Annotated in this window: 49 protein-coding genes and 1 tRNA gene (2 of these 50 cut by a window edge); 17 read left to right on the forward strand and 33 right to left on the reverse strand. The window is 70.2% G+C overall.

The annotated features are described in order from the left end of the window. Together ACFYO0_RS23500 and ACFYO0_RS23505 are read right to left on the reverse strand one after the other, a co-directional pair. Positions 1–62: the start of an ABC transporter permease gene (locus tag ACFYO0_RS23500; RefSeq protein WP_388679154.1), read on the reverse strand. Its footprint begins 2,518 nt before the window's first position; only the first 62 of its 2,580 coding nucleotides appear in the window; the start codon lies at positions 60–62; the stop codon falls past the left edge of the window. Further along, positions 59–847, reverse strand: a complete 789-nt coding sequence (locus ACFYO0_RS23505; protein ID WP_033323132.1) for an ABC transporter ATP-binding protein — start codon at positions 845–847, stop codon at positions 59–61. Before ACFYO0_RS23505 ends, ACFYO0_RS23500 begins: the two co-directional genes overlap by 4 nt. A gap of 386 nt (positions 848–1,233) precedes the next feature. Here ACFYO0_RS23505 and ACFYO0_RS23510 point away from each other — a divergent pair, with 386 nt between their 5' ends. Beyond that, entirely contained in the window at positions 1,234–2,799 is a 1,566-nt protein-coding gene (locus tag ACFYO0_RS23510; RefSeq protein WP_388679156.1) for an MFS transporter, read from the forward strand. A gap of 249 nt (positions 2,800–3,048) precedes the next feature. On the opposite strand, the gene ACFYO0_RS23515 is transcribed toward ACFYO0_RS23510, so the two are convergent. Continuing rightward, positions 3,049–3,474, reverse strand: a complete 426-nt coding sequence (locus ACFYO0_RS23515) for a VOC family protein (protein WP_388679159.1) — start codon at positions 3,472–3,474, stop codon at positions 3,049–3,051. A gap of 302 nt (positions 3,475–3,776) precedes the next feature. On the opposite strand from ACFYO0_RS23515, the gene ACFYO0_RS23520 reads away from it, so the two are divergent. Together ACFYO0_RS23520 and ACFYO0_RS23525 are read left to right on the forward strand one after the other, a co-directional pair. Further along, complete coding sequence (locus ACFYO0_RS23520) at positions 3,777–4,220, forward strand: DUF485 domain-containing protein (protein WP_388679161.1); 444 nt, start codon at positions 3,777–3,779, stop codon at positions 4,218–4,220. Next, entirely contained in the window at positions 4,217–5,827 is a 1,611-nt protein-coding gene (locus tag ACFYO0_RS23525; RefSeq protein WP_388679164.1) for a cation acetate symporter, read from the forward strand. Before ACFYO0_RS23520 ends, ACFYO0_RS23525 begins: the two co-directional genes overlap by 4 nt. Positions 5,828–5,829: 2 nt before the next feature. Here the strand turns inward: ACFYO0_RS23525 and ACFYO0_RS23530 are convergent, their stop codons facing one another. From ACFYO0_RS23530 to ACFYO0_RS23550, 5 genes are all read right to left on the reverse strand, one after another. Next, positions 5,830–6,726 carry a cellulose-binding protein gene (locus ACFYO0_RS23530; RefSeq protein WP_388679167.1) on the reverse strand — a complete coding sequence of 299 codons (897 nt, stop codon included), beginning with the start codon at positions 6,724–6,726 and terminating at the stop codon, positions 5,830–5,832. A 253-nt stretch (positions 6,727–6,979) separates the two neighbouring features. Further along, positions 6,980–7,321: a hypothetical protein gene (locus tag ACFYO0_RS23535; protein ID WP_388679169.1), complete on the reverse strand. Its 342-nt coding sequence runs from the start codon at positions 7,319–7,321 to the stop codon at positions 6,980–6,982. After that, positions 7,321–7,971 carry a class F sortase gene (locus tag ACFYO0_RS23540; RefSeq protein WP_388679172.1) on the reverse strand — a complete coding sequence of 217 codons (651 nt, stop codon included), beginning with the start codon at positions 7,969–7,971 and terminating at the stop codon, positions 7,321–7,323. The genes ACFYO0_RS23535 and ACFYO0_RS23540 overlap by 1 nt, the downstream gene beginning before the upstream one ends. Continuing rightward, the gene (locus ACFYO0_RS23545; RefSeq protein WP_388679175.1) at positions 7,964–8,791 is read right to left on the reverse strand and encodes a DUF4397 domain-containing protein; all 828 of its coding nucleotides are present in this window, start codon (positions 8,789–8,791) and stop codon (positions 7,964–7,966) included. Before ACFYO0_RS23545 ends, ACFYO0_RS23540 begins: the two co-directional genes overlap by 8 nt. 107 nt (positions 8,792–8,898) lie before the next feature. Continuing rightward, positions 8,899–9,507, reverse strand: coding sequence for an RNA polymerase sigma factor (locus tag ACFYO0_RS23550; RefSeq protein WP_388679178.1), 609 nt, complete (start codon positions 9,505–9,507; stop codon positions 8,899–8,901). A gap of 161 nt (positions 9,508–9,668) precedes the next feature. Here ACFYO0_RS23550 and ACFYO0_RS23555 point away from each other — a divergent pair, with 161 nt between their 5' ends. Continuing rightward, entirely contained in the window at positions 9,669–10,667 is a 999-nt protein-coding gene (locus ACFYO0_RS23555) for a MerR family transcriptional regulator (protein WP_388679181.1), read from the forward strand. A 272-nt stretch (positions 10,668–10,939) separates the two neighbouring features. Here ACFYO0_RS23555 and ACFYO0_RS23560 read toward each other — a convergent pair whose 3' ends face one another. Together ACFYO0_RS23560 and ACFYO0_RS23565 are read right to left on the reverse strand one after the other, a co-directional pair. Next, positions 10,940–14,080 (reverse strand): SUKH-4 family immunity protein, encoded by a 3,141-nt coding sequence (locus tag ACFYO0_RS23560; protein ID WP_388679183.1) that lies wholly within the window; start codon positions 14,078–14,080, stop codon positions 10,940–10,942. Between the two features lie 7 nt (positions 14,081–14,087). After that, positions 14,088–15,074, reverse strand: a complete 987-nt coding sequence (locus ACFYO0_RS23565; RefSeq protein WP_388679186.1) for an SMI1/KNR4 family protein — start codon at positions 15,072–15,074, stop codon at positions 14,088–14,090. Between the two features lie 273 nt (positions 15,075–15,347). Between ACFYO0_RS23565 and ACFYO0_RS23570 the strand changes: the two genes are divergently transcribed. Then, positions 15,348–15,851, forward strand: a complete 504-nt coding sequence (locus tag ACFYO0_RS23570; protein WP_388679188.1) for a YwqJ-related putative deaminase — start codon at positions 15,348–15,350, stop codon at positions 15,849–15,851. A gap of 67 nt (positions 15,852–15,918) precedes the next feature. Next, positions 15,919–16,416, forward strand: a complete 498-nt coding sequence (locus ACFYO0_RS23575) for an SUKH-3 domain-containing protein (RefSeq protein ID WP_388679190.1) — start codon at positions 15,919–15,921, stop codon at positions 16,414–16,416. A gap of 22 nt (positions 16,417–16,438) precedes the next feature. Here the strand turns inward: ACFYO0_RS23575 and ACFYO0_RS23580 are convergent, their stop codons facing one another. The 3 genes from ACFYO0_RS23580 to ACFYO0_RS23590 all read right to left on the reverse strand — a co-directional run bounded on the left by ACFYO0_RS23580 (position 16,439) and on the right by ACFYO0_RS23590 (position 19,445). After that, the gene (locus tag ACFYO0_RS23580; protein WP_388679193.1) at positions 16,439–17,752 is read right to left on the reverse strand and encodes a sensor histidine kinase; all 1,314 of its coding nucleotides are present in this window, start codon (positions 17,750–17,752) and stop codon (positions 16,439–16,441) included. Positions 17,753–17,883: 131 nt separating this feature from the next. Continuing rightward, positions 17,884–19,029, reverse strand: a complete 1,146-nt coding sequence (locus ACFYO0_RS23585) for an RNA polymerase sigma factor (protein ID WP_388679493.1) — start codon at positions 19,027–19,029, stop codon at positions 17,884–17,886. Between the two features lie 8 nt (positions 19,030–19,037). Then, positions 19,038–19,445, reverse strand: a complete 408-nt coding sequence (locus ACFYO0_RS23590) for a YciI family protein (RefSeq protein WP_388679195.1) — start codon at positions 19,443–19,445, stop codon at positions 19,038–19,040. Between the two features lie 302 nt (positions 19,446–19,747). Between ACFYO0_RS23590 and ACFYO0_RS23595 the strand changes: the two genes are divergently transcribed. The 6 genes from ACFYO0_RS23595 (at position 19,748) to ACFYO0_RS23620 (ending at position 24,639) form a co-directional block, all read left to right on the forward strand. Beyond that, a tRNA-Gln gene (locus ACFYO0_RS23595) sits at positions 19,748–19,819 on the forward strand. Positions 19,820–19,962: 143 nt separating this feature from the next. Next, positions 19,963–21,411 carry a bifunctional UDP-N-acetylglucosamine diphosphorylase/glucosamine-1-phosphate N-acetyltransferase GlmU gene (gene glmU / locus ACFYO0_RS23600; RefSeq protein WP_388679197.1) on the forward strand — a complete coding sequence of 483 codons (1,449 nt, stop codon included), beginning with the start codon at positions 19,963–19,965 and terminating at the stop codon, positions 21,409–21,411. 109 nt (positions 21,412–21,520) lie between these two features. Beyond that, positions 21,521–22,495: a ribose-phosphate diphosphokinase gene (locus ACFYO0_RS23605; protein WP_388679200.1), complete on the forward strand. Its 975-nt coding sequence runs from the start codon at positions 21,521–21,523 to the stop codon at positions 22,493–22,495. A 238-nt stretch (positions 22,496–22,733) separates the two neighbouring features. Then, positions 22,734–23,324: a 50S ribosomal protein L25/general stress protein Ctc gene (locus tag ACFYO0_RS23610; protein ID WP_388679203.1), complete on the forward strand. Its 591-nt coding sequence runs from the start codon at positions 22,734–22,736 to the stop codon at positions 23,322–23,324. 162 nt (positions 23,325–23,486) lie between these two features. Continuing rightward, on the forward strand, positions 23,487–24,089 hold the full coding sequence (gene pth / locus ACFYO0_RS23615; protein ID WP_388679205.1) for an aminoacyl-tRNA hydrolase: 603 nt from the start codon (positions 23,487–23,489) through the stop codon (positions 24,087–24,089). Positions 24,090–24,153: 64 nt separating this feature from the next. After that, a complete protein-coding gene (locus ACFYO0_RS23620; protein WP_388679208.1) occupies positions 24,154–24,639 on the forward strand; it encodes a hypothetical protein in 486 nt (161 codons plus the stop codon). Between the two features lie 208 nt (positions 24,640–24,847). On the opposite strand, the gene ppc is transcribed toward ACFYO0_RS23620, so the two are convergent. Continuing rightward, on the reverse strand, positions 24,848–27,580 hold the full coding sequence (ppc, locus tag ACFYO0_RS23625; RefSeq protein ID WP_388679211.1) for a phosphoenolpyruvate carboxylase: 2,733 nt from the start codon (positions 27,578–27,580) through the stop codon (positions 24,848–24,850). Between the two features lie 320 nt (positions 27,581–27,900). Here ppc and ACFYO0_RS23630 point away from each other — a divergent pair, with 320 nt between their 5' ends. After that, positions 27,901–28,911 (forward strand): acyl-CoA desaturase, encoded by a 1,011-nt coding sequence (locus ACFYO0_RS23630; protein ID WP_388679214.1) that lies wholly within the window; start codon positions 27,901–27,903, stop codon positions 28,909–28,911. After that, positions 28,908–29,579 carry a TetR/AcrR family transcriptional regulator gene (locus ACFYO0_RS23635; RefSeq protein WP_344394972.1) on the forward strand — a complete coding sequence of 224 codons (672 nt, stop codon included), beginning with the start codon at positions 28,908–28,910 and terminating at the stop codon, positions 29,577–29,579. The genes ACFYO0_RS23630 and ACFYO0_RS23635 overlap by 4 nt, the downstream gene beginning before the upstream one ends. Before the next feature lie 36 nt (positions 29,580–29,615). On the opposite strand, the gene ACFYO0_RS23640 is transcribed toward ACFYO0_RS23635, so the two are convergent. The 5 genes from ACFYO0_RS23640 to ACFYO0_RS23660 form a co-directional block, all read right to left on the reverse strand. Beyond that, positions 29,616–31,715: a glycosyltransferase family 4 protein gene (locus tag ACFYO0_RS23640; RefSeq protein WP_388679216.1), complete on the reverse strand. Its 2,100-nt coding sequence runs from the start codon at positions 31,713–31,715 to the stop codon at positions 29,616–29,618. 451 nt (positions 31,716–32,166) lie between these two features. Then, positions 32,167–33,039: a PaaX family transcriptional regulator C-terminal domain-containing protein gene (locus tag ACFYO0_RS23645; RefSeq protein WP_388679219.1), complete on the reverse strand. Its 873-nt coding sequence runs from the start codon at positions 33,037–33,039 to the stop codon at positions 32,167–32,169. Positions 33,040–33,096: 57 nt separating this feature from the next. Continuing rightward, complete coding sequence (locus ACFYO0_RS23650; protein ID WP_388679221.1) at positions 33,097–34,521, reverse strand: alpha/beta hydrolase family protein; 1,425 nt, start codon at positions 34,519–34,521, stop codon at positions 33,097–33,099. Further along, complete coding sequence (locus ACFYO0_RS23655) at positions 34,518–35,921, reverse strand: MFS transporter (protein ID WP_388679224.1); 1,404 nt, start codon at positions 35,919–35,921, stop codon at positions 34,518–34,520. The genes ACFYO0_RS23650 and ACFYO0_RS23655 overlap by 4 nt, the downstream gene beginning before the upstream one ends. Before the next feature lie 117 nt (positions 35,922–36,038). Beyond that, complete coding sequence (locus ACFYO0_RS23660) at positions 36,039–36,842, reverse strand: trans-aconitate 2-methyltransferase (protein WP_388679226.1); 804 nt, start codon at positions 36,840–36,842, stop codon at positions 36,039–36,041. A gap of 103 nt (positions 36,843–36,945) precedes the next feature. Here ACFYO0_RS23660 and tamR point away from each other — a divergent pair, with 103 nt between their 5' ends. Next, complete coding sequence (gene tamR, locus ACFYO0_RS23665) at positions 36,946–37,443, forward strand: MarR family transcriptional regulator TamR (RefSeq protein WP_165263243.1); 498 nt, start codon at positions 36,946–36,948, stop codon at positions 37,441–37,443. On the opposite strand, the gene ACFYO0_RS23670 is transcribed toward tamR, so the two are convergent. Beyond that, positions 37,402–38,169 carry a response regulator transcription factor gene (locus ACFYO0_RS23670; RefSeq protein WP_344394962.1) on the reverse strand — a complete coding sequence of 256 codons (768 nt, stop codon included), beginning with the start codon at positions 38,167–38,169 and terminating at the stop codon, positions 37,402–37,404. The genes tamR and ACFYO0_RS23670 overlap by 42 nt on opposite strands. A gap of 265 nt (positions 38,170–38,434) precedes the next feature. Between ACFYO0_RS23670 and ACFYO0_RS23675 the strand changes: the two genes are divergently transcribed. Continuing rightward, entirely contained in the window at positions 38,435–38,878 is a 444-nt protein-coding gene (locus tag ACFYO0_RS23675; protein WP_388679230.1) for a GNAT family N-acetyltransferase, read from the forward strand. Positions 38,879–38,956: 78 nt separating this feature from the next. On the opposite strand, the gene galK is transcribed toward ACFYO0_RS23675, so the two are convergent. From galK to rsmI, 13 genes are all read right to left on the reverse strand, one after another. Next, positions 38,957–40,099, reverse strand: a complete 1,143-nt coding sequence (galK, locus tag ACFYO0_RS23680) for a galactokinase (RefSeq protein ID WP_388679232.1) — start codon at positions 40,097–40,099, stop codon at positions 38,957–38,959. Beyond that, positions 40,100–41,068 carry a UDP-glucose 4-epimerase GalE gene (gene galE / locus ACFYO0_RS23685; RefSeq protein WP_388679235.1) on the reverse strand — a complete coding sequence of 323 codons (969 nt, stop codon included), beginning with the start codon at positions 41,066–41,068 and terminating at the stop codon, positions 40,100–40,102. Next, entirely contained in the window at positions 41,065–42,129 is a 1,065-nt protein-coding gene (galT, locus tag ACFYO0_RS23690; protein WP_388679238.1) for a galactose-1-phosphate uridylyltransferase, read from the reverse strand. Before galT ends, galE begins: the two co-directional genes overlap by 4 nt. Before the next feature lie 340 nt (positions 42,130–42,469). Then, the gene (locus ACFYO0_RS23695; protein WP_388679241.1) at positions 42,470–43,183 is read right to left on the reverse strand and encodes a response regulator transcription factor; all 714 of its coding nucleotides are present in this window, start codon (positions 43,181–43,183) and stop codon (positions 42,470–42,472) included. A 285-nt stretch (positions 43,184–43,468) separates the two neighbouring features. After that, a complete protein-coding gene (locus tag ACFYO0_RS23700) occupies positions 43,469–45,361 on the reverse strand; it encodes a PQQ-binding-like beta-propeller repeat protein (protein WP_388679245.1) in 1,893 nt (630 codons plus the stop codon). Positions 45,362–45,419: 58 nt separating this feature from the next. Further along, positions 45,420–47,246, reverse strand: a complete 1,827-nt coding sequence (locus ACFYO0_RS23705) for a PQQ-binding-like beta-propeller repeat protein (protein WP_388679248.1) — start codon at positions 47,244–47,246, stop codon at positions 45,420–45,422. 213 nt (positions 47,247–47,459) lie between these two features. Continuing rightward, positions 47,460–49,265, reverse strand: a complete 1,806-nt coding sequence (locus ACFYO0_RS23710; RefSeq protein ID WP_388679250.1) for an ABC-F family ATP-binding cassette domain-containing protein — start codon at positions 49,263–49,265, stop codon at positions 47,460–47,462. A gap of 106 nt (positions 49,266–49,371) precedes the next feature. Next, a complete protein-coding gene (locus tag ACFYO0_RS23715; RefSeq protein WP_388679253.1) occupies positions 49,372–50,265 on the reverse strand; it encodes a 4-(cytidine 5'-diphospho)-2-C-methyl-D-erythritol kinase in 894 nt (297 codons plus the stop codon). Beyond that, positions 50,262–51,137, reverse strand: a complete 876-nt coding sequence (gene rsmA, locus ACFYO0_RS23720) for a 16S rRNA (adenine(1518)-N(6)/adenine(1519)-N(6))-dimethyltransferase RsmA (RefSeq protein WP_388679256.1) — start codon at positions 51,135–51,137, stop codon at positions 50,262–50,264. The genes ACFYO0_RS23715 and rsmA overlap by 4 nt, the downstream gene beginning before the upstream one ends. Before the next feature lie 493 nt (positions 51,138–51,630). Beyond that, complete coding sequence (locus tag ACFYO0_RS23725) at positions 51,631–52,995, reverse strand: ubiquitin-like domain-containing protein (RefSeq protein ID WP_388679258.1); 1,365 nt, start codon at positions 52,993–52,995, stop codon at positions 51,631–51,633. Positions 52,996–53,126: 131 nt separating this feature from the next. Further along, positions 53,127–53,996 carry a TatD family hydrolase gene (locus ACFYO0_RS23730; protein WP_388679261.1) on the reverse strand — a complete coding sequence of 290 codons (870 nt, stop codon included), beginning with the start codon at positions 53,994–53,996 and terminating at the stop codon, positions 53,127–53,129. Between the two features lie 32 nt (positions 53,997–54,028). Then, positions 54,029–54,403, reverse strand: coding sequence for a hypothetical protein (locus ACFYO0_RS23735; protein ID WP_388679264.1), 375 nt, complete (start codon positions 54,401–54,403; stop codon positions 54,029–54,031). A gap of 339 nt (positions 54,404–54,742) precedes the next feature. Then, complete coding sequence (gene rsmI / locus ACFYO0_RS23740; RefSeq protein WP_388679266.1) at positions 54,743–55,591, reverse strand: 16S rRNA (cytidine(1402)-2'-O)-methyltransferase; 849 nt, start codon at positions 55,589–55,591, stop codon at positions 54,743–54,745. 62 nt (positions 55,592–55,653) lie between these two features. On the opposite strand from rsmI, the gene ACFYO0_RS23745 reads away from it, so the two are divergent. Next, positions 55,654–56,930 carry the 5' portion of a dolichyl-phosphate-mannose--protein mannosyltransferase gene (locus ACFYO0_RS23745; protein ID WP_388679269.1) on the forward strand. Its footprint extends 463 nt past the window's final position, so only the first 1,277 of its 1,740 coding nucleotides appear in the window; its start codon is at positions 55,654–55,656; its stop codon lies off the right edge, out of view.

A 56,930-nucleotide genomic window follows, 5' to 3' on the forward strand; every position in this document is an offset into this window, starting at 1 on the left:
GAGAGGGCCATACGTCCCTTGTGCGCGAAGAAGTTGCGCATCGAGGTCTTCATGACGGTCATGACGTACGCCCCCGGGCGTCGAAGTCCTTCATCCGGTCCAGGACGGTTTCGGCGGTGGGCTTCCACATCTCGTCGACGATCCGTCCGTCGGCCAGGTACAGCACCCGGTCCGCGTACGAGGCGGCCACCGGGTCGTGGGTGACCATCACGATGGTCTGGCCCAGCTCGTCGACGGAGCGCCGCAGGAAGCCGAGCACCTCGGCTCCGGCGCGGGAGTCGAGGTTCCCGGTCGGCTCGTCACCGAAGATGATCTCGGGCCGCGCGGCCAACGCCCGTGCCACGGCGACGCGTTGCTGCTGGCCGCCCGAGAGCTGGGTCGGCCGGTGCTTCAGCCGGTCACTCAGGCCGACCGTCTCGACGACCTGGCTCAGCCAGCCGCGGTCCGGCTTACGGCCCGCTATGTCCATGGGCAGAGTGATGTTCTCGAGCGCGTTCAGCGTCGGCAGCAGGTTGAAGGCCTGGAAGATGAAGCCGATCCGGTCCCGGCGCAGCTTGGTGAGCTTCTTGTCCTTGAGGCCGGTGATCTCCGTCTCGTCCAGGTAGATCTGCCCGGAGGTGACGGTGTCGAGGCCGGCGAGGCAGTGCATCAGCGTGGACTTGCCGGACCCCGAAGGGCCCATGATCGCGGTGAACTGGCCCCGCGCGATGTCCACGTCGACGTGGTCCAGGGCGACGACTCGGGTCTCCCCGGATCCGTATGCCTTGACGACCTGCCGCGCCCGCGCGGCAACGGCCGTACGCCCTCCAGTGCCCCCGTGCCTGGGAATGGTCACAGCCGAAGTCACGGTATGTCTCCTAAGTCGGTCAGCAGGTTGTATGCATCGTCTGCGTGCTGTGCGTGGTCCGCGTGCTCTTCCACGTGGAATGAGTCTGGCGGCGGGAGGGGGTCCGGCGCGCTGGTGCCCAGCGCAGTCTTTTCCTGGGGTAAACCCCACCTCCGGAGCTGCGGTACTCCGCCCTCAGCGGCGTAAAGCCAGGTTAAGGACGGTGCATGCCGCCTCTCGTCCTCCGGCGGTACGAAGCCTCCCCCGGCCGTAGTACGGAGGTACCCCTACGGGATCTCCACCCGTCGGCGGAGAGGTCCTAGGGGTTGGCTCCGCCCTTGAGCCCAGTCGGAGTCATACCCGCCACGGCGGGAGGGCGAAGTGAGAGAGTGTCCTCCGGCAGATAGATGCAAGGGGAACGGAATGGGGGAACGGAACCCGTGAGTCAGGAGGAAACCCAGGGGCAGGGGCAGGACACCGGCATACCGTCCGCACCGGCCGCCGAGCAGGTCGAGCCCCGAAGACGCCGTGCCGTCGTCGCCGCGCTCATGCTCGCGATGGGCCTGGCCGCGCTCGACTCCACGATCGTGTCGACCGCCGTACCGCAGATCGTGGGCGACCTCGGCGGCTTCTCCGTCTTCTCCTGGCTGTTCTCTGGCTATCTGCTGGCCGTGACGGTCACGCTCCCCGTCTACGGCAAGCTCTCCGACACCTTCGGCCGCAAGCCCGTACTGATCGCGGGCGCGGCCATCTTCCTGCTCGGTTCCCTGCTCTGCGCGCTCGCCTGGAACATGGCGGCGCTCATCGCCTTCCGTATCGTCCAGGGCCTCGGCGGCGGCGCCCTCCAGGGGACCGTCCAGACGCTCGCCGCCGATCTCTACCCCCTGAAGCAACGCCCCAAGATCCAGGCGAAGTTGTCCACGGTCTGGGCGACATCGGCGGTCGCGGGCCCGGCGGTCGGCGGAGTCCTCGCGGCGTACGCCGACTGGCGGTGGATCTTCCTCATCAACCTGCCGATCGGCGCGCTGGCCCTGTGGCTGATCGTCCGCCACCTGCACGAACCAGCACGCACGCCCGGCCCCCGTCCCCGTATCGACTGGGCGGGCGCGCTCGCGGTCTTTGCCTGCGGCGGCGTCCTGCTGACGGCGCTGGTGCAGGGCGGAGTCGCGTGGGCCTGGCTTTCCGCTCCCTCAATCGCCTTGATGGGTACGGGACTTGCCCTCGTCGCACTCGTCGTGGTGATCGAACACCGGGCCGCCGAACCGATCATCCCCGGCTGGGTCTGGCGCCGCCGCACCATCGCGGCGGTCAATCTGGCGCTGGGCGCGCTGGGTCTGCTGATGGTGGCACCGACGGTGTTCCTCCCGACCTACGCCCAGGCAGTCCTCGGTCTTGCCCCCGTAGCGGCTGGATTCGTGCTCTCCGTATGGACGTTGAGCTGGCCGGTGTCGGCGGCACTCAGCCAGCATGTGTACCGCAGAATCGGTTTCCGCAACTCGGCGCTGATCGGTATCGGTACGGCTGCGCTGCTCCTGCTCGCGTTCCCGTTCCTGCCCTACCCCGGCGAACCCTGGCAGCCGGCCCTGCTCATGCTCCTCCTCGGCGCCGCGCTCGGCCTGTTCCAACTCCCCCTGCTCATAGGCGTCCAGTCGATCGTCGTCTGGTCCGAACGCGGCACGGCCACCGGTTCCGTACTCTTCTGCCGCCAGACCGGCCAAACACTCGGCGCGGCCTTGTTCGGAGCGATCGCCAACGGCGTGCTCGCCACCCGCCTGGGCGGCGCCGGCGACCTCGACTCGGTCACCCGCTCCCTCGACTCGGGCACCCTCTCCGAACCCCTCCGCCACGCGGTGGCCGACGCGGTCCACGCGGTCTACTACGGAGCTGCCTGCGCGGCCGGACTCGCCTTCCTGGTCCTGTTGTTGATGGCGCCGCGACGGTTTCCGGTTCTGAAGAGCGCTGCCGACTCGTGATCGGCCCCTCTTGTTCACCAGGAAGTGGGGGCTCGGGCCCGGCGGAGGCGTCGCTCTCGCCGGAGACGCTGCCGATGGCCGACGGAGTGCGGGAGATCATGACGTCCGGGGACGGTGACCTCCGGAATTCCGAACTGGTCGAACTGGCGCGCAGCGAAGGATCCGACTTCTCTGAGTAACTTGGTCCGGTATGGCGGGCAACAAAGGGCTACTGACCTGCCCCGCCCTCCGGGCCGGGTGCCGCCCTGCTCAGTAGACCGGCTCGCCGATACCCAGCAGGTTCCCCTCACTGTCACGGAACCAGGCGCCGCGTTCGCCCCGGGCGCCCTTGCTCGGATAGTGGCCGTCGATGTCCGCGATGCCGTTCCTCGTCCGAAGCCCGGGCACGTCGACCTCCTCGAACACCACGCCGCGCCGTTTGAGGTCCGCCACGACTGCCTCGATGTCGTCGACCTGCCAGCCCATCTGGGTGAAGGTGCCGGGCGAGGCTCCCGTCGACTGGAACACCGCGAACTCCACACCCCCGCACCGGTACAACAGCCCGCCGGGCCGCTCGTCGACGGGCTCCAGACCGAGCTGCTCGGAGTAGAAACGCCGCGCCCGGTCCAGGTCCTGGGCGGGCAGCCTGGTCGCCACGCTTCCCCGGGCCAGAGGATTCCTGTCGTCTGCGTTCATGCCTCCAGTGTGTGCTCAGCCGTCGAGCAGCCGCCATGCGGTGAGGGCGAGGCGGAGTAGGCCGGCGGCCCGGCGCACGGACTTCTTGATGTTTACGTTTTCGTCATAACTGACCAGTGGGGCAAGTGGGGTTAACGGAGGTAACACCCGAGGTCAGCGCAGTAAGCGCATACCGACCGATCAGTTTGGTGAAAAGGCAGCGCATCTCCAGGACGCCGAGTAGCGTGCGTGGCTCGTTCCAGCCCATTCCCAACCGTTCCCTGCGGCCCGTACCGGGCCCGAGCCACGCAAGGAAAACCGGGATGTCCTACGAACCGTCCGCGTCCTACCCAGTTCGACCGCCGCACGACTCGTCGCCCTCCTACTCCACCTATCCCTGGGCGCCACAGCCGCAGCCGGAGCCCGAACCCGCGCGCCACCAGCACCGGCACGCCGCGCTCGGCCACCACAGCGACATCCGCGTCCTGCGCACGGCGTACCGATGGCAGCGGCGCGTGGCGACGCTCACCGCGCTGGGTTACTTCACGCTCTTTCTCGTTCTGTCCGCGTACGCGCCCGAGTTCATGACGCAGGACGTCACCAACGGACTTCCCCTCGGACTGCTGCTCGGGCTCATCCAGGTGCCCGTCACCTGCGCGGCGATCGTGCTGTACGAGTACACGGCCCGCCGCACCGTCGACCCGATCGCCGAACGAATAAGGAAACAGGCCGAGTTGGACGCCAAGCGGGCGGAGGCCGCCCGATGACCGGGTTCAGCAGTTCCGCGCAGGCGATGTCACTGGTGGCGTTCACGGTCATCGCCACCATCACGCTGCTGCTGTGCGTGATGACCGGCCCCGACCACGACGACCTCGACGAGTTCTACACCGGCTACAGCTCGCTGTCGCCGATGCGCAACGGCCTGGCCATCGCGGGCGACTACATCTCCGCCGCGACCGTGCTCGGTACGGGCGGTGTGATCGCGCTGTTCGGCTACGACGGGGTCGTACTCGCCCTGAGCACCGCCCTGTCCCTGATGCTGCTGATGTTCCTGCTGGCCGAACCGCTGCGCAACGCGGGCCGGTTCACCATGGGCGACGTATTCGCGCGCCGGATGCCGGGACGCTCCGTACGCATCACGGCCTGTGTCGTGACGCTTGCCGCACTGACGCCGATGATGCTGGTCCAACTCGCGGGTACCGGCGATCTGCTGGCGTTTCTCCTCGGCTTCTCCAGCGACGCGCTGAAGACCGGCTGCATCATCGGGCTCGGCACGCTGATGATCAGCTACGCGGCGATCGGCGGCATGAAGGGCACCGCCCTCATCCAGATCCTGAAGATCCTTATCCTGCTCGGCTCCGGCGCCGTCATCTCCGTACTCATCCTCAACAGGTTCGACTGGGATCTCGGTGGGCTGTTCAACGCGGCGGCGGAGGGCAGTGGGGCGGGGTCGGCCTTCTTGAACTCGGGGTTGCAGTTCTCAGGTGGGCCGAGTTCCGAACTCGACATGATCACCTCGGAGCTGACGGTGGTGCTCGGCGCCGCGGTGCTGCCGCACATCACCATGCGCATGTACACCGCGGGCAGTACGCGCGAGGTGCGGCGGTCGATGTCCTGGGCGGTGCCGGCCGTGGGGCTGTTCGTGCTGATCATCACGGTGGTCGGCTTCGGTACGGTCGCCATGATCGGGCGGGAAGCGATCACTGCGGTGGATCCGCAGGGCAACACGGCGTATCTGCTGGGTTCGCGGGCCGTGTTCGGGGCGGACGTGTCGACTGCCGAGACGCTGTTGTTCACGACCGTCACGACCGCGATCTTTCTGACCGTGCTCGCGTCTGTGGCGGGGATGATTCTCGCCTGCGCCAACTCTCTTGCGCATGACGTCTTCGCTCATGGCCGGAAGCAGTTGTCGCCTCGGCGTGAGATGACGTTGGCCCGGGTGTCGGCGGCGGCCGTGGGCGTGCCGACGATTCTGCTGGCCACGCTTGTCCAGCATCGGAGCTTGCAGCCGCTGGTGACGTTGTCGTTTTGCATCGGGGCTTCGGCAATCGCGCCTGCGCTGGTGTACGGGCTGTTTTGGCGGCGTTATACGCGGGTGGGGTTGCTTTGTACGTTGATTGGAGGCTCGGTCAGTACGTTCGTGTTGATGACCGGGACCAACTTGGTGTCCGGGTCGCCCATTTCGGCGTTCCCTGACCATGACTTCACGTGGTTTCCGTTCACCACGACCGGGCTGCTGTCCATTCCGCTCGGGTTCGCCTTCGGATGGTTGGGGACGGTGGTCTCCGGGCGGCGGCAGGCGGAGGAGGAGCGGCGGCAGTATGAGGCGGTTGAGGGCTGGATTCTGGCGGGGGTGGTCCGGCGAGGGCGTTAGCTTCATTCACCCGTCGCTTGGCCCGTCAGCGTCACCAAGCTGTCCCGTACGTGGTTCATGTGGGCCTGCACTTCGTCCCTCTGCTCTGCGTGTGCTCGGAGCAGGCGTTCCGTTTCGTGGGCGATTCGGGTCTCGCGGGCTTGGGCCTCTGCCAGGAGGGCCGTGGCCTGGGACTCTGCGTCCTCCTGAAGGTGACGCGTTGCGGCCTGGGCCTCGGACAGGGCTCGTTCGGCTTCGGCCAGGGCCGCCTCGGCTCGTGACAGTTGCGGAGCGTGCTGTGCGTCCAGGGCGGCCTCCTGTTCCGCCGTTGCGCGGTCCACCTCGGCCAAGCGGCCGGCGTGTTCCTTGGCCTGCTCGGCCAGCTTCGCCTCTGAGCGTTCACGCATGTCGCGTAGTGCGGCCACTGCCTCGCCGCGGTGCTCCTTCACGTCCAGGCGTGCGGCGATACGCAGTTCGTCGGCCTCGGCCTGGGCGGCCAGCAGACGCTGACGGGCCCGTTCGTCCGCCTCAGCCCGTACCGCGTCGGCCTCCGCCCGTGCCGCCTCGCGTACCCGGTCGGCCTCGGACTCCGCCGTCTCCAGGGCGCGCCTCGCCTCCCGGTGGGCGTTCTCGCGGACGGCCGCCGCTTCCTCCTTGGTGAGTTCGAAGAGGTGCGCGGCACCTTCGCCGAGCGTCTCGTACGTCTGCGGAGGGAGCGCGGCCAGCTGCTCGGCCAGCCGGCCTGCCTCCGCCTCCATCTCCTTGGCCAGTACGGTCAGGCGGGCGGCTCGTTCCCACGCGGCGTCGCGGTCCTGCGAGAGTTCCGCGGCGTACGCGTCCACCTGCTCGGGACGGTAACCACGGCCTCGTACGGCCATGAAGCCATGAGGTGACACCGATGCGCCCGATGCGCTGCTCATCCTCGAATCCCCTCTTCGGCGGCGTACAGCATGATGTGCCGCACATCCTGGTAGATCAGACGGAAGTGTTCATAATGCGACACTCCGCCCGTTCGGTCGGTAAAGGGGGCGGACGCAGTAAAGGGTCGGATGACAAGTCGGATGACAAAAGTGCGGGCCTGGTCGATCGACCGGGCCGGAAGTTGTCGGGATGGAGCTCCGTGCTGGCACAGCCGCCCCGGACTTCACGCTTCCGCAGTTGGCCGACTCCGCATCAGACGTTCCGCTTCAACGTGCGGCGGGCGACGGTGCCGGCGACCACGGCGAGGAGCTTCCGCTTTGTGCTGCGGCCGAGGGTCCTCGGGGGCGGTCGGGGTGGGGCGGACTCGCGTGACACGCCCTGCGCGATGCGGTGCCAGACCCGCTCCGGGGGTGCGGTCGGCAGGTCCACCAGCTCGGCGGTGCGGGCGGCGGTCACGACACGGGTCATCATCCGCAGCGCGTCGCGGCAGCGGTCACACCGCTCGACGTGCCGCAGGGCCTCGGTGTCGTCGTCGGTCGGCGGAGTGTTCCGCAGCGCCAGTTCCACCAGGTGCGCGGGCTCTACGTGGACCACTACGCCCTCCCGTCCCCCGGCCCCCGCGACTCGACGGGCTCCGCCGTGACGACGAGGTTGGACAGATAGCCGCCCCGCTCGGGGACGAACGGCGGCGCGCAGGTGATGAGCGTCAGTACAGGGACACCGGACCGGCGGAACACCGAGGAGGGCAACTCGTCCTTCGGCACGGTGACGCGCGAGACGACGCGGTAGTGCACCGGTTCCGCCCCCGCCCGCCGCACCTCGACACGATCCCCGCGCCGCACGTCGTACAACGTGGCGAATTCACCGATCTCACCGGTGTCGCTGTCGACGTGCCCGACGAGCACGGCCGACCCCCGCTCACTGCCGGGTGCCGGGCCGTGGCGGTACCAGCCGGCCACGGAGGGCTCGTCGGGGACGGTCATGTCCCCCCGGTCCGTCACGCCCACCGCACCGACCCGGGCGGCGAGGCCCACGTCGCGCACCAGGACGCGCCGGGGCGGCGGATCCTGCGCCGTGCCGGAGTCCGCCTCCGCGGCCGCCCCGTCCGTACGTCCGGAGGTCGCGGCCACGACGGCGGGCGGGGGCGCGGCCGGGTGCGGCGGCCCGTCCGGAAGGCCGAGGACGGCTGCCAGAGCGGCAGCCGCCACGGTCAGTCCGGTCAGCCGTCGCGTGCTGTCAGCCACGCCGGCCGGCGACCCTGCGGGCCGCCAGGACGCCCGTCACCGTGACCACTCCGGCCGCGGCGGCCCAGACCGGCCACGTGTCGGAGGAGTTCGGGGTGACGGCGGCACCGCTGCCGCCCGCGTCGACGCCCTTGGGCGCCGATGCCATGCCGCTGAAGGACTGGGTCTTCAGGGCCAGGTTCTTGTCGTCGGCGCTGCCCCAGGCGTAAGCGACGTTGCTGGTGCCTTCCTTGAGGCTCAGGTCGGCCGGGCCCATGGCCACGGTGTCCGTACCGGCGAGCACCACGTCGGCGTTGACCGTGCCCGCGTCGACCTCGGCGGTGTCCTCCTTCGGGTTGGTGAGGTTGCTGAAGACGGGCTGTCCGCCGGCCCGGACGTCGACGGCGGGCGCGGCCGCGACATGGCGGACCGTCAGACGCGCCTTGCCGGCGCCGACCTGCGAGACGTCGTTGACGAAGGCCGTCAGCTGGGGCTTGCCGTCGACGGAGAGATGGGCGGCGACCGTGGCGTTGGCGCCCTCGGGCACCTCGACCTTCTTCTCCAGGGCGGGAGTGCCCTCGGGCCCCTTGCCCGCTTCGAAGATCTGGATGTCGTAGGTCCCGGCGTCGAGGGACTGCGGGTCCGTCACCGTGCCGGGCTTGAAGTTGCTGAGCAGTTCGTCGCCGTTGGCGTACACGTCCACGGTCATCCCGGGGATGCCGTGGAAGACGGACACCATGGCCTTGTCCTGCTCTCCGGCCACGGCGGGTGCGGCCATGCCGAGGGCCAGGGCGCAGGCGCCGGCCGAGGCTGCGACGGCGAGGTGGATTCGGGAGCTCATGGGGATCTTCCCTTCAAAAGGAGTCTCCGTACGGTGCGGAGTCTCGGTCCCGTTTCAGGTGTGGGGGCCACCGCGGATGCGCGGCCGGCGGTACTTCTTCGGCGCGGTCACATACCCGTGCCGGGAGCGGCGGACTGTTCGATCACCAGGCGCAACCGGTGCAGGCCGCGACGGGCGTGGCTCTTGACGGTCCCCAGGGGTATGCCGGTGCGTTCCGCGATCTGCGCCTGGGTCAGGTCCTCGTAGAAGGCCATGCAGAGCACTTCGCGCTGCTGCTGCGGCAGCCGGGACAGGGCGTCGACAAGTAGCACCCGGTCCAGGACGCGCTCCGGTGCCGTCTCGCCCTGCTCCGCGCCGGCGCCGGTGTCGTGGGCGGCCGAGTCGATGAGCGTCAATCGTCTCGTCCTGGCCGCCAGCGCGTCGACGATCTTGCGGCGGGTGATGCCGACCAGCCAGGCGCCGAGCGGCCCCCGTTCGGGGCGGAAGCCGGCCCGCCCGTGCCAGGCGCCGAGAAAGACCTGCTGGGTCACGTCCTCCGCCTCGTGGGCGTCACCGAGCAGCCGGGTGGCCATGGTGTGGACGAGCGAGCCCCAGCGCCGGTAGATCGCGGCGAACGCCTCCTCATCGGCGGCGACGAGGCCACGGGCCAGCTCCTCCTCGTAGCGCGTCTCCTCCACGGGCGGGGCGAGGGTCGTGGGTCGCGTGTTCGTGATCATGGCCTGGTTCCTCCTGCCGGGCGCCGTGCGGGACGGAAGACCGTCTGCCGGACCACACCGGTCGCGCTGTGCGGAGCGGCGACCATGCGCTTGAGAACCAGGGTTCGCCGCACAAACGACGCAGCACAACATGCGTCGTTTGTGCGTCGTACAGTGGAGGCATGGCCGTACACGAACGGGATGACGAGGGCGTGCCGGCGGGCGCCGGGCTGACCACCGGCGAGGTGGCCCGGCGGCTGGGAGTGGCACCCACCACGGTCCGCACCTGGGACCGCCGCTACGGCCTCGGTCCCGACGCGCACACCGGCGGCCGGCACCGGCGCTGGACGGCCGGGGACATGGCACGGCTGGAGCGGATGTGCGCCCTGACGGCGACCGGCATTGCGCCCGCCGAGGCGGCGCGCGTGGTGCGGGGCGATGCCCCGACAGAAGCGGTGCCGACCCGGCCGGCCGCCGACGCGGCACCGCGCCCCGCCGTCCGGGCTCGCAGCCGGGCGGGCAGCGGGCTACGCCTGGGGGACGTGCGTCAGGAATGCAAGGGCATAGCCCGTGCGGCCCTGCGCCTCGACGCCGCCGCGCTGGACGAGCTGCTCGAAGCCGCGATCGACGAGCACGGGCTGGTCACCGCCTGGACCGAGGTGATCACGCCGACGCTCCAGGCGGTCGGCCGTAAGTGGGAGAGCTCGGGCGAGAAGTACGTCGAGGTCGAGCACTTCCTGTCCTGGCACGTCTCCGGCGCGCTGCGGCGCAGCACCCCCTCCGCGATCGCCGACCGCCCGGGCGCCATCACGATGCTCGCCTGCGTGCCGGGAGAGAACCACACGCTGTCGCTGGAGGTGCTGGCCGCCGCACTGGCCGAACGCGGCCTGCCGGTGCGGATGTTCGGCGGTGCCGTGCCCGTGGAGTCGCTCGTCACGGCCGTACGCCGGACCGGACCGGCCGCGGTCGGGCTGTGGGCACAGTCCCGTACCACCGCCAGCCGGCCGCTGGCGCAGCACGTCGCCGCGATGGAGTGGGGGGTACGCGGGGCCCGCCGCAAACCGGTCGTCCTGACGATCGGTCCCGGCTGGGCCGGCCGGACGTCGGCCGGTCTGCCGCGCCCGGCCGGGCTGGCCGAGGCCGTCACGCTTCTGGAGTCGGTCGTGTCGCACAAGCCCTGACCGGCTGCATCCGAACACGGCCGACGGCCCGAAGCGGTGCGGGAACGGACCGGTGCCGCCGGCCCAGCGGCCGGGAGCCGGGTGTGGTCCTCGGCCGCCCCGGCGGATACACGACACCGGGCACCGCCGGCCGTCCAGCCGGGTTGAGCATCGGCACCGGCCGTCCGAGGGGCGAAGGGACGTCAGGTACGCGACGGGTCATGCCGGGTGTCCCGGCGGGCCGGGGCGCTCGGCCACGACGCCCGCGGCCCGACGTCGATCATCAGGTGATGTCAGAGCAAGCCGTCCCACATCTGTTCCAGCAGGACCGACCACCAGCTCTCCGGCGAACCGAGTGCCGCCGGGTCGAGCGCGGCCAGCTGGGCCTGGAAGTCGACGGTCCAGCGGCCCGCCTGCTCCTGGTTCAGGCCGAAGCGCAGGCGCCACATCCGCCCGAGCAGCGCGAGGCTGCGGGCGAACTCGGGCAGCCCGGTGTTCACGAACTGCGGCGGTACGGATGCGCCGCCAGGGCCCGCCTCGACCGGTACGGCCACGATGTTCGCCGTGCCGTACTGGACGCAGATCGCCTTGCCGAAGTCGCTGCCCATGACGAGGTATGAGCCCGCGTCCGAGGCCGGCTGCACCCCGCGTTCCTGGGCCAGTTCGGCGAGCGTGGGGACCGGGCGGCCCGGCTGGGCCTGGGCCCAGAAGAACGGGTTCATGTCCACGGGCAGTCCGGCCACGACCAGAGTGTGCGCCACGACCGGGGGCACGCCCTGCCGGGACACCGCCGCCTGGTCGAACCGGAAGATCCCCGGTCCGAACGCCGCCGCCAGCTCCTGACCGATCGCCTCCGGCGGAATCGGCGGCGCGGGCTGCACCGGCGGCAGCGGCGCGCGCACCGGCGCCGGTCGGGCGGGCCCATCCGCGACCTGGTGCAACTCGCCTTGATGCGCGATGAGTTGGGCCATGCCCTGCTGACGGCTCGCGTGGTCCGTGCCGTACGGGGCGATGCTGGTGATCCTCGCCTGCGGCCAGCTCTCGCGGATCATCCGCGCACAGTACGCGCCCGGCAGTTCACAGGACTCCAGCTCCGTGTGGAGCTCCAGCACCTGCTGCGGGGGCACGTTCATCGCGCGCAGCTCGTGCAGGATCTGCCACTCCGGGTGCGGGGTGCCGGGCGCCGAGCGCCGGATGAGCTGCTGCTCGGAACCGTCCTGCGCGCGGTAACGGAGTACGGCCTGATAGCCGGGGCCGACGGTCGGCTGACCCTGCTGCGGGTAGCCGTAGGCCGGGGGCTGTTGGCCCGGCATGGAGTGACCGGGCATGGGCTGACCGGGCATGGGCCGGCCGGGTGTCGGCCCGCCGCCCGGCCCCGGCATGGGGGGCTGGCCCGACATTGGCTGACCCGGCGTCGGATGCTGAGGCGCACCGGGCGGCATCCCCGGACCTTGCGGCGGCGGGGGCGTAGCCGGGCCTGCGGGACCGGGACCGGACAGCATCGTCTGGGCGTGGTGGACGCCACCGGAGGGCGTGCCGCCCGGAGGGTTCGGGGCGCCGGGCGGCTGCGGCGCACCCGGCGGAGGCGTACCCGGCGTGCCGGGAGCGCCCGGCGGCTTAGGCGCGCCGGGGCCGGAAGCGCCACCGGGGCCGGGACCGGAGAGCATGGTCGCCGCGTGGTGGACGCCACCCGAGGGCGTACCGCCCGGAGGCTGCGGCGCACCCGGCGGAGGCGTACCCGGCGTGCCGGGCCGGCCGGGGGCACCGGGCGGGCCCGGCGGCTTGGGGCCGCCGGAGCCGGAGCCGGCGCCGGGCTGGTTCGGGTCGGCGAACACCGTGGCCTGGTGGTGGACGCCACCCGAAGGCGTACCCCCTGGAGGGTTGGGAGCACCGGGCGGCTGCGGAGCACCAGGTCCGCCGGGCGCGGCCGGCCCCTGGGGTCCGTCAGAACCGAGCTGCGAAACGAGTTGCGTGGGCACATACCCACCGCCTCCCGAGGCACCCGGCGCGCCGGGGCCGGACGGCGGAGGCGTACCCCCAGGCCGCGCACCCGGCGTCCCGGGCGCACCCGGCGGAGGCGGCGTATTCGCGCCACCGCCGCGCGCCCCGCGCGGCGGTGACTGCGCCTTGCTGGTCGCGGCGTCGGCGATATCACCGGCATTCGGCGCCAACGGCCGCCCCGGCGCTCCCGAACCGGCGAGCGGCTGCGGCGCGTTGGGCCCGGCGGGCGGCGGTGTGCCCGGAGGAGTGCCGGGCGCCTGCGGGTACCCGTGCGAGGAACCGGGCGGCGGAGTACCGGGCGCGCCCGGAGGCGGGGCCCCTTGCGCACCAGGCCCCTGCGGGTACCCGTACGAGGAACCCGGAAGCGGAGTACCAGGTGCACTCGTAGGCGGTGTCCCCTGTGGACCACCCGGAGCGGACGCACCGGGCCCCTGCGGATACCCGTACGCCGAACCGGGCGGCGGAGTACCGGCCGCACCCGCCCCCTGCGAAGCTCCGGGCGGAGGCGTGCCCGGCGCCGCTGATCCCTGCTCGTCGTCGACGGCCGGGGCCACCGCCGTGCGCGGAAGCCGGCTGCCGCCGTGCATCAGGGCGGTCTTTGCGTCCGGCGGCGTGGGCGGCGGCGTCCTGCCGTCGTCGTCGACGTCGCTCAGCGGCGGTGAGAACACCGTCGCGGGCAGCGGCACGGAACGGTCCTCTCCCGCGTCGGCGTTGGTGTCGGTCCCGGCCCACGGTGTCGCCGCGGGAGGCGCACCGGGCCCGTCACCGGAACCCGGCTCGGAACCGCCCCCGGCGGCCGGCCACGACGGAGCACCAGGAGCGGACGACCCGCCCGGGGACGTCCCGGACGGCGAACTCCCGCCGCCCGACGCCCCATTGGCGGACCCGGCGTCGGCAGAGGCGGGAGCCGGACGAGCCCCCGCTCCCTCGGACGAACCCGAGGACGAACCCGCGGAACCGGGCGAACCGGCAGAACCCGGCGGCGAACCGGCGGACGAACCGGGCGAACTGGCAGATCCCGAAGGCGAACCCGCCCCCGACCCTTCCCGCCGGTTCGGAATCCCCATCCGGTCCGCCGCCTCCTGCAACCACTCCGGAGGAGTCAGCAGGAACGACGTCTGGTTCAGATCCACCCGCGCCGGAGGCGCCGGCGACGGTTCGGGGGCCGCGTCCGGAAGCCCGTACTCCTCCTCGTACCGGCGAATCACCTCACCCACCGGCAGCGAGGGCCACAACGTGGCCTCCCCGCTGTCCCGCGCGATCACGAGCCGCTGCGCGCCGCCGTCGGATCGCGGGCCCTCGGCCCGGTCCTCCGCCCAGACGACGAAACCGAGTTCGAACTCCCGCACCCGCACCTCACGATGCTGGTACGAGGGCACGTCACCATTGATCCACTCTTCCGCGCGCTCCTGCGCCTGCGCGAAGGTCACCATCGGACGTTCACTCCCCCACCGAAGAGACGGACACGGCTCGCGCGAAGCCGCCGTCCACCATCAGGTTCGCCACGGTCCCCAGCTCCGGCGGATTGCCCGCGAGCCGGCCCAGGAACTGGTCGAAGTCGTCACCACAGGGCAGCAGCAGCCGCTGTACCCGCTCGGCCGGCGGCCACGCGTCCTGGTCACGGGCATCGTCGAACGCGCAGAACCACACCGACCCGACCCGCTCGCCCTTCACCTTCACCGCGAGCAGCCCGCCCTGGACGAAGCCGACTCCCAGGTAATCCTTGGTGAGGTGGTCGCGCAGGCACTTGTTGACGTACACCAGGTCGTTGACGGCCGCCTCGTCGCGCACGGTGAAGAACGGCTGGTCGACCAGCAGACCCAACTCGGCGTCCAGCGCGGCCCCCACCGGAGCACAGCCGCCCGCCGCCTTCAGGAACGAGCGATAGGCACCCGGAAGCCGGTACCCCAAGTCCTCCTCGACGCTCTGCACCTGCTGCTCGGTCACCGCGACCGATGTCTTCGGCAGTCCGAAGTGCACGGGCCGCGTCTCCTGCAAGGGCCGTGTACCCCTCTTGTTCTGGTCGACGGCCGCCGTCGCGAGCCCGCCGTGATGCCGCAGCAAGGCCTTCACCTCGACCGGCACCAACTCGAGGCGCCGCGAACCCGGCACGTGGTGCCAGGTCCAGCCGTGCGGAGTCGCCACCGCCGGGATGGTGTCCCACAGTTCGTGCCCCGTGGCCGCCATCGCCGCGTTCGCCGACACGTAGTCCGTCAGCCGCAGTTCATCGACACCGAAGCCCTCGGGCGGCTCGGCGATCTCCGCCGCGGCACGCGCATAGCCCGAGAAGTCGGGGTAGCCGTACTCGTCGACCCGTACACCTCTGGGGTGACGGGCGGCCCGGACCGGGTCCGGAAAATGTACGACCTGCCCGGCATAGGCCGCGTTCGGCGGCGCGGCTTGCTGCCCGAGCCGACCTGTCGTCATGGCGGTTGCCCCCTGCGGCGTTCCGATTGGATCGTGGATGTCGACAGCCTATGCGGTTGTACGACACCGGTCACCGGGCCTCCGGTTCTGCCCCGGCCGGACGGGCCACCAGTACCGTGACCTGCCGTCACCCTGCCGTGACCCTGTGACGAAGAACAGGCGTGTCGCGTGGCCTCAGCTTCCCCACCAGCTACGGAGTTTGGCACTCTGTCCCCGCACCCGGGGGCTGTGACAGCAGCGGCCGCACCGCGGGGATGGGGAGGAAACAAGATCATGAGCGCCACGCAGACGGGCACATCCGGTGACCCACGGGTCGGCTGGAGCAGCACCGAAAGACCCCACGCGCCTGCCCTCCGCCACCGCCGCGACGGCATACTGCCCACCGTCGCCGCCGCCCTCTCCGTACGCGGCGCCACCCTCACCGGCACGGCCGCACGCGGCGACCAGCTGTCCGAGCTCCACCCGCTCGTACGGGACTTCCTCGACACCCTGACGAGCGCCCAGCGCGACCGCTTCACCGGCCGGTGCGCCGAGGCGATCCTCATCTCCCGGCATCTCGGCGCCGCCGACGCGGCCCGCTCCAAACGGGCCGCCCGCAAACCCATGACCAACGGCGAAGCCCGCAAATCCCTCAAGAACGCCAAGCTCACCGCCCGTTACATCCGCGAGGACGGCGACCCGCTGCACGGCAGCTTCGCCGCGCCCTGCCGCTCCTGCACCGCGCTCAGCGCCCACTTCGGCGTACGCATCGTCGACCCGACGACACCGGGGGCGTGAGCCTTCCCACACGTAGAGACGTACCTATCCGCACCGCAGGAATGCCGCACAGACGAACGTAGGACCCATGCACGCCGACCGCTCCACCTCCACGACCCGCTTTCCCGTACCCGTCGACGCCGCGCTGCGCGCCGCCGGGTGGCAGCCGGGCCGCTGGGACATAAAGCAGGCCGAGTACTGGGCCGACGCCTTGCGCAACCACGAGTCCCCGGGCGGACATCGGCACGCCGTGTTCCCGGCGGCCGTCGAAGCGTGGGCTGAATTCGGTGGACTCCACGTGCCCGTCTCGGGGCCCGGCCGGCAGGTCGCCCCGTCCCCTCTTCACCTCGACCCGCTGCACGGCCTGCACATGGCCCGTACGCTCGCCGACCTCGGCCGAGCCCTGGACGCCCAGGTCTGCCCGCTGGGCGAGGAATCCGAGAGCCGCGCGCTGCTCGCGATCGACTCCGAGGGGCGCGTCTACACGCTCGACCACACCGGAGACTGGTACCTGGGCCCCGATGTCGACCAGGCGCTGACGGGGCTGTTGTCGGGCATCGAGCCGGTACGCCTGACGACTGGCTGAGCCTGCTGGTTCCGAGGCTCTCTCAGCCTTCCGCGGGAATCACCGCGGACACCCGGAACCCACCAGCGTCCGTAGGCCCCGACACGAACACCCCGCCCAGCGCGGCAACCCGCTCCTTCATGCCCACCAGGCCGTTCCCCCCGCTCGGCAGGCGCGCGTCCGAGGCCGCTTCCAGTATCGGCGGCGGCTCGTTCTCCACCTGCATGGCGATCTCCGCCGAGCGATGCGCCAGCCGCACATGTGTCTTCGCACCCGCCGCATGCTTGTGGACGTTCGTCAACGCCTCCTGCACCACGCGGTACGCGGTCTGCTCCACCTCCGGCGGGTACGCACGCGAATCGCCGTCGACCGACAGATCCACGGTCATCCCGGCCGCCGCCGACTGCCCGAGCAGCTCGTCGAGATCGGCCAGGCACGGCCCGTCGCCGCCCTCGTCGTCGACGGCCCGGGACGCCGCGGCGGCCGCCGCGGCACCCACCGCCGCGAGCGGCACCGGCTGCGTCCGGGGCGACAGACCGTCCCCCGTACGCAGCACACCCAGCATCTCCCGCAGCTCCGTCAGCGCCTGCCGGCCCATGTCCCCCACGAGCGCCGCGTTCCGGACGGCCTTCTCGGGATCCTTGCGGGCAACGGCCTGAAGGGCCGCCGCATGTACGACCATCAGGCTCACCCGGTGCGCGACCACGTCGTGCATCTCACGGGCGATCCGCGTCCGCTCCTCGTTCCGCGCCCACTCGGCCCGCTCCTCGGCCCGCTCGGCCAGCAGCTGCAACTCCCGCTCCAGGGAGTCGGCCCGCTCCCGCAGGCTCTCCATCAAGCGGCGCCGCGCACCCACATACAAGCCGAGAAGAATCGGCGGCGCGGTCAGGCCCAGAGAGGTCGTCAGCGACAAGAACGGCACGGCCCACTCGCCGAACGCCACATCGCCGCGTACGACGCCCTGATGCGCCCGCACATACGCGACGATCAGCACACCGACCATCGACATCGACGCCAGAGCACCGATGATCCGCCGCGGCAACTCGGAGGCGGCCAGCGTATAGAGCGCTACGACCCCCATCAGATAGCCCATCGCGGCAGGCGTGATCGCGATCGAGACAAGAACGACGGCAATCGGCCACCTGCGCCGAAACAGCAGTACGGACCCCGCCAAGGCCCCGAAAACCATCCCCGCCGGCTCCGGCAAACCCGCATCCCGAGCGAACGGAATCCCCTCGAACGCACACTCGACAGTGGACGCCAACGCGAGCCCACCATCGAGCCACGCACTCCGCCACCGCACCCACCACCACGGCCCCGTCCCGGCCGCGGTGCAGTCTTCCCCCGTCGTGGTCATGCCTCCAGCCTACGTTCGTCCACCCCACCTTTTCCGGCGACTTTCCCGCACTGGCCTACACCACAGCGCGTAATCGAACAGAGGCGAAAGCGCCCCGTATGGTTGCCGCGGGAGAATCCGGGCGCGGCCCGTCAGTCGCGCCGGCGGGCGTTGAGCCGGGCGGCCTGGCGCGTCAGGTGGTGGCGCTCGGCGAGGTTGGGTGCCTCGTGGGCCGCCTCGGCGTACAGACGTGCCGCCGTCGCCAGGTCGCCGTCGCGCTCGTGGAGGTAGGCCGCCACCGCGGTGTGGCGGGGCAGTGAGTCGTCCAGCGCCGCGAGTGCCGCCAGGCCGGCGCGCGGTCCGTCGGCCTCGCCGACGGCCACCGCGCGGTTGAGGCGGACGACCGGGCTGTCGGTCAGGCGCGCGAGCTCGTCGTACCACTCGACGATCTGCACCCAGTCGGTCTCTTCGGCGGTGGCCGCGTCGGCGTGGAGTGCCGCGATGGCGGCCTGGGCCTGGAACTCGCCGAGGCGGTCGCGGGCGAGGGCCGCCTGCAGGATCTCCACACCCTCGGCGATCACTTTCGTGTCCCACCGGCCGCGGTCCTGCTCCGCGAGCGGCACCAGGCTGCCGTCGGGCGCGGTCCGGGCGGCGCGCCGGGCGTGGTGGAGCAGCATGAGGGCGAGCAGCCCCGCCACCTCGGGGTGGTCGATCGCGGCAGCGAGCTGCCGGGTGAGCCGGATGGCCTCGGCGGCGAGGTCGATGTCGCCGGAGTAGCCCTCGTTGAAGACCAAATAGAGGACGCGCAGCACGGTGGCGACGTCGCCGGGCCGGTCGAAGCGCACGCCGGAGACGGTGCGCTTGGCCCGGCTGATGCGCTGCGCCATGGTCGCCTCGGGCACCAGGTAGGCCTCGGCGATCTGGCGGGTGGTCAGCCCGCCGACGGCGCGCAGCGTGAGCGCGACCGCCGATGCCGGGGTCAGCGACGGGTGGGCGCACAGGAAGTAGAGCTGGAGCGTGTCGTCCACCGCGGGCGCCGACCCGGGCGCCGGCTCCTCCTCGATGCGGTCCTCACGCCGGCGGCGGGCGGTGTCGGCACGCGTCGCGTCGAGGAACTTGCGCCAGGCCACAGTGATCAGCCAGCCCTTGGCATCCCGAGGCGGGTCGGCCGCCCAGACCCGCAGCGCCTCGACCAGAGCGTCCTGCACGGCGTCCTCGGCCGCCGCGAAATCGGCTCCGCGGCGGACGAGGATGGCGAGCACGCTCGGGATGAGGCTCCGAAGCATGGCCTCGTTCATCGATGAGGTCACTCCGTGATGGTGGGCGTCGTGCCGTAGAACGGGCGCAGCTCGAGCCACTCGTGGATCGGCTTCCCGCCCGCCCCGGGAGCGGCCGACAGTTCCCCGGCCAGCTCGACGGCGCGCTCGTAGCTGTCGACGTCGATGATCATCCAGCCGGCGATGAGGTCCTTGGTCTCCGCGAACGGTCCGTCGGTGACCGGCGGGCGCCCCTCACCGTCGTAGCGGACCCACGCTCCCTCGGGGGCGAGCGCCTGGCCGTCGACGAACTCGCCGGTCTTCTCCAGCTGGGCCGCGAAGTCGTTCATGTACTGCATATGCGCCGCGATCTCCTCCTGGGTCCACTGGTCCATCGGCACGTCGTTGACCGCAGCCGGGGCGCCTCGGTAGTGCTTGAGCAGCAGGTACTTGGCCATCGTGTTTCTCCTCGGTGCTGGTGCGACCCATTGTGGTCGCGCTCACAGCAGGGACGGAGCCGGTCACGCGTTCTCGACATCGCCGTCCGACTTTTTTCGGCTCTCCTGGATGTGCCCGGGTGAGCCGTCTCGCGGCGTCCGGGTCCACGGCGTGGCGCGAGGGCGCAACTGAGCGAGGCCGCCTGGTCATCTACGTCACCCAGAGCACCAAGTTGTATCGTCGCGTGGAAGGCGCCTGGTACGGCATAGTGTTGGGTGCCCACACGGCGACCCGACCGAATTTCCGGTTCGGTCGGCTTCATTCCCCCGTGGTGTAATTGGCAGCACTGTGGCTTTTGGTGCCATCTGTCCGGGTTCGAGTCCTGGCGGGGGAGCCCTGCTCGGTTCGGGGCCTGCCCCAGGAGGACGGGGTCGGGCCCCGAACACATTTCCTCCGCACAACGCCCCGGTATCCTGCCGATGTCCGCACCCCGAAGACATCAGACATCGCAGTCATCAAAGCCGAAGGGCAAAACCCGTGAGTGCCATTCGCCCGGCAGCCGTAGTCGTTCTCGCAGCGGGTGAGGGCACCCGTATGAAGTCGGCCACACCGAAGGTTCTGCACGACATCTGTGGCCGTTCCCTTGTGGGGCATGTGCTTGCCGCCGCGCGGGAGTTGGAGCCCGAGCAGTTGGTCGTCGTGGTCGGACATGCGCGGGAGAAGGTTGCCGCACATCTCGCCGAGATCGATCCGGATGTACGTACGGCCGTGCAGGCCGAGCAGAACGGGACCGGGCATGCGGTGCGGATGGGGCTGGAGGAGCTGGGCGGCGGCGTCGACGGGACTGTAGTGGTCGTGTGCGGTGACACTCCCCTCCTCAGTGGCGAGACACTTCAGAAGCTCGCGGCCACGCACACCGCCGACGGGAACGCCGTGACCGTGCTCACCGCTGAGGTTCCGGACGCGACCGGTTATGGGCGGATCGTGCGTGACGGCGTCTCGGGGGCTGTCACGGCGATCGTCGAGCACAAGGACGCCACCGAGTCGCAGCGTGAGATCCGTGAGATCAACTCGGGTGTCTTCGCCTTCGATGGCCAGCTCCTCGCGGATGCGCTCGGCAAGGTCCGTACGGACAACAGTCAGGGCGAGGAGTACCTCACCGACGTTCTTGGCATCCTGCGCGAGGCCGGGCATCGGGTCGGGGCTTCCGTGGCCGGCGATCACCGTGAGATCGCGGGGATCAACAACCGCGTACAGCTGGCCCAGGCGCGTCGCATTCTGAACGACCGTCTTCTGGACCGGGCCATGCTCGCCGGTGTGACGGTCGTCGACCCGGCGACCACGTGGGTCGACGTGACGGTCACGTTCGAGCAGGACGCGATCGTGCATCCGGGTACGCAGTTGCATGGCGCGACGTATCTGGGAGAGGGCGCGGAGGTCGGCCCCAACTGCCGCCTCAAGGACACCAAGGTGGGTGCGGGCGCCCGGGTGGACAACACGGTGGCGAACGGTGCCGAGGTCGGGCCTCAGGCGAATGTCGGGCCGTTCGCGTATCTGCGTCCGGGTACGCGGCTGGGGCTGAAGGCCAAGGTGGGGACGTACGTCGAGACGAAGAACGCGTCGATCGGTGAGGGTACGAAGGTTCCGCATCTGTCGTACGTGGGCGACGCGACGATCGGCGAGTACTCCAACATCGGTGCCGCGAGCGTCTTCGTGAACTACGACGGTGAGGCCAAGCACCACACCACCGTGGGTTCACACTGCAAGACGGGTTCGGACAACATGTTTGTGGCTCCTGTCACGGTCGGGGACGGCGCCTACACCGCGGCGGGCTCGGTCATCACCAAGGATGTGCCGCCCGGTTCGCTGGCCGTAGCCCGTGGCCAGCAGCGGAATATCGAGGGTTGGGTGGCTCGGAAGCGTCCGGGGAGCGCGGCTGCGAAGGCGGCTGAAGCGGCTTCCCGGGAGGCCGAAAGCGAAAGCTGACCAGAAATCGGCGCGTCTGCGACGGCGTACCGTGATAGGTGCACATCCGCACACCCAGCTGGGATCACCGTGTGACGACCGGCTGAGAAACCTCTGAGGAGACAGTGCTGTGACCGGGATCAAGACGACCGGCGAGAAGAAGTTGATGTTCTTCTCCGGCCGCGCCCACCCCGAGCTTGCCGAGGAGGTCGCCCAGCAGTTGGGTGTCGGGGTTGTCCCGACGAAGGCCTATGACTTCGCGAACGGTGAGATCTACGTCCGTTACGAGGAGTCGGCGCGTGGTGCGGACTGCTTTGTGATCCAGAGCCACACGGCTCCGATCAATCAGTGGGTCATGGAGCAGTTGATCATGATCGACGCTCTGAAGCGGGCTTCCGCTCGGAGCATCACGGTGATTGTGCCGTTCTACGGTTACGCCCGTCAGGACAAGAAGCACCGGGGACGTGAACCGATTTCGGCGCGTCTGATCGCGGACCTGATGGCGACGGCGGGTGCCGACCGGATACTGACGGTCGATCTGCACACGGACCAGATTCAGGGTTTCTTCGATGGCCCGGTGGATCATCTTTTCGCGCTGCCGCTGCTCGCGGACTATGTGGGCAAGAAGGTGGACCGCACGAAGCTGACGGTCGTTTCGCCGGACGCCGGCCGGGTGCGGGTGGCGGACCGCTGGTGTGACCGTCTGGGCGCTCCGCTGGCGATCGTGCACAAGCGTCGCGACAAGGACGTGGCGAATCAGGTCACGGTGCACGAGGTGGTCGGCGATGTCGAGGGTCGGGTGTGTGTGCTGGTCGACGACATGATCGACACGGGAGGCACGATCTGCGCTGCGGCGGACGCGTTGTTCGCGCACGGTGCGGAGGATGTGATCGTGACGGCGACGCACGGTGTGCTGTCGGGCCCGGCCGGGGACCGGCTGAAGGGCTCGAAGGTCAGTGAGTTCATCTTCACGAACACGCTGCCGACGCCGGGTGAGCTGGAGCTGGACAAGATCACAGTGCTGTCGATCGCGCCGACGATCGCGAGTGCGGTGCGTGAGGTGTTCGAGGACGGTTCGGTGACGAGCCTGTTCGAGGAGCAGTAACCCCGGACAGCAGTAGGCCGGTCAGCAGTAGGCCGGTCAGCAGGCCGGATGCGGTCCTGAAGATCGATTTCTGGTACGGCCTTCCCGCCGCGTAAGCTGTCACAGTTGCTCGGCGAGGGAGGCCGTACGGCGTTGTGAAAGGCGCTGGTACGGCGGTCCGTAATCGACGCGCTCTTCGTAGCAGGCCGTTGTTTGGCCGGGTGACCACGTTCCCCTTTATCTACGAGGAGTGATGAGCATGGCCGAGGTGAAGCTCGCCGCCGAGACGCGTACCGAGTTCGGTAAGGGTGCGGCGCGTCGTATCCGCCGTGAGAGCAAGGTTCCCGGTGTGCTGTACGGCCACGGTGGCGAACCGGTGCATGTGACGCTGCCGGGTCACGATCTGCTGCTGGCGCTGCGTACGCCGAACGTTCTTCTTGCCCTGGAGATCGACGGCAAGAAGCGGCTGGCGATTCCGAAGGCCGTTCAGCGTGACGCGATCAAGGGCTTCCTTGAGCACGTGGACCTGCTGCTGGTGCGCAGTGGCGAGAAGGTCAACGTCGAGATCTACGTCCACACCGAGGGCGAGCTGGCTCCGGGCGGTTACCTGCTCGAGCACGTGCTGAACGCGCTGCCGGTCGAGGCCGAGGCCACGCACATTCCGGAGTCGGTCACTGTGTCCATCGAGGGCCTGGCGGCGGGTGACTCCGTCCTGGCGAAGGACATCACGCTGCCGCCCGGTACGACGCTTGCCATCGACGAGGACGCGGTTGTCCTCCAGGTTCTGGCCGCGCAGGCGGAGGAGCCGACGGAGGAGGCCGAGGGCGCCGGCGAGCCCGCCGAAGCCTGACCGGCAGGGAAACCCTGCTTGCCGTACCGCTCTTGATGAGGGCGCCCGACGCTTGGGGCTGTGCCCACCGGTTCCGCCCTGCGGAACGTTTGCCCACAGCAGTCGGCAGTGTCAGCCGTCGCTCCCTACGGGGAGCGGCGGCTCTGCGCGTATGAAGGAGACATGCACGTGACGAGCGACGCAGGGGCCCCCTGGCTGGTGGTGGGGCTGGGTAATCCGGGGTCCGAGTATGCGATGAACCGGCACAACGTGGGGTTCATGGTGGCCGATCTGCTGGCGGAGCGGATCGGGGGGAAGTTCAAGCGGGCCGGGAAGGCGCAGGCTCTGGTGGTGGAAGGTCGGATCGGGCCGCCCGGGCCGGGGAGCCGGCGGGTGGTGGTGGCCAAGCCGATGTCGTACATGAATCTGTCGGGCGGTCCGGTGAACGCCCTGCGGGATTTCTACAAGGTGCCGGTCGCGAACATCGTCGCCGTCCATGACGAGCTGGACATCGACTACGGCGTGCTGCGGCTGAAGCTGGGCGGTGGCGACAACGGTCACAACGGGCTGAAGTCGATGACGAAGGTGATGGGTTCGGACTATCACCGGGTGCGGTTCGGGATCGGGCGGCCTCCGGGGCGTATGCAGGTCGCGGACTACGTGTTGAAGGACTTCTCGTCGGCGGAGCGCAAGGAGCTGGACTACTTCGTGGACCGGGCGACCGATGCGGTGGAGTGTCTGGTGATCGATGGGCTGACCCGGGCGCAGAGTACGTACAACTCCTGACTTGTCCCCGGTGTGAGCAAGTCGAAGTTGACCGGGCGCCGGGCGATGGCCAAGGATCTCCGCCATGTTTGCCCTCACCTCCCGCCCGAACGCAGGCTCCGCGCTCCGGTTCGGGCGGCTCGCGGCGATGGGGACGGTCGCGGTGCTTCTGCTGATCGCCGGTGTCTGGGCCTCGTGGGGTACCGCGCAGCACGTGATGCTCACCAAGGGGCGTGAGCGCGGGACGATGTCGGTCACTCGGTGCGCGGACGATCGCTGTACGGGGTCGTACACGCCGGTGTCCGAGGGGTCGACCCCTCGTGACCGGGTCACCATTTCGAGCACGGTGGTGGCGAAGAAGGGCGAGACGTATGCGGTGGTGGTGAAGCCCGGGAGCGACGAGGTGGTCCGTTCGGGGCCCGGCGGGCTGCTTTATGCATGGGTTCCGCTTGGGGGAGCGCTGCTTCTCGCTTCGCTGGTGGTGGCAGGGGGACTGCGGCTGTCAGCGCTTGCGTGGGTGTTGGGTGGCGCGGGGTTGACGTTGCTGACGGCGGCGTTCGTGGCCCTGTGAGGGTGTTCCGCCCCCGCCGCCCCTACCCGTTCCCGTCCCCTGGGCTTCGCCCGGAGCCCACCAGGGGCTCCGCCCCTGGACCCCGCTGAGGGCTGCGCCGCCAGACCCCCATCGGCCCAGCGGCCTCGTCCTCAAACGCCGGACGGGCTGAAAATCAGCCCGTCCGGCGTTTGAGGACCGGGGGTCCGGGGGCTGGGCCCCCGGAACCTCAGCCCGTGTTGCGCAAGCCCGCCGCCACGCCGTTCACCGTGAGCAGCAGAGCACGGGACAGGAGCGGATCGGGAGCCGCGCCGGAGGCGGCGGCGTCGCGCTGGCGCTTCAGCAGGGCGACCTGGAGGTACGAGATCGGGTCCAGGTAGGCGTCCCGGATCGTGAAGGTCTGCTTGAGGACCGGCTGGGCGTCCAGGAGTTCCTGTTCACCGGTGATCCGGAGGACCTCCCTCAGCGTCAGCTCGTGTTCGGCTTCGATGGTTTCGAAGACGTGCTTCAGGCCGTCGGGGACCAGCGTGTCGACGTAGTGGCGGGCGATCCGCAGGTCCGTCTTGGCGAGGGTCATCTCGACGTTGGAGACGAAGTTGCGGAAGAAGTGCCACTGCTCGTACATCTCCTCCAGGACGCTGTCGAGGCCCGCCTCGCGCAGCGCCTTCAGGCCGGAGCCGACGCCGAACCAGCCCGGCACGATCTGCCGCGACTGGGTCCACCCGAACACCCACGGAATGGCCCGCAGCCCGTCGAGGCCCGCACCGGAGTCGGGCCGCCGCGAAGGCCGGGAGCCGAGGTGCAGGTCGGCGAGCTGGTCGACGGGGGTGGAGGCGAAGAAGTACGCGGGCAGGTCCGGGTCCTCGACCAGGCGGCGGTACGCGGCATGGGCGGCGTCCGAGACGACGTCCATCGCCGCGTCCCAGCGCGCCAGCGCCTCGCCGGGCTGACGCGGGGCCGTGTGGAGGGCGGAGGCCTGGAGGGTGGCGGCGACGGACAGTTCCAGGTTCTCCCGGGCCAGCGCGGGGATCAGGTACTTGTCCGAGATGACCTCGCCCTGCTCGGTGACCTTGATCTCGCCTTCGAGGGTTCCCCAGGGCTGGGCGAGGATCGCGTCGTGCGTGGGACCACCGCCCCGGCCGACGGTGCCGCCGCGGCCGTGGAAGAGGCGAAGGCGTACGCCGTAGCGGTGGGCGACGTCGCGCAGCCGCCGCTGTGCACGGTGGATCTCCCACTGGGAGGTGGTGATGCCGCCGAACTTGGACGAGTCGGAGTACCCGAGCATGACCTCCTGGACATCGCCCCTGAGCGCCACGAGCCGCCGGTAGGAGGGGTCGGCGAGCATGCCCTCGAGGATGGTGTCGGCCGCGCGCAGCTCGTCGGTCGTCTCAAGGAGCGGCACGATGCCGATCTTCGCCCAGCCCGCGTGCAGGTCCATCAGTCCGGCCTCGCGGGCGAGGACGGCCGCGGCGAACACGTCGTCCGCGCCCTGGCACATGGAGATGATGTACGACTCGATCACCTCGGGCCCGAAGACCTCCAGCGCCCGCTTGACCGTCCCGAACACCCCGAGGGTCTTCTGTCCGGCCGCGTCCAGCGGGGCCGGAGTCGGTGCGAGGGGCCTGCGGGAGCGCAGTTCCCTGGCGAGCAGCTTGTGCCGGTACTCGCGCGGCATGTCCTCGTAACGCCATGACTCCTCGCCGAGCCGGTCGAAGAGCTGGCCGAGCGCGTAGTGATGGGCGTCGGCGTGTTCCCGTACGTCCATGGTGGCGAGCTGGAGACCGAAGGCCGCGAGCGTGCGGATCGTACGGTTCATGCGGCCGTCGGCGAAGAGCGCACCGCGGTGTTCGCGCAGGGACGTCTGGATCAGCGTGAGGTCACGCAGCAGCTCGGAGGTCCCGAGGTAGTCGTGGCCTTCCTCGTGCGGGATGCCCTTGGCGAGCCGCTGCTTGGTGTTCTCCAGCTTCTGCCGGATGCAGGTGGCCTTGAGGCGGTAGGGCTCCTCGGCGTTGAGGCGCTTGTAGCGGGGGCTGATCTCCGGGAGGTTCTCCAGGTCGGCCTGGAGGGACTCCAGCAGCTCCTCGGTCGCGCCCGAGTAGCGGATGGAGTTGGAGAGGAAGCCGCGGAGTTCGTCGATCATCTCCAGGGCGTCGTTGATGCCGTGCTCGTGCTGGAGGATCAGCACGTCCCAGGTCACCTGGGGGGTGACGTTCGGGTTTCCGTCGCGGTCGCCGCCGATCCAGGTGCCGAAGGTCAGCGGGCGGGTCTCGTCGGGCAGTTGGACGCCGACGCGTTCCAGCTCGGCGGTCAGATCCTCGAGGACGTCGCCGACTGCGCCGGCGTGCAGTTCGTCGAGGTAGTAGATCGCGTTACGGGCCTCGTCGGCGGGCTCGGGGCGTACGACGCGCAGCTCGTCGGTCTGCCAGACGAGGTCGATGTTCTCGGCGAGACGGGTGTCGTAGCGGCGGCGGTCCGCCTCGATGACGGGGGTCTCGAGGAGGGCGGCGATCCGGCGCAGCTTGTTGAGGACGGAGCGGCGGGCGGCCTCGGTCGGGTGGGCGGTGAAGACCGGGCGAACATTCAGATGCCGCACGGTCGCGCGCAGGTGCTCGGGATCGGCGTCCTTGAGCCGGTCCGCCGTACGCGCGAGGAGTCCGCCCTCGGCGGCCCGCTTGGCGCGCAGCTCGCGGCCACGGTGCACCTGCTCGGTGACGTTCGCCAGGTGGAAGTACGTCGAGAAGGCGCGGACCAGCTTGGCGGCGGTCTCCAGTTCCGTCCCGCGCAGCAACTCGGCGGCGGCCTCGCCGTTCTCCCGGGTGAGGCGGCGCACCTTCTCGACCAGTTCGAGGAGCTCGGGGCCCTCCTGGCGTACGAGGGTCTCGCCCAGCAGGTCGCCCAGGCGGCGGATGTCAGCGCGCAGCTCACTGCTGGTCGTGGTGGTCTGGTCGTCGGCACTGCTCACAGGTGCGGCTCCTTGCAGTGGTGAAGCTCATCTGAGGCTCGGCTGAGTGGGGAACCCCCGGAACCCGTCGGCCTGCGGCAGCGGTGGCCGCATAGCAAGAGGGCATCCGGGAAGTTAAGAAACAGAGCGGACCGCGCTGTCCGACCGATTCCAAGGATAGGTCTCGATGCGGAGGCGCAGACTCTCGGCCTCTTGCCGCCGGGCTGTGCGCTGCCATACTTACGACGCCGTAGGTTACGGAACCGTAGGCATGACATACAGCGCTGTATGCCCGTACATCCGGCATCGTCTCAATCCACGAACCCCACAGGGGACGCCCCATGACCACAAGCTCCGATGTGATCGACGACGCCCCGAAGGCGCACAACGACACCTCGCTCCCCTCCGCCACGCTGGGGGGCGAACAGAAGCGCTCGATCGAGCAGATCACGCTCCTCCTCTTCATCACCGTCCCGTTCCTCGCGCTGCTCGCGGCCGTACCGCTGGCCTGGGGCTGGGGAGTGAGCTGGCTGGACCTCGGTCTGATGGTGTTCTTCTACTACCTCGGCTGCCACGGCATCACCATCGGTTTCCACCGCTACTTCACGCACGGCTCCTTCAAGGCCAAGCGCCCGCTGCGGATCACGCTCGCGATCATGGGCTCGATGGCGGTGGAGGGCCCGCTGGTCCGCTGGGTCGCCGACCACCGCAAACACCACAAGTTCTCCGACGCCGAGGGCGACCCGCACTCGCCGTGGCGCTTCGGCGAGACCGTCCCCGCTCTGATGAAGGGCCTGTGGTGGGCGCACATCGGCTGGATGTTCGACGAGGAGCAGACGCCGCAGGACAAGTACGCGCCGGATCTGATCAAGGACGGGGCGATCCGTGCGATCTCCCGCCAGTTCGTGTGGTGGACCCTGCTCTCGCTGGCGCTGCCGGCGCTGATCGGCGGTCTGGTGACGATGTCCTGGTGGGGAGCCTTCACGGCGTTCTTCTGGGGCTCACTCGTCCGGGTGGCACTGCTGCATCACGTCACCTGGTCCATCAACTCGATCTGTCACGCGGTGGGCAAGCGCCCCTTCAAGTCGCGTGACCGCTCGGGCAACGTGTGGTGGCTGGCCGTACTGTCCTGCGGCGAGTCCTGGCACAACCTGCACCACGCCGATCCGACGTCCGCCCGGCACGGCGTGGAGCGCGGACAGGTGGACTCCTCGGCACGGATCATCCGCTGGTTCGAGATGCTCGGCTGGGCGTACGACGTGCGCTGGCCGTCACGCTCGCGTATCGATTCCCGCCGGAACCCCGATGGGAAGGGCTCCCGGCAGAAGACAGAGGCCGCCGAGGCGGCATGATTGACGGCGTGGCCGACTCCAGCACACCCAGCAACGACAAGCCCAGGCGTGCGCGCCGGACCCGGATGACGGGGGCGGAGCGACGCCAGCAACTCCTGGAGATCGGCCGAACGCTCTTCGCCGCCAAGGGCTTCGAGGGCACGTCGGTGGAGGAGATAGCGGCGAAGGCCGGGGTCTCCAAGCCGGTGGTGTACGAGCACTTCGGCGGCAAGGAGGGTCTGTACGCGGTGGTGGTGGACCGTGAGATGCGGCGCCTGCTGGACATGGTGACCAGCTCACTCACGGCAGGCCACCCCCGCGAACTGTGCGAGCAGGCGGCGTTCGCGCTGCTCGACTACATCGAGGAGTACACGGACGGGTTCCGCATCCTCGTCCGTGACTCCCCCATCCCCCAGTCCACGGGTTCCTTCGCCTCGCTGATCTCCGACATCGCGACCCAGGTCGAGGACATCCTGGGCCGCGAGTTCAAGAGCCGAGGCTTCGACCCGAAGCTCGCGCCGCTCTACGCCCAGGCCCTGGTCGGCATGGTCGCCCTGACCGGCCAGTGGTGGCTGGACGTACGGCGCCCGAAGAAGGCCGAGGTGGCCGCCCATCTGGTGAATCTGGCCTGGCACGGCCTTGACGGGCTGGAGGCGAAGCCGCGCCTCATCGGGCACCGCAAGAGCTGAGGAGCGGCCGGTTCGGCGGGTGGTGCACTCCCGCTCTCAGTCGTCCTCGATGTCGCGGGCGCTCAGTGCCAGGTCGTTGGTGGCGGAGAAGAACGGTCTGATCCGGGTACGACCACGCTGCGCATGGTCGAGGACGACCGCCGGCACGACATCCGTCTTCTTGCGCTCCACGATGTCCCCGCTGATCCTGCCCACCGGGATCGTCCCGTCGGCGGTGGACAGCCGCAGATCCCAGAGGTCCTGTTCCGTGGTGCGCCGCGCCATGACCTCCTCGTACCGGACGGTGAAGCGGATGCTGTCGGCGCCTGCGGGACTGGCGGGCACGGAGAAGTCGTACGCCCGCTCCGTCCTGGACACCGCCTGCACCATGACCCCGGCCCCGGCCGCGAGGCCGGTAGCCCCGTGCAGCGAGACGGTGACGGAGACCGAGCGCTCGCCGACCTCGATCTGCTGGGCCTCGGCGTGGGCGGGCCGCAGCCAGGTGCGCAGGGCGAGGAAGCCGTCGGCGGTGGTGTACGGGATCCACGCGCTCACGCCGTCGGGCTCGCGGACGGTGAGGGGGCTTCGGAGCAGAGGCGCCTGCTCGACGAGCCGGGCGATGAGGCGCGTGCGGGTGCTGGAGCCGGTGCCACGCGGGGCGACGTAGCAGTCCCAGCGGCCCTCGGCGAGGCTGTGCTCGGCTCGGTGCAGGGTGACGCGGGCGCCGGTGTCCGGGCAGTCCGGGTCCGGGAGCATGGGGAGGCGGACCTCCCGCTTGTCCGGGTCGCGGCGCAGACGCAGGACGAAGTCCAAGGGCCCGGCGGGAAGTTCGGCCGTCTCCAGCAGGACGGTCAGGCCGCCTTCCGCTGTCGCGCGGGCGTGTGCGGCGGGCTGCGGGGTGCTCTCCGGGACGGCGGTGGGCCCGGCCGGGCGGGACAGGACGGTGCGGCTCAGGCGCCGGATCAGGGTCGCGCTTCCGTCGGCCAAAGTGCGGCGGCGCTTGCGGGACAGTTCGTCGATGAGCGCTTCGTAGCGGCGGGCGATGGCGGAGGGGGCGTAGGTCGCGGCCTTCTCCCGGGCGCCTGCGGCCATTGAGCGGCGCAGTTCGGGGTCCGCGACGAGGCGCTTCAGTCCGTCGGCGAAGGCGTCGACGTCGCCGGACAGCGGTACGAGGAGTCCGTCCCGGCCGTCGGTGATGATCTCGCCTGGTCCGTGCGGGCAGTCGGTCGCGACGACCGGGACGCCGCAGTGCATGGCCTCGACGATCGTCATGCCGAACGACTCCATGTCGGAGGAGACAGCCGCGATCGCACCCTTGGCCCACTCGGTCTCGATGGGCGACACGGGTCCCATGAGGAAGGCACGGTCGTACAGCCCGAGCCCGTCGATCTGCTCCCGCAGCCTCGCCTTCTCCGGCCCGCGTCCATAGATCCGCAGGGTCCAGCCGGGATGCTCCGCGGCCATCTTGGCGAAGGCCGAGACCAGCCGGTCGTACCGCTTGACGGCGATCAGACGTCCGGCCGCCACGATGACGCGGGAGTCCAGTGAGGAGGGGAGGACGGCCGGGGTGCGCACGCCGTTGGGTACGCAGACGATCCGCGTCGTCACCGCGGGCAGTGCGGCGCGGTACTGCGCGGCGTCCGCCTCGGACACGGTGACGAAGGCGTCGAGGCCCGCGACGGCTCTGTTCTGATGCTCGCGCAACAGGTCGTTGTGGGCGTCCAGGCTCAGGTGTTCCTGGCCGATCCGCAGATAGCGGGGCCGACCGTCTCGGGCGAGGTAGCCGTTGAGGTCCGGGCGCGTGGCGATCACCACGTCGGCGTCGGTGTCCTTGAGGTAGCCGCCGACGCGCTCGTCATGGAGGCCCGTGTACGGCAGCTTCGACGAATACTTGGCGGCTCCCGTGTCGGGGAACATCGTGCAGGGCTGCCGGGTGAGTTCATGCGCGCCCTCGTAGCCCGGGCTGTCCTCGCGCATGTCGATCAGCGAGGTCAGCCGTACGCGCGGGTCGAAGGGGAGCGCCGGTTCGTCCCGTACCCGGTGCACGCTGACGACCTCGACGTCGTGGCGGTCGGCGAACGCGGCCGAGAGGTTCACCGTGGAGCGGATGGTGCCGCCGATTCCATACGCGTTGTTGATCAGGAAAGCGATCTTCACAGCGTTCTCGGCTTCACTCGAACAATCCGGAGTCTGTATACCACCCGAAGAATTCCTTTCAGGAAGCGGAGCCGCTCCGCGGAACAGCAGCAGGGCAGGCCGACGCCACCAGAAAGCGGCAGCAGATGAGAAAGGCAAGAAACAACACGCCTGGTCACAGACCCCCCTGCGGATCCGAACCTTAGCAAACGCCGGCTGAATTTACACCGAAGAAACAGGTGACATTGGGCATACGTTCGGCCGGTCGACCAGAAGCGGAACGGGTTCATCTAATTGGCCGGGGCGGGAAATGTTTGCGCTGGAAACGAGACAGACACTGGAGCGCCCTCTCAGGGACGCGGGGCTGTAACATTGTGCGGCTCCTGGCCCCACTCTCGACTTCGCTCGAGCGGGGCCCCATCGGGGGCGCGAGCAACCACACACCCCGGACCGTGCCACCGGGCCGAACTGGTCAAGCCGAGCGCAGCGGAACCGTCTCCAGCATCTGCGCGGCCATCCGCGCAGCGGACCCCGCCGTCTCCTCCGCTATCCGGCGGAACGTCTCCTGGGCCTGGCGGGCCGGCCACTCGGGGGGCAGGTGCTGCACCGGCAGCCGAGGGTCCGTACGTATGATCCGCAGCCATTCGGCGACCAGTCGGAGCCGCGTGGCGACGGGGTCGGCCGGTGGCGACACGGCCGCCCACCGCTTGTCGAAGGCGACGTAGCGCGCCGCGATGCTCTCCAGGTCCCAGCTCTCGCGGATCATCAGGCCGACGTCGGTGAACGCGTCGGCGCGGGCGTGGAAGACCTTGACGTGGGCGTCGAGGCCGAGTTCGGAGATGGCGCCGCGGACGTCGGCATGGCCCGGGGCGATCCACAGCCCGCTGTAGAGGGCACCGAAGCCGGACCAGGTCAGACGGGAACGCAGGTCGTGGCGCTGGCGCTGCCAGGACTCGGGGAGGGAGAAGCCGAGCAGGGTCCAGGTGCCGTCCCAGTCCTCGTTGACCGCGCCGTCGCGCCAGATGCGCTGTCCGCCGTCCTCGAGGATCCGGACCGCCTGCGGGGTGAGCCCGAAGAACATCTTGCGGCCCTCGCGCTGGCGCCGCAGCAGACCCCGGTTGACCATCCGCGTCAGCGTGGAGCGTACGGCCTGCTCTCCTGTCCCGACCCTGGCGAGCACGTCGATGATGCTGCCGGAGTAGACGCACAGGTCGCCTTCGTCCAGGACGTGGTTGCCGAAGAAGGCGAGCACGAGCGACTGGGGGCGCGGCTGCGGGGCGTCAGCCATGTCAGCGGCATCAGAGGTGTCCGTCGTGGCCGTCATGTCTAGCTTGTCGTCCTCCACAGCCGTAAGCGTACGACCGCCCGCGCCGGGGAAAGAACGGGCGGTCGTACGCACCTGTCACCGGCGGTCGGCCGGATGCGCCAGGTCGTACGGGCGGGGGTACGGCGCGGGCCGGTACGGGATGTAGCGGGCCGGGGTCGTGGGATCGGCGGCGGCGGCCGTGGCGTTGAGCGACGCGGGATCCGCGCCCTTCCAGTGGCCTGCGGTGAGCCGCTTCTCCAGGGTGTGCAGCGCGGCTGTCTGCTCGGCCGGGCTGAAGGTGCAGTGGCCGGGGTTGTCGACGTACGCCTGGCGCAGGAGCGATGCCGAGCCGCCGGCCGTGGCGGCCCTGCGGTAGGCACTCTCGACCTGTACGGGGACGAGGGCGTCGCCGGTGGTGTGGATGGTGAGCTGCGGTTTGTGCAGTCGGCCGGTGAACGAGCTGGTGCGGCTCATCCAGTCGACGGCGGCGGGGTCGGCGCTGATGCGCGGGGCCCGGTTCAGGGCGCCCAGGTCCTTCTTCAGGGACAGGCCCGCGTCTTTGTAGAGCTCGGTGACCTCCTTGTAGACGGAGGACTGGCGGAGCATCTTCGTGTAGTCGACGCCGGTGTTCCAGGACATGTTGCCGCCGGCCCGGCTCTCGGCCTCCTGGCGCCAGCTGAACGCGGGCAGGCTCAGCATTCCCTGGAGGGCCTGGTACTGGTTGGCCTGCTGGGCGTTCCAGTCGTCCGGGGCGGGTTCGGGCTGCGAGGCGTCGTTCCAGCCGGGGATGTTGTGCAGTGCGGCGGCGAGGGCGATGCGGGCGCGGCCCTCGGGTGTGGCCTGGGCGTCGGTGACCGTCTTGCCCATGGTGCCGGCGGCGGCTGCCGCCGAGGCCTGGTCGGCGAAACCGGTCAGTTGGACGGAGGAGCCGGGCGCGAGCAGGGTCTTGAGGGCGAAGACGGGGTCGAGGGTGTTGTTCCAGTTGGCGACGCCGCCGTGGACGAGGCCGCACATGGCGAGCGAGCCGTCGATGCGCCCGGGGTGCCGCTCGGCGATGGCGGTGGTGACCAGGCCGCCGTACGACTGCCCCCAGGCGATGGTGCGCCGCGCCGCGCCCGACCGCTCGGTGAACACGTCGAGAGTGGCGAGCTGATCGGGCACGGCGTCCGTCACCGCCCAGCCGTTGGTGGCGTACGAGGAGCCGATGAGCGCGTAGCCCTTCTCGAGGAGAAGTGCCTTCGTCGCGTCGTCGGGGGCGTTCTGGGCGGCGAGGGGCGATCCGACGGGCCGGTAGCCGTGGCTGAAAAGCAGGACGGTGCCGTTCCAGTCGGCGGGCTTGTCCATGACGTACTTGGCGCCGGACGGGAGGGTGCCTTCGACGTGCTCGGCGGGCGCTTCGGCGTACGCGGGAGCCGTGGCGCCGGCCGCGGCGGCGAGCAGGAGGACGGCAAGCGCGGCGGTGCCACGCGGTCGTGACGTGCGGGCGCGGGTGCGGGTGGCTGTGCGGGTGGGGGAAGTCACGAGGTCATCGGCTCCTTGGAGGAGGGGGTGTGGGGGGTGGTGGCTCCGGATCCGGCCCCGGCTCCGGCTCCGGCTCCGGCTCCGGCTCCGGCTAGAGAGTCGCGGTGGGTCTCGCGCAGGAACCAGACGGTCAGCGCGGTGACGGTGGCGCCGCCGCACAGCAGCAGGGCGATCGAGGTCGAGCCGCCGCCGTCCGCGGCGACCAGGCTTCCGGCGATCATCGGCGAGAAGCCGGCACCGACGAGAGTGGCGAGCTGATAGCCGAGGGAGGCGCCGGTGTAGCGGACGCGGGTGCCGAACATCTCGGTGAGCAGCGCGCCCAGCGGGCCGTACATCGTCGACTGGGCGACGCCGTGGCCGAGGGCGATCGCCAGGATCAGCAGGCCGGGCGACTCGGAGTCGACCAGGGCGACCACCGGGAAGGCCAGCGCGGCGGAGGCAATGGCACCGGCGAGTACGACCGGACGGCGGCCGATCCGGTCGGACAGCGCGGACGCGCAGGGCAGGACGACGAGCGCGACGCAGGCGGAGACGGTGAGGGCGGTCAGCACCTGCGGGCGGGCGTAGCCGATGCCGGTGGCGTACGCGATCATGTAGCTGGTCAGCAGGGACTGTGCGGTGAAGGCGCCGATGCCGACGCAGCAGGCGAGCAGCAGCGGGCGGGGCCGCCGCAGTACGTCCACCACGGGCAGCCGGGACTCCTTGCGCTCCTTCTTCACCTCGGCGAACAGCGGGCTCTCGACGACCTTCAGGCGTACGAACAGGCCGACGCCGAGCAGGACGACGCTGAGCAGGAAGGGCACGCGCCAGCCCCAGGCGGCGAACTCGTCCCGGGGCAGCGTGACGACGAGGGTGACCACGGCCGACGACAGGAGGGAGCCGAGCGGCGCTCCCATCTGCGTGAAGCTGGACCACAGTCCGCGTCGCCGTTCCCCGGCGTGCTCGACGACCATGAGGGTCGCGCCGCCCCATTCGCCGCCGATGGCGAGGCCCTGTACGACGCGCAGGGTGATGAGCATGACGGGTGCCCAGACGCCGACGGTTTCGTACGTGGGCAGCACGCCGATGAGGAAGCTGGCGCCGCCCATCAGGCCCATGGTCAGCAACAGCATGGACTTCCGGCCGAGCCGGTCGCCGAAGTGGCCGAAGACGATGCCGCCGAGAGGGCGGGCCACGTAGCCGGCGGCGAAGGTGCCGAACGCGGCGATGGTGCCGACGGCGGGGTCGGCACCCGGGAAGAACAGTTCGCCGAAGACGAGCGCGGCGACGGTCCCGTAGACGAGGAAGTCGTAGAACTCGACGGCGGTGCCGAGGAGCCCGGACAGCGCGACGCGACGCAATTGCCGCGCGGATTCCGGGGAGCGGGGTGGGGGTGGGGAGGCAGATGGGGACGGGGGCATCGCGGGTCTCCCTTGAGCGGGGGGAGGGACATCGCGAAGATAGGCGTCTCCTAAACGGCCGTCAATAATCTGCACAACATCAGCCGGCCCGGCACCCCCGAGGTCGACCTGCCGCCCTCACCCCTTCCGGGCGACGGCGAAAAGGCGACGGAAAGGGAACACGGTGCCCTGATCCCCGGCCGGATACGCGGTGCGCAGGGCAGCGCGGTACTCGGCCACGAAGGCCTCCGCCCCATCACCCAGCTCCGTCAGGATCGGACGCAGACCCGTCCCCTTCACCCAGTCCAGGACCGGGTCCTCGCCCGTCAGGAGGTGCAGATACGTCGTCTCCCAGACGTCGGCTTCACAGCCGAGGTCGGTGAGGGCCTGGAGATAGTCGGCGGGTTCGTGGACCGCGCCGTCGTGGCGGAGCGTTCCGGCCAGGCGGCCCTTCCAGCGCGCGGAGTGGGCGAGTTCACGCATCAGGCGGTGGCTGGGGGCGTCGAAGTTGCCGGGCACCTGGAAGGCGAAGGTGCCGCCGGGGGCGAGGCCGTCCACCCAGGCGGGGAAGCGGGCCACGTGGCCCGGTACCCACTGCAGGGTGGCGTTGCTGACGATCAGGTCGTACGGCTCTGCCGGCGCCCAGGTCCCGGCGTCCGCGGCGGCGAAGCCGAGGTGGCCGCCGCCCGGCGTGGGGCCCGCCAGCGATTCGGCGCGGGCGAGCATCTGGGGTGAGCTGTCGAGGCCGGTGATGCGCGCGGTGGGCCAGCGGTCGGCGAGGAGGCGGGTCATGTTGCCGGGGCCACAGCCGAGGTCGGCGATGCGGGCCGGGTCCCCGGGCAGGGACGGGACGCGGGCCAGGAGGTCCACGAACGGGCGGGCGCGATGGTCCGCGTGACGCAGGTACTGGCTCGGGTCCCAGGCAGGAGCGGGCGCGGGCACTGGTGGGCCTCCTTGAAGCGGCCGAGAGGGACCTTCAGCCTCACACCCAAACTATCTTGACGTCAAGAGACTTCACATCGACACAACCACTACACTGATCGCCATGGAGGACGAGGTCGATCGGCTGGTCGCAGCGTGGCGCCGGGAGCGCCCTGACCTCGACGTGGAGCCGTTGGAAGTGCTCAGCCGGGTGAGCAGGCTGGCCCGGCATCTGGACCGCGCACGCCGACTGGCGTTCTCCGAACACAGCCTGGAGCCCTGGGAGTTCGACGTCCTCACCGCGCTGAGGCGAGCCGGTGCTCCGTATCAGCTCTCCCCCGGCCAGTTGCTGACCCAGACCCTGGTGACCTCCGGAACGATGACGAACCGTATCGACCGGCTGGCGAAGAAGGGCCTGGTGGAGCGCCTCCCCGACCCCAGTGACCGCCGTGGCGTCCTGGTGCGGCTGACCGACGAGGGGCGGGACCGCGCGGACCAGGCGCTGGCCGGACTCCTCGACCAGGAGCGGGCGATCCTGGCGGAGCTCAGCAGTGCGCAGCGCGGTGAACTGGCCGGGCTGCTACGCCAGTTGACCGCCCCGTTCGACAACATCCCCGGCTAGGTCGACCGGACCGACCCCGGCGCGGCGGGCGAGCGCCACGGCGGCGAGGGTGGAGTGGACCCCCAGCTTCCCCAGCACGTTCTGCATATGCGTACGCACGGTGTGCGGGGACAGGAACAGGCGCTCGGCGACGGCTTTGCGCCCCAGGCCCGCGACCATGCACCGCAGCACCTCGCGCTCGCGCGGCGTGAGCGACTCGACGAGCTGCTCGCTCTCGGTGCGGTGCTTACGGGCGGCGGTCAACTCGCGCAGCACGCCCGTGAGCAGGGCGGGCGGCAGATGTGTCTCGTCCCGCAGCACGCCTCGTATGACCGTCAGCAGCCTCGACAGCGAGCAGTCCTTGGCGACCCAGCCCGAGGCTCCGGCCTGCAGGGCGAGGGCCGCGCGGCGCGGGTCGTCCTTCTCCGCGAGGACGACGATACGCACACCCGGCTGGCCCGAGCGGACGCCCGCGACCAGAGAGATGCCGTCGACCAGGCCTTCTTCGTTGTTGTCGTGCACGGGTACGGCCGGGCGGACGCCCGGCACATTGCCGCCCAGGTCGGCGTCGACGAGCAGCACGTCGAATCTGCGGCCTTCCGCCGCCGCGCGCTCCAGACAGCGCAGCGCGGCGGGGCCGCTGCCGGCCGCGGACACGTCGACGTCGGGCTCGGCGGCGAGAGCTGCCGCGAGCGACTCGGCGAAGATGCGATGGTCGTCGACGACCAGGACACGGATGCGAACCACTGAAACCCCCACTGGTCGGGGGACGACCGGCGCAGGTACGGCGCCCGGATTGTTCCGGGACCCCGAGGACCCCGGGACGGGGTGCCGCAGCCACACGGCCGCCGCCGTGCTGGACTGCTACCCCCACTCCGGGCGTCGTACCCGACTGTCTCGCCCCCTGATCAACACCGGCCCCCACCGGTGCTGCTCATCAGGGTAAGGCCGGGCGGCAGGAGCGGAAGAGGATTTGCAGAACTGATTGTCCGGCACGTTTATGGTGAGGCATATGTTTCGTATTGAGACAGGAGTCGACAAAGAGTTCGGCAAGTTGCTGCGTTCCCGTCTCCGGGACGCCAACACGGCGGCCTCTCCCGTGCTCCGTGCTCTCCGCGGAACCCCTGACGAACGCGAGCTTCCGCTCCAGCTCTGGGCGCTGGACGAGCGGGACGAGCTTGCGGGCGGACTGGTCGGCCACACCTGGGCGACCTGGCTGCACGTGACGTACCTCTGGGTCGACGGCCCCCACCGGGGTACGGGCCTGGGATCCCACCTGCTGTCCCGAGCGGAACAACTGGCCCACACGGAACGCGACTGCCGCCACTCCCGCCTGGAGACCTGGGACTTCCAGGCCCCGGAGTTCTACAAGAAGCGGGGCTACGAGGTGGTGTGCGAGATCCCCGACTATCCGCCGGGGGTTACGGAGTACACGCTGACGAAGCGGTTGGGGTGACGAGGGGTTTTCGCCCCCGCCGCCCCTGCCCGTTCCCGTCCTGAAGCTGGGGCTCCGCCCCAGACCCCGCCAGGGGGCTCAGCCCACCCGCCGTGCCCCAGCCGAAGGCACCGCCGCGAACACCCGAGGTGCCGTGAATCCCGCCGCGGCGAAGGCCTCCTCCACCGCCTTGGTGACCGTGTCGGCGTCCGTGGACCCCACCAGCACGATCGCCGAGCCGCCGAAGCCGCCGCCCGTCATGCGGGCGCCCAGCGCACCGGCCCGGTTCGCCGTGGAGACGACCAGGTCCAGCTCCGGGCAGGAGATGCGGAGGTCGTCCCGCAACGACACATGGCCGGCCGTCAGTACGGGGCCGATCGCTCGTACGTCGCCCGCGTCCAGCAGGGCGATGACCTGCTCCACACGGTGGTCGTCCGAGACGACGTGGCGTACATAGCGGCGTACTCGTTCGTCGGACAGGCGGGACAGTGCGGCGTCGAGGTCGTCGTACGCCACGTCCCGCAGGTGCGAGACGCCCAGGATGCGCGCGCCTTCTTCGCAGCCATCCCGGCGTTCCGCGTACTCGCCGTCGCCCAGGGCGTGCTTGACGCGGGTGTCGACGACCAGGAGCTGAAGCCCGTGGGCGGGCAGGTCGAAGGGGACCTGGCGGATGGAGAGGTCGCGGCAGTCGAGGTGGAGGGCGTGGCCCTCGGTACAGCAGGCGGACGCCGTCTGGTCCATGATGCCGCAGGGGACGCCGACGAAGTCGTTCTCCGCGCGCTGGGAGACGCGGGCCAGCTCCGGTCCCGTGAGCCTGAGTTCGAACAGGTCGTTGAGGGCGAGGGCCGTCACGACCTCCAGTGCGGCCGAGGAGGACAGGCCCGCGCCCGTCGGCACCGTCGAGCCGAGGTGGATGTCCGCGCCCGTCACCGTGTGACCTGCCTCGCGCAGGACCCACACCACACCCGCCGGATACGCCGCCCAGCTCGTGTTCGTCAGCGGCGCCAGCTCGTCCACGTGCAGCTCGACGACCGGGCCCTCGATGTCGGCGGAGTGCAGCCGCAGCACGCCGTCGTCGCGGCGCGAGACCGCCGCCACCGCCGTGTGCGGCAGCGCGAGGGGCATCACGAAACCCTCGTTGAAGTCCGTGTACTCGCCGATCAGGTTGACCCGGCCCGGCGCCGCCCATACGCCCTCGGGGGCCGCCCCGTACAGCTCCTCGAAGCCTTCCCGTACGCCCACCTAGCGCTCCTTCGACACGTTCTGCGCGAACGCCCACGCGTCCGCCACGATCCCCGCGAGATCCGCGCGGGACGGGTTCCAGCCGAGCCGCTCACGGGCCGTCCGCGCCGAGGCCACCAGCACCGCCGGGTCGCCGCCGCGGCGCGGAGCGGCCACCTCGGGAATCGGGTGCCCGGTGACCTGGCGCACCGTCTCGATGACCTCGCGGACCGAGAATCCGTTGCCGTTGCCGAGGTTGCAGATCAGGTGCTCGCCCGGGGTGGCCGCCTCGACGGCCAGCAGGTGGGCCTCCGCCAGGTCCGCGACGTGGATGTAGTCGCGGATGCAGGTGCCGTCCGGCGTCGGGTAGTCGTCACCGAAGACGGAGATGGCGTCGCGCTTGCCCTGGGCGACCTGGAGGACGAGAGGGATGAGGTGCGATTCGGGGTCGTGCCGCTCGCCGCAACTGCCGTACGCACCCGCCACGTTGAAGTAGCGCAGTGACACCGCGCCGAGGCCGTGGGCAGCCGCCTCTCCGGTGATCATGTGGTCGACGGCGAGCTTCGAGGCGCCGTACGGGTTCGTCGGCGCCGTCGGCGCGGACTCGACGATCGGGGTTTCCTCCGGCTCGCCGTACGTGGCGGCCGTGGAGGAGAAGACGAGCTTGCGGACGCCCGTCGAGCGCATGGCCTCCAGCAGGGCCATCGTGCCGCCGACGTTGTTCTCCCAGTACTTCTCCGGCTTCACCACCGACTCGCCGACCTGCGAGAACGCGGCGAAGTGCAGAACGGCGTCGAAGGAGGAGTCCAGCCACTTGGCAGCGTCCCGGATGTCGCCCTCGACGAAGGAAGCACCGGTCGGAACGCCCTCGCGGAAGCCGGTCGAGAGGTTGTCGAGGACGACGACCTCGTGGCCCGCCTCCAGCAGATGCTGCGCGACCACGCTGCCGACATAGCCCGCACCGCCGGTGACCAGGTACTTCCCACTCATGAACTCGCTACCTCTCGCAGTCGCTGGGCCGCGGTCTCCGGCGGCACGTCGTTGATGAACACGCTCATGCCGGATTCGGAACCCGCGAGGAACTTCAGCTTGCCGGAAGTGCGGCGAATGGTGAAAAGCTCCAGGTGGAGCGCGAAGTCGTCACGGCTGACTCCCTCGAACTCCTCCAGCGTGCCGAACGGCGCCTGATGCCAGGCGGCGATGTACGGCGTCGGGGGCTCACCTTCGCCGAAGATCCGGTCGAAGCGCCTCAAGAGTTCCAGATACACCTGGGGAAATTCTGTGCGGGCGTCCTCGTCGAGGCCCAGCAGGTCGGGCACCCGCCGCTTCGGGTAGAGGTGCACCTCGTACGGCCAGTGCGCCGCGTACGGCACGAAGGCCACCCAGTGCTCGGCGTCCAGCACGATCCGGTCGCCGTCGGCCAGTTCGCGGGCGACCACGCCGTCGAAGAGGTTCTCCCCGCCGGACGCCTCCTTGTGCGCGGCGAGCGAGCGCAGCATCAGGGCCGTACGAGGGGTGGTGAACGGGTACGCGTAGATCTGCCCGTGCGGATGTCCGAGCGTCACGCCGATCTCGGCACCGCGGTTCTCGAAGCAGAAGACCTGCTCGACGGAGGGCAGATGGGACAGCTCGGCGGTGCGGTCGGTCCAGGCCTCCAGGACCAGTCCTGCCTGTTCTTCCGTCAGATCCGCGAAGGACGCGTCGTGGTCGGAGGTGAAGCAGACGACCTCGCAGCGGCCGGAGTCTCCGGCGAGGGAGGGGAAGCGGTTCTCGAAGACGGCGACGTCATACGAGGAGTCCGGTATCTCGCTGAGACGGTCGCCCTCGGACGGACACAGGGGGCATTCGTTCGCCGGCGGGTGGTAGGTGCGGCCCTGGCGGTGCGAGGCGATCGCGACCGAGTCGCCGAGCAGCGGGTCGCGGCGCACCTGAGACGTGGTGACGGTGGCGTCGAGTGGTCTACGGTCGACCGCGTCGCGGACCGCGTCATCACGCGCGTCGTAGTAGATGAGCTCACGACCGTCGGCCAGCCGGGTCGAGGTCTTTTTCACGGAACCGAGCCTTCCTCTTGCGCCGCCGAGTACTGCAGCCGACCTGACCGGCCGGGGGTCGGGGGTTGCCCCCGGGGACATGCAGCACGGATGGCTCCCTAGGCGCACCCATCAAACAGAACTGAACACAACAAACCACAAGCTCTCACGTGGGTCAACACCACAATCAAACAAACTTCCCCACCGCAGCTGTTCAGTTCTGGAACTGGAGGCGTAGCTTCCGCCCAGATCCGTGTCTCACGGTCTCGGACGCGGACCTGGACAACGCGGACGTACCCACGCAGGACGCCACAGGGCATCGAGACGCAACGGAGCAACTATCGTGCCCGGTGGCCGGAGTTCACTCCGGCCCTTCGGGCGCCTCCATCGGCGGATGCGGACGCGGCGGCACCGGACCGGCCCGGTCCAGGAGCCCCGTGCGTGCCGCCAGGGCCGCGGCCTCCAGCCTCGATCCCACGCCCAGCTTCATCAGCACCCGCTGTACGTGCGTACGCGCCGTACTCGGGGCAATGCCCATTCCGGCCGCGATCAGGCGGGTGTCCTCGCCCTCCGCGACCCTGACCAGGACCTCGACCTCCCGCGGCGTGAGGATCTGCAGCAGCCGCTGGCCCTCGTCGTCCGGCTGGGCGGCCGGGTTGAGGAGTTCGCTGAAGGCGCCCTGCAACAGCTGCGGGGCCACCGCCGCCTCTCCCGCCCTGGCTTTCATGATGGCGCGCTCCACGCCCTCGATGCGCTCGTCATGGCGTACGTAGCCCGAGGCGCCGGCGGCGAAGGCGGCGGCGATGCCGCGGGGGTTCGGTACCGGGCCGAGGACCAGCACCGCCACCTGCGGTCGCTCACGCTTGATCTTCACGACCGGGTCGAAGATGCCCGGCTCGGCGGGTGTCGCCGTGCCGATCAGACACACCTCAGGTGCCCTGGTGATCACCAGCTCCGCCGCCCCCGCGGCGGGCGCCGCCGCGGCGAGCACGCGGTGTCCGCGCAGCTTCAGTGCCGAGGCCAACGCCTCGGCGAGCAGACGGTGGTCATCGACCACCATGAGCCGCACACCCATCGAGCCCAACCCCCCAGTTCCCCCAGGTCCCCAACTGGTCCCCCATGGACAGGAGCCCCCCGGCTCTCCATCCCCCGGAAGCTACACGCTTGTTCGACGTTGCGCTTCCCCTACCGGTGAGAAGTGCCCCGGATTGCCAAAATTCCTCGCATTCGTGAGCGAGCGAGGAAACGAGCGAGGACAAGCGTAGGCCCCGTCCCTGAGCAGGGACGGGGCCTTGATCCACGTAGGGACGCCTTGATCGTCGTACGACCGGAAACGGCCGCCTCTCGATCGTCGTACGCCCTACTGCGCGCCGAATCCGATCGTCGTGTACTTCTCCCCATCCAAGGAGGACGAGGGCTTACTGATCAGGTCCCGGCCCATGAAGAGGCGGCCGTTCGTGTAGAGCAGCTCGGACGACTTCGGGACCATGCTGCTGATCGCGTTGCGGACCTGCTCCGTGGCCGGGGTCACCAGGAGCGTGGTCTGCTTGAAGCTGCCACCGTCGATCGAGACGATCTCGGAGCCCTTGTCGTAGGGGCCCTGCTTGTACGCGATGATGTCGCCGCCGTCCATCCGGACCGGGAACATCTCGTAGCCGTCACCGGCGTCGGCGCGGTCGCCCGCCGTCTTGCCGGAGGCCAGCGAGAAGGAGATCACCTCGTTGGTGCGGCTGAACTCCTTGGTCCCGTCGTGCTGCTTCGTCGGAACGTAGAGCTTGTCGTTGCCGACGACGATCCCCTTGCAGTCGTGGATCTTGCCGACGCCGCAGTCGTGCTCGTACCGTCCGTCCTCCAGCGTGATCTTCGTACGCAGCTGGCCGCTCTCGTCGAGCGAGAAGACGTCCGTGGCGCCCGACGAGGTGATCTCATCGGAGTCCAGACCGATCACGACCGGCTTGGTGGAGATCACCTTGGCGTTGTCGATGCCGTCGGCGAGCTTGTACGTCCACTGGACGCTGCCGTCCTTGGGGTTGAGCAGCTGGACCTCGAGCTTCTCCTCGCCGTACTCACCGCACTTGCGCACGGCAACCAGCTGCTCGCCGCCGCGATAACCGAGGTCCTCGCACGATTCGACCTTCGGCTGCCACAGGGCCTTGCCGGTCGTGAGGTCGAAGCCCGCGCCGCCGTCGAGGCCGGCGCCCACCGCGACCGTGGTGCCGGTGATGCTGGCTTCCTCGAACTTGGCCTTCTCGCTGCCGTCGCCCACGGACTTGGTCCAGAGCTGCTTGCCGGTGTTCAGGTTGAAGGCCGTGACCTCGGTGCACCCGGGGTACTTGTTGGTCTTGCTGCGTTTGGACGCCTCGGAGATCACCACGGCCACACCGTCCTTGGTGACCTCGGGAGAGGCCGCGCAGGTGTGACCCGCCAGCGGCATCGTCCAGGTCTCCTTGCCGGTGGCCGGGTCGTAGCCGACGACCTCGCCGAGGCCCGCCTTGGCGTACACCTTGTCCGTCAGCCAGGAGCCCGCCACGCTCCAGACCTCGTCGTCGGGCACTGCGGGCTGGGGGACCTGGAAGAGGACCTTGGCGCTGGTACTGGACGGCACCTTCTCCGAGCCGCCCCCGTCGGGGGCCTTCTTGCCCTCGTCGCCCTTGCCGTCCTCACCGCCGGTGCCGCCGGACGTACCGGAGGCGTCGTTCTTGTCGTCGCCTCCGGTCGAGGACGCGTACCAGACGCCCCCGCCCACGATGAGGCCGATGGCCAGGACCGCCGCGACGATGATCATCAGCTGGGCGTTGAGCTTGCGTCCGCCGCCCGGCGCCTGCGGCTGGAGCGGCAGCGTCGAGGGCTGCGGGTAGCCGTACTGGGGCTGCTGACCCGGGTAGCCGTAACCGGGCTGGCCCGGGGGCTGGGTCTGCGGGTATCCGTACGGCTGGGGCGGGGTCGTCGGGGGCGGGGTCCCGGGTGCCTGCGGGGGCTGCTGCGGGTAGCCGTAGCCGGGGTTCGGCGGGGTGCCCTGTGGCGGGGTCGGCGCGCCGAATCCGCCTGGTGGCGGGCTCTGCGGAGCGCCGTAACCACCCGGAGGCGGATCCTGGGAAGCCCCGAAACCGTTCGGCGGCGGGTCCTGCGGGGCGCCGAAACCACCGGGCGGCGGACTCTGCGGAGCCCCGAAGCCACCCGGCGGCGGATCCTGGGGTGCGCCTGAACCGCCTTCCTGCGGCGGCTGGTTGGGCGGGGGCGGCGGCTGGCTCATGACGGGTTACCTCGGAAAACTCGGAGAAGAAAGGGAGTGGGGGCGGGACGAGGGGCGGTCACTTGCCGTAGGCCAGCATCAGCTTTTCCTGCGCCTCGTCACGGCCCGTCAGCCGGGTCGTGGAGATGTAGAAGCGCCCGTCCACGTAGTCCACGTCCTTCGAGTAGAAGCCGCTCTCGATCTTCGCGGTGCCCTGCGGGTTCTGCAGCAGCTTCTTCGGCGTGTGGGAGCCGCTGCCCGTCGGGATGGACACGATCCGGCCGCCCGAGTCGTACGACGGCTGGACGTACGCGAGAAGGTTCGTGCCGTCCATCTTCAGCGGCTGCATGCTCTCTTCCACCGGGGACTTGGTGCGCCACTTCTCCTTGCCGGTCGCCAGGTTGATCGCGACGATCTCGTTGGCGCCGGTCTTCGCGTCGGTCGGCAGGTAGAGGGTGTTCTTGTCGGCCGCGACGCCCTGGCAGCCCTGCAGATCACGCGAGAGGATCGCCCAGCCGCACTCCGGCGCGAAGGACTCGTCGATGTCGACCTGCGCGGTCACCGTGCCGTTGTTCAGCGTGGAGATGTTCCACTGCTTCTTGTCCTCGTTGGTGAGGTACATGACGACGGGGTCGGTGGAGTACGTACGCGCGGCCTGCCAGCCCTTGGGGACCTTCCAGGTCCACTTGGCCTTGCCGGTGGCCGGGTCGAGTTCCTGCACCTCGTCGTGCTCGTTGTCGCTGCCGGCCGCGCAGGACGAGACGGCGATCAGCTTGTTGCCGCCGGCGAACGCGGCCGGGAAGCAGGCCGAGCCGTACCTCTTCTTGTCCCACAGCTTGTCGCCGGTCGAGACGTCGTAGCCGATGCCCGACTGCCCGCGGCCGACCACCAACGTGTCTCCGGTGACGGTCAGTCCGAGCTGGAGCATGCTGTCGAAGAGTTCGCCCTCCGGGATCTCCTCGGTCCAGCCCTTCTTGCCGGTGTTGAGGTCGATCTCCATCAGCTGGTTGCAGTCGGCGGTGTCCTTGGTGCCCGCCTTGTACGCGACGACGATCTTGTCGTTGGTCGTCTTCTCCGGGGTGACCGAGCAGATCTCCTGCGGGAGCGTGATCTCGGGCCAGGCCGGCTTGCCGTCGCTGACGTTGTAGGCGAGGACCTGCTTGTACGCGGCTTTCACCGCGGTCTTGTCGGTGATCCACATACCGGGGGCGTCGGCACCGGAACCGGGCGCATCCGGCCCCTCCTTGTACCAGAGCACCTTCGATTCGCCCGCCTGGCGGCCCGCGTTGAGGTCCTCGGTGCCCTCGCCGCCTCCGCCGTCACCGTCGCCGGGGTTGATCGGGTCCTCGCCCGGGTTGGGCTGGGCGTCACCGCTCTTCTGGGCCTCGGGCTTCTTGTCGCCGCCATCACCGCTGGAGACCGCCCACACAGTGCCGCCGATGACGAGAGCGGCGGCCAGCGCGGCTCCGATGATGATGGCGGGCTTGCCCTTGAAGGGGTTGCGCGAGCCGCCACCCGGCGGGATGCCGGGCGGGCCGGGGAACTGGGGCTGCTGCGGGTAGCCGTAACCGGGCTGACCGTAGGGGCCGGGCTGCTGAGGCTGTCCGTACGGGCCGGGCTGCGGGGCGTACGGTCCCGGCTGGGCGTACGGTCCTGGCTGCTGGCCGTACGGACCCGGCTGGTTGTACGGGCCGGGCTGCTGGGGGTAGCCGTAACCGGGCTGCGGCGCGGGCGGAGTCCCCGGGGCTCCGCCCTGCGGCGGCGTCTGCGGCGCGCCCTGCGGAGGCGGTGGAGCCTGCGGCGGCTGCGCGGGCGGCGGAGGCGTTCCCTGGCCCGGGTACTGCCCGCCCGGATCCTGTGGAGCTCCGAACCCGCCCTGTGGCGGCTGGTTGGGCGGCTGAGACATCAGCGCGTTCCCCCTTCATCACTGATTTTTAGCCACGCCTAGAAGTACGTAGTGAATACGGAGTTGTACTCAGCGTCGTACTCAGACAGTTCAGACGGTTCTCAGACGGCCCTTTCTATCACCATGTCCCGCTCGAACTCAGGGCCGGTCCAACCCCTGTTCCCAAGGGAGGACCGGCCCGTGATGCCCCCGTTACGCTCCTTCACGCCGCCTTCACGCGTCGTCTGCGAGCTCCAGCCAGCGCGTCTCCAACTCCTCGCGCTCGGTGGCCAGTTCGCGCAGGTCGGCGTCCAGTTCGGCCACCTTCCCGAAGTCCGTGGCGTTCGCGGCGATTTGGTCGTGCAGCTTCTTCTCGTTCTGGGAGAGCTTGTCCAACTGCCGCTCGATCTTCTGGAGTTCCTTCTTGGCGGCGCGGGCGTCGGCTGCGGAGATGCCGGGCTTCTCGGCGGGGGGCGCCACGGGGGTCCGGGCGGCCACGGCCTCCTCCATCCTGTGCCGCCGCTCCAGGTATTCGTCGATCCCGCGCGGCAGCATCCGCAGCGTCGCGTCGCCGAGCAGGGCGAACACCCGGTCCGTGGTGCGCTCGATGAAGAACCGGTCGTGGGAGATCACGACCATCGATCCGGGCCAGCCGTCGAGGACGTCCTCGAGTTGGGTGAGGGTCTCGATGTCGAGGTCGTTGGTGGGCTCGTCGAGGAAGAGGACGTTCGGCTCGTCCATGAGCAGCCGCAGGAGTTGGAGCCGGCGGCGCTCACCACCGCTCAGGTCACCGACCGGCGTCCACTGCTTCTCCTTGTTGAAGCCGAAGGTCTCGCAGAGCTGACCTGCCGTCATCTCGCGTCCCTTGCCGAGGTCGACGCGGTCGCGGACCTGCTGCACGGCCTGCAAAACCCGCAGGGCCGGGTCGAGTTCGGACACCTCCTGCGAGAGGTAGGCGAGCTTCACGGTCTTGCCGACCACGACCCGTCCGCCTTCGGGCTGCCGCTCGCCCCCGCTGTACGCCGCGTCGGCCAGCGCCCGCAGCAGGGAGGTCTTGCCCGCGCCGTTCACCCCGACCAGGCCGATACGGTCGCCGGGGCCGAGCTGCCACGTCACATGCTTCAGCAGCACCTTCGGGCCGGCCTGCACGGTCACGTTCTCGAGGTCGAAGACGGTCTTGCCGAGCCGGGTGGACGCGAACTTCATCAGCTCGCTGCTGTCGCGCGGCGGCGGTACGTCCGCGATCAGCTCGTTCGCGGCCTCGACGCGGAAGCGCGGCTTGGACGTACGGGCCGGGGCGCCGCGGCGCAGCCAGGCCAGCTCCTTGCGGACCAGGTTCTGCCGCTTGACCTCCTCGGTGGCCGCGATGCGCTCGCGCTCGGCGCGCGCGAAGACGTAGTCCGAGTAGCCGCCCTCGTACTCGTACACATCGCCCTTCTGCACGTCCCACATACGCGTGCAGACCTGGTCGAGGAACCACCGGTCGTGGGTGACGCACACGAGCGCGGACCGCCGCTCCCGCAGGTGCTTCGCCAGCCAGGCGATCCCCTCCACGTCCAGGTGGTTGGTGGGCTCGTCGAGGATGATCAGGTCCTGCTCGGCGATCAGCAGCTTGGCCAGCGCGATACGCCGCCGTTCACCACCGGACAGCGGCCCGATGACGGTGTCAAGACCCTGCGGGAACCCCGGCAGATCGAGCCCGCCGAACAGTCCGGTCAGTACGTCCCTGATCTTGGCGTTGCCCGCCCACTCATGGTCGGCCATGTCCCGGATGACCTCGTGCCGGACGGTGGCCGCGGGGTCCAGCGAGTCGTGCTGGGTGAGCACGCCGACGTGCAGACCGCCGGAGTGCGTGACGCGCCCGGTGTCGGCCTCCTCCAGCTTGGCGAGCATCCGGATCAGCGTGGTCTTGCCGTCACCGTTGCGCCCGACGACGCCGATCCTGTCTCCCTCGGACACTCCGAGCGAGACGCCGTCGAGCAGGGCACGGGTGCCGTACACCTTGCTGACGTTCTCGACATTGACCAGGTTGACGGCCATTTCTCTCCTGACGCGGGGATCGATCAGCCTTCCAGCCTAGGCCCTCCGGGCGAGGGGCCGGGGCGTACGGGGATCGTCACTCTTTGTGATGACGCGCCCCGGAGGCTCAGAGCACCGTCGCGCCGGGCGCGGGCGAGGGTGCGAGCCGGGCGGTGCGGCATGCGCCCGAGGCGAGCAGTGCCTCGGCGACCTTCGTCGCGGACGCCGCGTCCCGGGTCAGGAACGCCGTCGTCGGGCCCGAGCCGGAGACCAGGGCTGCGAGGGCACCGGCCGCCGTGCCCGCGGCAAGGGTGTCGGCCAGGGACGGGCGCAGGGACAGGGCCGCGGGCTGGAGGTCGTTGGAGAGGGCGGCTGCGAGGGCGGTCGGGTCGCCCTTCGCGAGGGCGTCGAGGAGGGGCTGGGACGCGAGTGGTTCGGGAACCTCGACGCCTTCGGTGAGGCGGTCGAACTCCGCGTACACCGCCGGGGTCGAAAGGCCGCCGTCGGCCACGGCGAAGACCCAGTGGAAGGTGCCGCCGACTTCCAGCGGGCGCAACTGTTCGCCCCGGCCCGTGCCGAGCGCGGCCCCGCCGACCAGGCTGAACGGTACATCGCTGCCCAACTCGGCGCAGATGTCGAGGAGTTCGGCCCGGGAAGTGTTCGTACCCCAGAGGGCGTCGCAGGCCAGGAGTGCGCCGGCGGCGTCGGCGGAGCCGCCTGCCATGCCGCCGGCGACGGGGATGTCCTTGGTGATGTGGATGTGCACGTCGGGGGCGAGGCCATGACGTGCAGCCAGCTTCTGAGCCGCGCGGGCCGCCAAGTTCGTGTGGTCCAGGGGAACTTGATCGGCGTCCGGCCCGTCGCACGTGACGCGCGGCTCGTCCGCCGCCGTGACCGTGACCTCGTCGTACAGGCCGACCGCCAGGAAGACGTTCGCCAGGTCGTGGAAGCCGTCGGGGCGGGCGGCGCCCACGGCCAGCTGGACGTTGACCTTCGCCGGGACGCGTACCGTCACGCTCACTGCTCTCCGCGCTCCTTGTTCTCCGCGATGCGTGCGAACTCCTCCACCGTCAGGGCCTCGCCCCGTGCCTGCGGCGAGACGCCCGCCGCGACCAGGGCGGACTCCGCTGCCGCCGCCGAACCCGCCCAGCCGGCGAGCGCGGCCCGCAGGGTCTTGCGCCGCTGGGCGAAGGCGGCGTCGACCACGGCGAAGACCTCGCGCCTGGACGCCGTCGTCTTGAGGGGCTCGGTGCGGCGGACGAGGGAGACGAGCCCGCTGTCCACGTTCGGTGCGGGCCAGAAGACGGTGCGGCCGATGGCACCGGCCCGCTTGACCTCGGCGTACCAGTTGGCCTTCACCGACGGCACGCCGTAGACCTTCGAACCCGGCGCCGCGGCCAGCCGGTCGGCGACCTCCGACTGCACCATCACGAGCGTGCGCTCGATGGTGGGGAAGGTCTCGAGCATGTGCAGCAGCACGGGGACGGCGACGTTGTAGGGGAGGTTCGCGACCAGGGCGGTCGGCGGGGAGCCTGGGAGTTCGGTCACCTGCATGGCGTCGGAGTGCACCAGTGCGAAACGGTCGGCTCGCTCCGGCATGCGGGCCGCGATCGTCGCGGGGAGCGCGCCCGCGAGTACGTCGTCGATCTCGACGGCGACGACCCGGTCCGCCACCTCCAGCAGGGCCAGCGTCAGGGAGCCCAGGCCCGGGCCCACCTCGACGACCACGTCCTCTGGGCGCACGTCCGCGGTGCGGACGATGCGGCGGACCGTGTTGGCGTCGATGACGAAGTTCTGTCCGCGCTGCTTCGTCGGGCGGACGCCGAGCGCTGCCGCGAGTTCGCGGATGTCGGCGGGGCCCAGGAGGGCGTCGGGGGCGGGGGTGCTGCTCACGTCCGCAAGGGTACGGGGGCCTCCGGCGGTTGGGCGGGTGGGTTCGTCGTCGGGTGCGGGCCGTCTGTGGCTGGGCGCGCCCCGCGGCGGAGCCGCTGATGTCGCAGCCCCGCGCCCCTGGGTTCGTTGGGGGTCGGGGCCGTGGGCCGGTGCGTCAGCCCGTCGCTGGGTGGGCATACGGCCCTTCGGCTGATACAGGGCGCGGGTGGCCTGAGACGGAACCTACGCGACGGGCATACGACGCACCGGCCCACGTCCCCTCCCGCCGGTGGGAGGCTGCGGGTAGTTGGGGGTACGGGATTTCCCTGGGCGCCGGGAGTCGCAGGCTTTGCTTTTGAGGGGCGCGGGGAACTGCGCGACCAGCCACGACGCACCCGCAGCCGCGACACGCCGTGTCACCCCCTACCCCCTGGCAGGGCCTGGGGGCGCAGCCCTCAGTTTCGGGAAGGGGCGGGGCTGGGGAAAAGAAACCCTTCCCCCACTCACCCGCAGGTCAGGTGTACAGTCGCCCCCCGCAGTGGGGCCAAGGACTCGCCCCCCTGCGTACGTACAGCTTCTTCGCCCGATACGTCTGCTCCGCCGCCGACGCGTCCTGCGGTCGCCCGGTACCGCCGAGGCTCTGCCAGGTCCGAGTGTCGAACTGGTAGAGGCCGCCATACGTGCCGGAGGGATCCACCGCCCCCGGCCGCCCCCCGGATTCGCAGGCCGCGAGCGCGCTCCAGTTGAGGCCGTCGACATCGGCGGGAGCCTCCGGCAGGGGCTTGGTGCCGATCTTCACCAGCTGGGTGCGGGGTTCGTGGACCACCTCGGAGTCGAGCGGGCGCGGCTTGGAGCGGACGCCGTTGACCGTGCGGTGGGCGTAGGTGACGCGCCGCATGCCGGGCTGCCCCGCCTGCTCGACGACCTCGGTGCCCCGGAACAACGAGGCGTCCAGCGTCCGCCGCACCCCGAACGCGATGGGCTCCTCGCGGACCTCCTTCGTGCGCGTGATCCGCAGCACCGTCACCGTCTGCCCGTCGCGCGGAAAGCTCCCGGGCGGGACGGACGTGGTGTCCTGTCCGCGCAGGGTGATCCCGGCGCCCTCCACGGCCTCGAGGACGGTCGCGGCGTTCGTACGGACCGTCCGAGCCCGCCCGTCCGCCATGACCGTCACGGTCCGCTCGGTGCGGACGTCGAGGGTCAGCCCCTCCAGTCCGATCCTCCGGGAGCGCGGGGCCGATACGTACGCGCCCTCCGCCCGCACCCCGAGCTCCCTCAGCGCCCCGTCCACCGTGCGCGCCGTCGTCCACACCGTGCGCGGCCGGCCGTCGAGGGTGAGGTGCAGAGGCCGTCCGTACCGTACGGCGATCTCGTCACCACTGGTCAGCGGGGTGCCGGGGGCGGGCGCCACGACGTCGTGGGCGCCCACCTCGACGCCCTCGTCGGCGAGCAGCTCGCTCACGTCGTCCGCGAAGGTGTGCAGCGTGCGGGGCTTGCCGTCGACGGTCAGCTCGATCGCCTTGTCGTCGGCGACGAACGCGGTGGTGCCGCCCGCCAGAAAGGCGACGACCAGCGCCCGCGGCACCAGTCGGCGCACCGCCTGCGGCCGCTCGGCGGCCTTCTGGCGCCGCGCCGCCCGGCGCGCCTCGGCCCTGCCGCCGTAGGTGCCGGGCAGCTCGATCGTGGGCGGAAGCGGGCGGGGCAGCTGGGGTTCGGTGGCGGCTTCGGGATGGGTCCCGTAGTGGACCTCGTGCTGGGTCTCGTACGCGGGCCGGTACGTGTCCACGTACCCCTGCGGATCCTCAGCGGCGTACGGCTGATCGTTCGGCTGATCGTTCTCGTACGTCGGGCCATACGTCTCGTACTGCGAAATGCTCACGACGACACGCTCCAGGGGGTCCTCCGGATCGGGCGCGGAGAACCTAGCGGAGCGGCCGTCACTCTCCAAGGCACGACGACTACGTTGCGTCGTCGCGACGCCCGGTAATGCTCCCCTGTGGGCGTTATGCGTCAGTAGTCGAAGGCACGCTTCGTATTCGCTGCGAGGGCCGTCGCCAGCGCATCCTCGTCCAGATCCCGTACGGCGGCCATCGCGCGGACCGTGACCGGAATGAGATACGGGGCGTTAGGCCGTCCGCGGTACGGCGCGGGGGTCAGGAAGGGCGCGTCCGTCTCGACGAGGACGAGTTCGAGGGGGGCCACGGCGAGGGCGTCGCGCAGGGGTTGGGCGTTCTTGAAGGTCATGTTCCCGGCGAAGGACATGAAGTAGCCGTTCTCGGCGCACAGTTCGGCCATCTCCGCGTCCCCGGAGTAGCAGTGGAAGACGGTGCGTTCGGGCGCGCCCTCCTCCTTGAGCACACGTAGCACGTCGGCGTGGGCGTCGCGGTCGTGGATGACCAGGGTCTTGCCGTACCGCTTGGCGATCTCGATATGGGCCCGGAACGACCGCTCCTGGGCAGCCTTGCCCTCGGGTCCCGTGCGGAAGTAGTCGAGCCCCGTCTCCCCGACGCCCTTGACCTGCGGGAGGCCCGCGAGCCGGTCGATCTCGGCGAGCGCCTCGTCCAGCGCGCCGTCTCCGCCGGGTTCGCGGGCGCCCTGCCGGGACCATCCGTCGGGATCGCCGAGGACGATCCGCGGCGCCTCATTGGGGTGCAACGCGACGGTCGCGTACACGGCCTCGTACTCCGCGGCCGTCTCGGCCGCCCAACGCGAACCCTTCAGGTCGCAGCCGACCTGCACGACCGTCGTCACACCGACCGCCGCGGCCTTCGCGAGCCCCTCCGCGACTGTGCCTGACTGCATGTCGAGGTGGGTGTGCGAGTCGGCGACGGGCACACGGAGGGGGTCCGGGAGGGGCGGGGCTTCGGCGTTGGAGGGCATGCCCCGATTTTACGAAGCGGCCCTCCCGGTCCTCACCCCGCCTTGCGGTGGTGGAACGGGTGGAGCAGATCGGACAGGTGCCAGTGGTGGCGCTCACTGGGCTCCGCGGACTCTGCCTCGGGCTGCTCCGCCTGGTGCGGCACCGAGCGGGAGCGACGCGGGTGCAGGGAGTTCAGCGCCGAGGACACCTGCCCCGGGCGCATGATCCGTACGACATGACCGTCGCAGTTCTGGCAGGTGGGCCGGCTCAACGGCGACGGCACCACCTGGCCGTCGGCCACGTACATCACGAACTCGCTGCCCTCGGCGTCGATGTGATGCTCGATCTCGTACGACTGCTCCCAGCCGTGCCCGCACCGCATACAGGCGAACGAATACGACTCGTGCACGACGGCCATCTCACTCATGCCAGCTCCTAGGTCCGCTGGTCTGACGCCTCCGGGGGAGCGGAGGCGGGGACGGGTGCGTCCCGTCACCCAGTGGACTCTTCTGACGGAGCAAGTGCATGGAACCTGCCGACTATTGGACCCGTCTTGGCAGTTCTTTGTCCGAAGGCCCTGAATACGGGACCTGAGCTTTGCGTTTGCCGGGGCGCCTTTACTCACGCATGGGGCGCACGGGGTGCGCCCCACAGGGGCGCGGGGCTGCGACACATGCGGCTCCGCCGCGGGGCGCGAGCAACCACAAACAACCCGCACGCCGCAGAATTCGGCAACCCTCAACGGCGCTCCCCGCAACGCCCGGTCTCAAGGCGCGGAGCGCTTCGCGGCGACCACGGCGTCGAAGACCTCGCGCTTGGGGCGCCCCGCCTCCGCGGCGACGGAGGCGATGGCCTCCTTACGCCGCTCCCCCGCCTCCTCCCGCACCCGGACTCGGCGCACGAGTTCCGCAGCGTCCACTTCCTCGGCGCCCTTCTCCGGCGCCCCTTCCACGACAACGGTGATCTCCCCGCGAACACCCTCCGCGGCCCAGGCCGCAAGCTCCTCCAGTGGCCCCCGCCTGACCTCCTCGTACGTCTTGGTCAGTTCCCGGCACACGGCAGCCCGCCGCTCGGCGCCGAACACCTCCGCCATCGCGGCGAGCGTGTCGTCGACCCGGTGCGGCGACTCGAAGTACACAAGCGTGCGCCGCTCCCCCGCGACCTCCCGCAGCCGGGAGAGCCGCTCGCCCGCCTTCCGAGGCAGGAACCCCTCGAAGCAGAACCGGTCGACAGGCAGCCCGGACAGCGCGAGCGCGGTGAGCACGGCGGACGGTCCGGGCACGGCGGTCACCCGGATGTCCTTCTCCACCGCCGCCGCGACCAGCCGGTAGCCGGGGTCGGACACCGACGGCATCCCCGCGTCGGTCACAAGCAGCACGCGCGCCCCGCCGGCCAGGGCCTCGACGAGTTCGGGCGTACGGGCCGATTCGTTGCCCTCGAAGTACGACACGACCCGTCCGGCGGGCTGCACGCCCAGTGCCTGGGTCAGTCGGCGCAGCCGCCGGGTGTCCTCGGCGGCGATCACATCGGCGGCCGTCAACTCCTGGGCCAGCCGAGGCGGTGCGTCCGCGACGTCCCCGATGGGAGTGCCTGCGAGTACAAGGGTTCCTGTCACGGTTCCATCCTCGCAGGGCCGATGAAGGGGACTCGCACAGAAGGGTTCCCTACGATGGCGCGGTGACCAGTACCGCGTCCCACACGGACACCCGGCAGGCAGAGGGCGTCGAAGAGCGGCAGCCGTCGTGGCAGCTGCGGCTTCGCCGGTTCGGCTACACGAGCCCGGCCAGAAGCGACGTCCGTGACCGTCTGGCGCCCGCGTACGCGCAGCCCAGCCCGCGTCTGTGGGCGGCGTTCGGGCTGTCGAAGCCGGCCGCCACGCTTTTGGTGCGCTGGTCGGCATGGGTGGGCCCTCTGCTGGTCACATTGCTCGCGGGCCTGACGCGGTTCTGGAACCTGAGCAGCCCGAAGTCGGTGATATTCGACGAGACGTACTACGCCAAGGACGCCTGGGCACTCCTCCACCGCGGCTACGAGGTCAACTGGGCCAAGGACGCCAATGAGCTGATCCTGAAGAACAACGGCGACGTCCGGATCCCGTCGGAGGCCGCGTACGTCGTCCATCCGCCGGTCGGCAAGTACGTGATCGGGCTCGGCGAGTGGCTGTTCGGGTTCACGCCCTTCGGCTGGCGGTTCATGACGGCCGTGCTCGGCACGCTGTCCGTGCTGATGCTGTGCCGGATCGGCCGCCGTCTGTTCCGCTCGACGTTCCTCGGCTGCCTCGCGGGCGCCCTCATGGCTGTCGACGGGCTGCACTTCGTGATGAGCCGCACGGCGCTGCTCGACCAGGTGGTGATGTTCTTCGTACTCGCGGCCTTCGGCTGCCTGGTCATCGACCGGGACAGGACGCGCGAACGCCTCGCCGCCGCGCTGCCGCCGTCCGAGGACGGGGTCGTACGCCCTGACGCGCACACGGCGGAACACACCCGGCTGGGTCTGCGCCCCTGGCGCTGGGCGACAGGGCTGATGCTCGGTCTCGCCATCGGCACCAAGTGGAACGGTCTGTACGTCCTGGTCGCGTTCTGCCTGATGACGGTCCTGTGGGACGTCGGCTCGCGCAGGGTCGCGGGCGCCCGGCACCCGTACAAGGCGGTGCTCAAGCGCGACACCGGCCTGGCGTTCGTGGCAACCGTGCCGGTGGCGATCGTCACATATCTCGCGTCGTGGACCGGCTGGATCCTGTCCCCCTCCGACGGCACCGGCGGCTACTTCCGGAACTGGGCGGCCACCGAGGGCAAGGGCGGCAGCTGGACGTTCCTGCCCGACTGGCTGCGCAGCCTGTGGCACTACGAGCACCAGGTGTACGAGTTCCATGTCGGCCTCTCCTCGCCGCACACCTACGAGTCGAACCCGTGGAGCTGGATCGTCACCGGCCGCCCGGTCTCGTACTTCTACGA

The organism is Streptomyces sp. NPDC006365, assembly GCF_042870755.1.
GTDB classification, from domain to species: domain Bacteria; phylum Actinomycetota; class Actinomycetes; order Streptomycetales; family Streptomycetaceae; genus Streptomyces; species Streptomyces xiangluensis.

What these genes read in the sequence shown, in the direction of transcription:
- ACFYO0_RS23510 (WP_388679156.1), top strand. Translation starts at nt 1,234, where the DNA reads ATGCAAGGGGAACGGAATGGGGGAACGGAACCCGTGAGTCAGGAGGAA.
- ACFYO0_RS23515 (WP_388679159.1), bottom strand. Translation starts at nt 3,474, where the DNA reads ATGAACGCAGACGACAGGAATCCTCTGGCCCGGGGAAGCGTGGCGACC.
- ACFYO0_RS23520 (WP_388679161.1), top strand. Translation starts at nt 3,777, where the DNA reads ATGTCCTACGAACCGTCCGCGTCCTACCCAGTTCGACCGCCGCACGAC.
- ACFYO0_RS23525 (WP_388679164.1), top strand. Translation starts at nt 4,217, where the DNA reads ATGACCGGGTTCAGCAGTTCCGCGCAGGCGATGTCACTGGTGGCGTTC.
- ACFYO0_RS23530 (WP_388679167.1), bottom strand. Translation starts at nt 6,726, where the DNA reads ATGAGCAGCGCATCGGGCGCATCGGTGTCACCTCATGGCTTCATGGCC.
- ACFYO0_RS23545 (WP_388679175.1), bottom strand. Translation starts at nt 8,791, where the DNA reads ATGAGCTCCCGAATCCACCTCGCCGTCGCAGCCTCGGCCGGCGCCTGC.
- ACFYO0_RS23550 (WP_388679178.1), bottom strand. Translation starts at nt 9,507, where the DNA reads ATGATCACGAACACGCGACCCACGACCCTCGCCCCGCCCGTGGAGGAG.
- ACFYO0_RS23555 (WP_388679181.1), top strand. Translation starts at nt 9,669, where the DNA reads ATGGCCGTACACGAACGGGATGACGAGGGCGTGCCGGCGGGCGCCGGG.
- ACFYO0_RS23560 (WP_388679183.1), bottom strand. Translation starts at nt 14,080, where the DNA reads ATGGTGACCTTCGCGCAGGCGCAGGAGCGCGCGGAAGAGTGGATCAAT.
- ACFYO0_RS23565 (WP_388679186.1), bottom strand. Translation starts at nt 15,074, where the DNA reads ATGACGACAGGTCGGCTCGGGCAGCAAGCCGCGCCGCCGAACGCGGCC.
- ACFYO0_RS23570 (WP_388679188.1), top strand. Translation starts at nt 15,348, where the DNA reads ATGAGCGCCACGCAGACGGGCACATCCGGTGACCCACGGGTCGGCTGG.
- ACFYO0_RS23575 (WP_388679190.1), top strand. Translation starts at nt 15,919, where the DNA reads ATGCACGCCGACCGCTCCACCTCCACGACCCGCTTTCCCGTACCCGTC.
- ACFYO0_RS23580 (WP_388679193.1), bottom strand. Translation starts at nt 17,752, where the DNA reads ATGACCACGACGGGGGAAGACTGCACCGCGGCCGGGACGGGGCCGTGG.
- ACFYO0_RS23585 (WP_388679493.1), bottom strand. Translation starts at nt 19,029, where the DNA reads ATGAACGAGGCCATGCTTCGGAGCCTCATCCCGAGCGTGCTCGCCATC.
- ACFYO0_RS23590 (WP_388679195.1), bottom strand. Translation starts at nt 19,445, where the DNA reads ATGGCCAAGTACCTGCTGCTCAAGCACTACCGAGGCGCCCCGGCTGCG.
- ACFYO0_RS23610 (WP_388679203.1), top strand. Translation starts at nt 22,734, where the DNA reads ATGGCCGAGGTGAAGCTCGCCGCCGAGACGCGTACCGAGTTCGGTAAG.
- pth (WP_388679205.1), top strand. Translation starts at nt 23,487, where the DNA reads ATGCACGTGACGAGCGACGCAGGGGCCCCCTGGCTGGTGGTGGGGCTG.
- ACFYO0_RS23620 (WP_388679208.1), top strand. Translation starts at nt 24,154, where the DNA reads ATGTTTGCCCTCACCTCCCGCCCGAACGCAGGCTCCGCGCTCCGGTTC.
- ACFYO0_RS23630 (WP_388679214.1), top strand. Translation starts at nt 27,901, where the DNA reads ATGACCACAAGCTCCGATGTGATCGACGACGCCCCGAAGGCGCACAAC.
- ACFYO0_RS23635 (WP_344394972.1), top strand. Translation starts at nt 28,908, where the DNA reads ATGATTGACGGCGTGGCCGACTCCAGCACACCCAGCAACGACAAGCCC.
- ACFYO0_RS23655 (WP_388679224.1), bottom strand. Translation starts at nt 35,921, where the DNA reads ATGCCCCCGTCCCCATCTGCCTCCCCACCCCCACCCCGCTCCCCGGAA.
- tamR (WP_165263243.1), top strand. Translation starts at nt 36,946, where the DNA reads ATGGAGGACGAGGTCGATCGGCTGGTCGCAGCGTGGCGCCGGGAGCGC.
- ACFYO0_RS23675 (WP_388679230.1), top strand. Translation starts at nt 38,435, where the DNA reads ATGTTTCGTATTGAGACAGGAGTCGACAAAGAGTTCGGCAAGTTGCTG.
- galE (WP_388679235.1), bottom strand. Translation starts at nt 41,068, where the DNA reads ATGAGTGGGAAGTACCTGGTCACCGGCGGTGCGGGCTATGTCGGCAGC.
- ACFYO0_RS23695 (WP_388679241.1), bottom strand. Translation starts at nt 43,183, where the DNA reads ATGGGTGTGCGGCTCATGGTGGTCGATGACCACCGTCTGCTCGCCGAG.
- ACFYO0_RS23700 (WP_388679245.1), bottom strand. Translation starts at nt 45,361, where the DNA reads ATGAGCCAGCCGCCGCCCCCGCCCAACCAGCCGCCGCAGGAAGGCGGT.
- ACFYO0_RS23705 (WP_388679248.1), bottom strand. Translation starts at nt 47,246, where the DNA reads ATGTCTCAGCCGCCCAACCAGCCGCCACAGGGCGGGTTCGGAGCTCCA.
- ACFYO0_RS23710 (WP_388679250.1), bottom strand. Translation starts at nt 49,265, where the DNA reads ATGGCCGTCAACCTGGTCAATGTCGAGAACGTCAGCAAGGTGTACGGC.
- ACFYO0_RS23730 (WP_388679261.1), bottom strand. Translation starts at nt 53,996, where the DNA reads ATGCCCTCCAACGCCGAAGCCCCGCCCCTCCCGGACCCCCTCCGTGTG.
- ACFYO0_RS23735 (WP_388679264.1), bottom strand. Translation starts at nt 54,403, where the DNA reads ATGAGTGAGATGGCCGTCGTGCACGAGTCGTATTCGTTCGCCTGTATG.